The sequence below is a fragment of the Leisingera sp. ANG-Vp genome (genome assembly GCF_000813725.1).
Lineage (GTDB): Bacteria > Pseudomonadota > Alphaproteobacteria > Rhodobacterales > Rhodobacteraceae > Leisingera.
On the sequence record NZ_JWLD01000063.1, the window covers coordinates 56,461 to 103,898 of the forward strand.

Genomic DNA, 47,438 nt, shown 5'->3' on the forward strand with positions numbered 1-47,438 from the left:
TTGCAGCATCCTTTCCGTCGGGAAGCTCACACCAAAGATAAAACCCGCCTCTAGGCATCACAAAAGGCCTTATGCCCAAAGTGGCCAGCTCAGTCATGGAGTTTGCGCGGGCTCGATCCAGCTTATCCCTGAGCGCCTCCATATGTTTGCGATAGCTGCCATCGGTGAGTGCCGAGTACAGCAACTCTGAAACCGTCGGGCTGGGGCCGCCGAAGCTGGTTGCGACCTGAAGGTCGGTCAGGGCCGCAATCCAATCCGGACGCGCGGCTATGTAACCGCAGCGCAGCGATGCTGACAGAGTCTTCGAGAAGCTCCCTATCGTGAGAACCCGGTTCAGCCCATCCAGTGAGGCGAGGCGCGGCGACAGATTGGGTTCAAACTCAGAGAAGATGGCATCCTCTACAATGCGCAAATCATAGGCTTCGGCCAACGACAGCACACGGTGCGCAGTTGCTGCAGCGATTGTCGCGCCTGTTGGATTATGCAGCGCCGAGTTGGTCAGATAGAGCCGTGGGCGCTCTTTTCTAAGCACGCTTTCGAATACGGCAAGGTCGGGGCCGCTGGGGGTGTAGGGGACACTGACAATGGTGATCTGATGCGCTCTCAGCAGAGCCTGAAAGTTAAAATAGCACGGATCGTCCACCAAAACCGTATCACCTGGCTTGAGCAGCAGTCTGCAAATCAAGTCCAGCGCCTGCGATCCCGAGTTCGTAAGCAAAACAGTGTCGGGGCCAAGTTCAATACCTTGGCCGCATAGCATCCGTGCCACATGCCCGCGAAGGCCGGAATGTCCCTGTGCGCTGCAGTAATCCGTGAGCAAACTTCCTTCACTGCGTGCCACACGGCGCATGGCGCGCCGAAGCGACTCGACAGGCATCCAATCAGCCGGCATCCAGCCGCATCCGGGCTTTGCCATGTTATCTCCGGCATCAATAGATTGCCGGGCCACCCACAGCGGATCAATTTCCCGCTCAAGCTGCGGCCCGGTCTGCGACACGACGAATGGCTGAACACGGTCCGCTACAAAAAAACCAGAGCCGCGCCGGGCAAAAATTACCCCTTCAGCAGCTAGGACATCATAGGCCTCTACTACTGTCGATGGTGATACTCCCAGCCGGGAAGCAAGGCCCCGCACCGAAGGCAGTTTGTCGCCTGAACCAAGCACACGGGACCGGATACGGCGCCTGATATGCTCCATCACAAGGGTGCGGCGGGTTGCTAAGGCCATGTGCGAATTTCTCTGTGCGGGTCAATTGAGTAATACAGTTTGATGAAATTGTACTGTTCTGTAACTGCATTTGCCACTTCGTAATAGCTACAAGGTCCAAAAAGGATGTTTCAGTGATGACCTCTTCATTCTCCGGCTGGGGCAGCGGATTGCTCGGTGTGTTGATCTTCAGTGGATCGCTCCCCGCCACACGGGTGGCCGTTGGCGGTCTGGATCCGCTCTTTCTGACATCCGCCCGTGCGGTACTGGCTGCCGCACTTGCACTTTTGCTGCTGGCTTTGTTCAAAGAAAAGCAACCATCGCGAGCGGATTTGAATTCCCTTGTGATTGTGGCTTTCGGCGTGGTGATCGGTTTTCCGCTATTTACAGCCTTGGCCTTGCAGCACATCACAGCCGCGCATTCGATCGTTTTTATCGGCCTCTTGCCGTTGGCCACCGCTGCCTTTGGTGTGCTGAGGGGCGGAGAGCGCCCGGCCGGATTGTTCTGGGTGTTCTCCGTCTTGGGCAGTGCGGCAGTTGTTGGCTTTGCGCTAAGCCAAAGCGCTGATGCGTCGCTTATCGGTGACGGCCTGATGGTCGCAGCTATCCTCGCATGCGGGTTGGGCTACGCGGAAGGAGCACAGCTGTCGCGGCAACTGGGCGGGTGGCAGGTAATCTCCTGGGCGCTTGTCCTTTCCCTGCCGTTTATGGCTGTTTTAGCGGCTTTGTCATGGCCAGCCACATTGAGCGGGCTGAGCTTCCAGGTCTGGCTCAGTCTCGGCTATGTCTCGGTCTTTTCGATGCTGGTGGGGTTTGTCTTCTGGTATCGCGGTCTAGCACTGGGGGGCACAGCAGGTGTCGGGCAGCTGCAGCTCCTTCAGCCGTTCTTTGGCCTGATCCTCGCAGCGGTCTTGCTGGCAGAGCCGATTGCTTCATCCATGATCAGGGTCACGATCTTTGTGGTGATATGCGTGGCAGGGGCTAAACGCTTCTCCTGATGGCCTACAGGCGGAAAACAGTCGGTTCGCAGGTTTTTAAAGAGTTGCTGTTCCGTGCCGTCAGCCCCGGAGGAGGCGTTCGGTTTGCGGCCGTTCGATGGTCCGGCCGGCTCTGGCTGAGTAAGCTCGCCATTGAAACTCCCCGGTAGGCTGCTTCAATGGCGAGGAGCCGCATCTTTTGCCTGTGAGGCCTGCTGCAAAGGTGCCGGGTTTGCATTCTATTGAAGCATGCTCTTGGCACTTCGTGCCCCTATTGGCCGCTTTTTCATCAGCCAAAAGCAAGCGGTGCTGTGCTCTATACCAAAGGTTTATGCGCTCCATGCCAATGGTTTATTCGCTTCAGTACTTGGTTTATTGCGGCCGCGCCGGGCCCTGTGGCAGGTGTGTTGACGACGGTGCAGAAGCACCGCGGGTGCAGTGCTGAGGCAGGGCGCTAGGCAGAGAACAAGCCAAGCTGAATATTATGACAAGGCGCTTTTGGGGCGCCTTATTTTGTCTGCGGTGCAAGCGTTCTCTGATCACAACGGATGATGTCCCGCAACGCCGGGCAGCGCAGGAGAGAACGGGTGGTCAAAACTGTCACGACGGATGCCGGAGCCTTTGCGGTTTACGAAGCCTATCTGCGGGCAGCCGAAGGCGGCAGCGAGCCTCTGCTGGATCTGAGCGATGCAGGTTTTTACGGCAGCAGCGGCAAGGGAATGACCGCGGCCCAGATGCAGCAGGAAAACATCGATATCTCAGCGGCGCTGCTGGCTGGCGAGCAAGGGTACGGCGGTGCCAACCCGCTGTCGGTGGAGGCCGTCAGCCAGATCGCGGACTCGCTGCTGGCGCAGGTCAACCAGGTTTCCGGCCTGACGGCAGAGCCCAATGCCAATTTCACCGATGCCGAACTGCAGGCGCGGGCGGACCAGCTGTCCGCCGACATGCTGGCGGAGTTCCAGGCGCAGATTGCGGCCAATCCCGCCGTCGAAGTGGTGTTGCCCAGTACGCCGGAGCAGGAAGCCCAATTCAACCAGGGCGTGGCCAACGCAATTAAGGATCTCGCCGATGCGCGGAGCTTCTTTCAAAAGCTCGCGGCAGGCGATACCAGCCCCGAAGTGATCGGGCTGACGGTTGCGGCGGCAGTAAAAACGGCGACCAGCATTCTGGCGGTTCTGCCGCTGCCTCCGGCAGCCAAGGCGGCGGTAAACATCGTCAACTTTGCCACCTACCTGGCACCAGGCATTGCTGCAGCGGTGAAAGGCGATGGCGATCCTGCCACATTGCTGACCATTGGCCTGCAGATGGCGGCCTCGGTTTTGAGCTGGGGGGTGTCCGACTATTTCTTCGACTATATTGCCCCGATCATTGTTTCGGCGGCTGCCAACGCCGAAATGGGAGCCGACGGCCTGATCGACCTGTCGCCGACAGCGATTACTCAGGGGCTGGTCGAAGCGGCGGTGCATGACAACGGCGGCACCCTGCCGGACTGGTGGTACACAGCAACCGGCGGCAACAGCGGAAGTTTCGATCAAACCTATCAAAAAGCGCAGGCAATTGCGGATGCATATGGCGGATTTGACAGCGGCAGCTTCATGGCCGGGCTGTCGGCGCAGATCCGGGCGCAATACGGCAGCTATGGGAAGTATTATCAGGAACTGACGCTGGACTTAAATTCCAACCTGGGCGCGACACGGTATTACTTTGCGTACAACGGGGTTTGGGAAACCCGGCCGATTTTCTCTGCATCAAACGTCATTTTTCCGGGCGTAGACCCCAACACCACCAATCCTTGGGACCTGATCCGCGTCATCAATGGGCCCACCGCGATCAACGGCGGATTGTACATTCTGGAAAAGGACACCGCTGTTTTCACCACCAGCGATAATGTGGACATCGTGTACGCGCCGGCCGGGCGGCCGGTCAATCTGCTGGCGGGCGATGACACGTTCAACTTTGCCCAGGATGCCGCGGGCGGAACCGGCGTCAGCCCCTATTACCAGACTGTCACCGCCGGGCTGATTGACGGCGGCGGCGGTTTTGACACCATGAGCCTCACCGGGCTGACCGAAGGCAATGCCAAGGGCTACACCGGTGACATGGCGATCACCCATAACACTGTGGGGTATGTCAGAGGCCCGTTTTACGGGCTGGACGCATCAAACTTCCGCACAATTGCCACCCATCAGAATTTCGAGGAATTCCACACCAGCAACCTGCGCCTGTTCGACATGCGCCAGTCCGCCCATGCGGTGAAACTGGTCACAGAGAACGCGTTTGACGGCGTTTCACACGCTGATGTTTTCGGGTCGGCGTTTGGCGACACGCTGATCATCGACACCGGCCGCAGCGTAACAGCGCGGGTGACGCTTTGGCAGGGGGAGGTCACTTCGGTCAGCTATGGCGACAACAGCAACCAGCTGGTTTCGGTCGATGCAGGCGCCGGCCACGACTATGTGGCGGGCGAGCTGGTCAACGGCGCGGCCTATCAGGGCGGAGCGGGCGTGGATACGTTTGAGATCTTGACGCCGGACGTCAACCGCGCGCCAGAACCCGGTGTCATTGCCAACACCTATTTTGTGACCTCTCTGGACCTGGAAACCGGGGCCACATGGATGCGGGCCCACGCGGTGGGGAACTCAATCCACACCTGGATCACCACGCCGCATTATGACGTTTTGGTGCATACCGACACCACGGCGACCGTTCAGGGGTTCGAATGGGCCGTTGGCAGCCAGTACAGCGATATCATTTATGCGCAGAACGCCGGTTCCCGCATCCGCGGCCAGGCGGGTAATGATACACTGCACGGGCGCGATGGCCGGGATCAGCTCTATGGCGGCGACGGCCATGACTCGCTGCTTGGCGGCGGCGGCAGCGACCGGCTGCAGGGCGGCACCGGCAACGACACGCTGGACGGCGGCGCAGGCCGCGACGTCATCCTTGGCGGCGGCGGCAATGACGTCATCACCGACCTGCAGGGCGCCAACCTGATTTCCGGCGGAGCAAGCAATGACAGCATCACGACGGGGGATGCGGCGAACGAGATCTTTGGCGGTGACGGGTATGATACCATCACTGCCGGCAACGGCGGCAACACGATCTCTGGCGGCGCAGGCAATGACCGCATCACCACCGGCAGCGGCAACGACAGTGTCGATCTCGGCGCGGGAGTGGATGAAGTCTTTGCCGGAGCAGGTGACGACACTGTCACTGACAGCTGGGGTCCTGGCGCTCTGGTTTCGTATTACGACCGTCTAACATTTCAGCCTGTGTACCGCAGTGCCACCGTGGATGGCGGCGAAGGGTACGATGTTCTGACCCTGGACATGACAGGCTCTTCGATGGTTTTTGCCGACATCGGCACTTTCCAGTCCGCCAGCTTTTCCTACGATTTTGTCACTGGCGTCAGCCAAGGCACTCTGCCCACCAGCTATGTCAATTTCGAGGAAATCCATCTGACCGGCGGCAATATCACCGTCGATATGGTGGACTGGCTGGATTATGAGCCGGATTTCCGGCCGTCGATCGCAGGCCATGCGCTCGACAACGCCATCGGCACCGGCAGCGGCCATGACAACGTGGCGCTGGGGGCGGGCAATGACACCTATTACGCAGGCCTTGGCAATGACACCCTTGCCGGGGAAAGCGATTACGACACGCTCGACTACAGCCGTCTGGACGCAGGTTACACCGTCGATTTCTCCGGTCTGGACGCCAATGGCGACGGCACTATCCGCATCCTGAACGGCGACGGAACGCTGGCTGCCACCGACAGGGTTTCCGGCTTTGAGGCAATCATCGGAACCGGGCACGGCGAGGCGATCTCGCTGGATACGGGCGACAACGAGCTGCGCGGCGGCGGCGGCAATGACACCCTGCGCGGCGGTGCGGGCAATGACCGTTTCCTGTTTGGCCTGAACGACGGCGCCGATGTGCTGGCGGATGCGGCGATTGGCGACGTGCTGGTGTTCGAGGGTCCCGACGGCAGCACCGCGCCCGTTCTGGCACGCAGCGGCAGCGCTGGCAACTACACCTATACCGTCACCTTCGGCAGCACTACGGCCACCTTCACGTCGCCGGATCTGCTGGACCTCAATTCAGCCGCCGCCAGCGCAGGCGGCACCACCACCTGGCAGATGACCGTAGTGGACGGCACGCTGGTTGCGCGCGATGACAGCGGCACGGGCTTCAGCACCGATGAGGACACGGTGCTGACCACCGGTGATGTGCTGGCCAATGACACTGATCCGGGCATTGCCAATGTGCAGATCGTGTCCTTTGACGCGGTCTCGGCACATGGCGCCACGGTCACGCGGGTGCCGGGCACCGGCCAGTTCACTTATGATCCGGCCGATCTCTTTGACGGGCTGATCGACGGGCAGTCGGCCACCGATACCTTTACCTACACCATCACGGACGGCACCACGACGACCACCGCCACCGTCACCATCGATATCGCAGGCTTCACCGATAACCCGGTGGCCTATGCCGACGCTGTCACCACCAACGAGGACACGGCGCTGACGTTTGATGCGCTGGCCAATGACCTGGACCCGGGCGCGCAGGATGCGGTGGTCACCCAGTATGACAGCACCGGCACTGGCGGCGGCACGGTGGCCTATAACGGCGACGGCACTTTCACCTATACGCCGGGCGCGGCCTATAACAGCCTGAAGGCCGGCGAAACCGGCACCGATACCTTTACCTACACGCTGGACGACGGACGCTATGCCTCCACCACCACCGTCACGGTGACGGTAACCGGGGTCGATGACCTCTTTACCGCGCAGGACGACAGCCGGGTGGTGCTGGAGGACCAGGTCCTGACGCTCGATGTGCTGGCCAATGACACCGACCCCGACGGCGATCCCGTCAGCCTGGTCAGCGTCGGCACCCCCAACGCGGGCACCGCCGAGATCGTTGGCGGCCAGATAGTCTATACCCCGCCTCTGAACTACAACGGACCGGTCTCCTTCACCTATGACGCCACCGACGGGGTGAGCACCCAGACAGCCACAGTGTCGCTGAACTATGTGGCGGTGGATGATGCGCCGACCATCGTGAATGACGCTGTCACCGCAACCATCGGCCGCGGGCCGGTGGTGATTGATGCGCTGGCCAATGATTTCGACCCGGAAGGCGGCGCGCTGACAATATGGGGGGCACACGCCTGGTCCTCGTCCGCCGGGGCAGTTCAGATCATCGACAACCAGATCGTCTGGAACCCGGCATCGCACATCGGGCCGGGAACCTACCAGCTGTACTACGGTATCCGGGATGACGCGGGCCATATTGGCTATGGCGGGCAAATCGACGTCACACTGATAGACGAGCAAGCCCCCTATGCAGTTAATTACGTTGTTCAAGGTTCGGAAGATGCACCGCTTACGGTTTCCGGCACTGCGTCCTTTTTCGACCGAAATGGCGATACGCTGACGGTTGTCAGCATTCAGACCGAGAACATTGCCAATGCAACAGTGGCTGACAATGGAGACGGGACGTTTACGGTCACCCCGGATTCCAACTTTGTCGGGACTGTATATGTGCCAGTGGTTGTCTCGGACGGCATCCACGAAGTGGCGCACACCCAGCAGGTCCTGTTCAACAACACCTATGATCCGATCACTCTGCACGAAGACATCTACCGCGTCCGCCCGGATGAGCTGCTGACCGTCAGTACCGTGGATCTGCTGGCCAATGACGTCAATCCTGACGGTGCCCTGAATGGCTTTGTGTCATCAGCCGGGTTTGGGGTGAACGGCACTGTTACCGGCTTCGCCGGCGAGAGCCAGTCCGCCAATTACGCCAGCCACAGCCACCCGGGAATTATGACCGGCCCCAGCGCCATCATCCTGTCGCAAGCAGGCGGCCGGGTCAACTTCACACCGGATGCCGGGTTCCACGGGATCGCCACCTTCGAATACAACTTCTTTGAACGAGCGATTTACGCCTATACGCCTGTCAACGGCACCGTCACAGTCTATGTCGACAATGACGTGGCGGCTGCGGATGACACCGCCACGACCGCCGAGGACACTGCCGTCGTCATCAATGTGCTGGCCAACGACAGCGACGCCGACGGCGACGCAATGGTGGTGCACCGGGTGGACCAGCCCGCCAATGGCAATGCCGAGGTGCTGCCGGACGGGACGATCCGCTATACTCCTGACGCCAATTTCAACGGCACCGAGACGATCACCTATCACGTGGGGTCTCAGTATCAGCCGGAAAATGCCGCCAGCACCGCAACCATCACCGTCACGGTGACCCCGGTCGCCGATCCGATCACCGCGGTGGATGACAGTGTCACCACGGCAGAGGATCAGCAGGTGGTCCTGGACCTGGCAGCGAACGACCTCAACCCCGAGGGCTACAGCGGCGCGGTTCTGTCCGTTGGCACCCCGGCGCACGGCTCCATCGTGCAGAACGGCCAGACCTTCACCTACGTGCCGGATGCCGATTTCAATGGCAGCGACAGCTTCAGCTACACCCGCGAGGACGGGCTGGGCGGCACCACCACAGCAACCGTCACCGTCAATGTGACCGGGGTGAATGACGCGCCGGCGGCCAATGCCGACAGTGTGACAGTGGCAGAGGACGGCAGCCTGACCTTTGATCCGCGCGCCAATGACAGCGATCCGGAAGGCACCGCGCTCAGTGTTACCGCCCTGGGCACGCCCGCCCATGGCACCGCGCAGATCAACGCCGACGGCACCGTGACCTATGTGCCGGATGCCAACTACTTCGGCAGCGACAGTTTCACCTATGTGGTGAGCGACGGTGAGCTGACCGCGACCGCCACCATCACCGTGGCCGTGCAGCCGGTGCAGGACGCTCCAGTTGCCGTGAACGACAGCGCAGCAACTGCGGAAGACAGCGCCGTTGTGATCAACGTCATCGCAAACGACACAGAGCTGGACGGCGAGACCCTGACCGTGACCGCTGTCACCGGTGCTGCCAACGGCCAGGTGCAGTTCAGCGGCGGCCAGATCACCTATACGCCCGGTGCCGATTTCAACGGCACCGAGCAACTGGCCTATACTGTCTCGGACGGCAAGGGCGGCACCGCTTCAGCAACGGTGGACATCACCGTGACGCCGGTGAACGATGCGCCGGTTGTGGTGAATGACACCTCCTCGGCAGTGCAAAGCGCCACCCAGACGCTGAACCCGCTGGCCAATGACAGCGATGTGGACGGCGGCCAGCTGCACATCACCGCCCTGAACGGCACGGCGCTGCAGCCGGGACAGTTTATAAGCTTGGCCAGCGGCGCGCTGGTGTTCCTGAACAGCGACGGCACCGTCAGCTTCTTCCCGAGCGGCAATTACGACCACCTGGCGCAGGACGAAACCGCGGCCGAGACCATCAGCTACACTGTATCCGACGGGGCGGGCGGCACCTCCTCCGGCACAATCCAGTTCACCGTGACCGGCATCAACGACGCCCCGGCCATTAAACCGGACAGTGCCGTCACGCAGGAAGACACCGCCCTGACGGTGAACGTTCTGGGCAATGCTCATGACGCCGAGGGGCATGCACTGAGCCTGACTGGAGTTGTCTACCCGGCCAACGGCACGGTGAGCTTCAGCCCAGATGGCACCATAACTTACACCCCCAACCCGGATTTCTTCGGTACTGAGCAGATCACCTATGCGATTGGCGATGCTCACGGTGCGGTCAATACGGCAACGCTGACGGTCACCGTAACCCCGGTGAACGATCTGCCGGTTGCGGCAGATGATGCGGTTTCCACCAATGAGGATACCGCCGTCACCATTGATGTGCTGGGTAATGACAGCGACGTGGAAACAGCGTCTCTGCTGATCACCGGCACAGGGCAAGGGGCAAACGGCACGGTGGAAATCGTGAGCGGCCAACTGGTCTATACGCCCGATACCAATTTCCATGGCACCGATACATTCACCTACACAGTGAGCGACGGGCAGGGCGCCACGTCACAGGCCGTTGTGACAGTTACGGTGGCACCAGTGAACGACGCACCGGTAGCGGTCGGCGATACCGCGGCGACAACCGAGGACAGCCCCGTCACCCTGGCGCCACTGGCCAATGACAGCGATCCTGAGGGGAGTGCGCTTACGGTCACTGCTCTGGATGGCACTTCGGTTGCGGCGGGCGGCAGCGTCACCCTGGGCAGCGGTGCCATCGTCAGGCTGAACCAAGACGGTACAGTCACTTTCGATCCTAACGGCGCCTTTGATGCGCTGCCAGAAGGCGGCGCTCCGGCGGTTGTCCAGGTGCCCTATACTTTCGCGGATGCGGACGGGCTGACCGCTTCGGGGGTGATTGAAATCACCGTGACAGGGGTGAATGACCCTGCGGTGTTTTCCGGGCCGCGGAGTGCCGCGATGTCAGAGGATGGCAGCGGGGCGCACGGCCGGATCATCGTTGCTGACCCAGACAGCCCGGCACAGATGGCCCCGGGCAGTTTCACCGGCAGCTATGGCAGCCTCAGCCTGTCAGCGGACGGAAGCTGGTCCTACACGCGGACGGCTGCGCTGGATTACCTGGAGCCTGGGCAAAGCGTGACCGACAGTTTTGCGCTGGCAGCAGCGGATGGAACCTCCACTGTGCTGGAGATCACCATCGAGGGCGCACTGGACCACCTGGTCATCACTGGCACCGCTGGCGATGAAAGCCTGTCAGGCGGCACTGGCAACGACACCATCACCGGCCTGGGCGGCGATGACACAATCGCAGGAGGCGCAGGCTTTGATTATGCTGCCTATCTGGGCAACAGCGACGAGTTTGCTTTTGCTTTCTCTGCAGATGGCAGCGGCATCACGGTGACAGACACCAATTCCTTGGATGGGCTGGATGAAGGCGTTGATCTGCTGTTGGCTGGCACCGACGCAATCATTTTCGCTGACGGCGCGGTCGGCGAGATCACCTGGCAGGGCGGCCAGCCGGTGTCGATGGATCTGCGCAAGGATGGCCAATGGGTCCACCGGCTGAAGGAAACCGTCGATGGCAGCGGCAAGAGTGTGACTTATCTGGACGGTGCCGTCGCAACCGTCACTTATACCGACTCCGGCGCCGATGGCGGCGCAGCTCTTTGGGCATCGCGTGTGCAGACCTTCAACCTAAACGGCCAAGTAGCGCACACCGAAATTGTTTACGATGATGGCACCACCCGCACGGTCAGCAACAGTTTCGAAAACGGGTTGCTCACAGGGCGCACTATCACCGATGGTTCCGGCAGTGCTAGCGGCGCCCGCTGGCAGAGCGTCCAGCACAGTCTGGATGCCGGCGGCAATGTGGTGGGGGCCGAAATCCTTTTTGATGACGGTACCACCCGCAGCAAGCAGAACGTCTATGCAGATAGCATCCGGACCATGGAGAGCCTTACTGACGGGTCCGGCGCACAGAGCAGCGCCAAGTGGCAGCAGCTGGTGCGCAGCTTGGATGCGGATGGGAATGTTCTGCGGGCTGAGGTCACTTATGACGATGGCACCACGCGGGTTGCGGAGAACCGCTATAGCGGCGGTGTGCTGGTGAGCCGGATCATGACCGACGGCACCGGCGAGCAAAGCAGCGCGGCCTGGAGCCGCCAGGAACAGTATTTCGGTTCCGACGGCAGCCTGCAGCGCAAAGTGACACTCCGTGATAGCGGCGACCGCGTCACCAGCCTGTTTGAGTCAGGCGTTCTGACACACCAGACCTACGAGGATTTAAACGGTGATCAGCGGTTTGAAAGCAGAACCACAACCTTTGCCCCGGACGGCTCCATTATCGACACTGCCTTCGTCTGGGATGTGATCGGGTGATCCGAACCAGCCTAAAAAGCGTTTCTTTCCAAGGAGATTGTTTACCGTAAGACAAGAAGCAAGCCGTTTGGGCGCGGCTTGCTGCTGCGCAGCAAAATATGCACAGCATGTGCACCTTTTACCTTTCGTGAGATTGAATTCTCTATCAGGCAAGGTGTATGTCACTGACAGTGTAATAAGACGCTGGAGCATTGCTCTTCGGCATTATCGCAAGAAAAAAGACAGTGATGAGCAACGGCAACAAGATCAAAGCAGCCTTTTTCCTTACCGTAATTTGCACAGTTCTGATGCTGATCGAAGGCGCAATAGAAATCGCGGAGCCTGCCTGGTGGGCGGCTTGGGAAGACTATCATTTCCTCGAACTTTTCATCACTCTAGGTTTGCTTGCCGCTATCGGCTTTCTCAGCGTTGAGTTCCGGGCAATGCGCCAGGCTACTGATACCCTTGAAGAAAAACTCAAAATTGCCTCTGGATCGTTCAACCGGCTGCTAGAGGCGCATTACGATAGCTGGGCACTGACGCCTTCCGAACGGGAAGTTGCGCGGCTGGTGCTTAAAGGGTGCTCCAATGCTGAAATTGCAGAGATCCGCAATGCCGCGACTGGAACAATCAAGGCGCAAACCCATGCGATCTATGCAAAGTCTGGGCTGTCAGGAAAAAGCCAGCTGATGGGCTTCCTGCTTGAAGAGCTGACGGATGGACACTCTTTGAATTAGACTGTGTGGCGGAAACCGCCTGTAGTCTCATTTTCTTCTCGAAAAGCTGCAGGAATTTGCTGCCAGGTCTGGCTAGGATAGGCCTGCTGCACAGGGGCTTAGGTTTGCCGTCCAAACCGGCGCACTTGCTTTCGCCACCGTTCGATTTCTTGAAGCTGCTCTGCGGCCCTCAAATGCAGACGCAAAAACTGTTTCGGCCGGCTGTAAGGAAACCAATTGCGGCTTTGCACATGCCTGGCCTGTTAACCTCCCGCGCAGTATCCGGTTTTCTTAGTGGCGGCTGACGCGCAGCAGTACCAGAAACCGGGTTCTGATAGCTGACCGGATGGCCGGCGGATCTTTCAGCTGGAGAGGTGCCAGCTGTGCTGCTGCGGAGCGGAAGCGCGCCTGGCTGTGCAAATGAAGCCTGCAGACTCTAAGGGGCGTCCCCGCAGAATACGGGAACCGCAGGGATCGCCGTCAGGCGGAGATGGATCACGTGCGGCGGCGTGCCTGACGGCGATCCCGATGGAGCACACTACGCCGGGCGGCTTGCCCGGCATAGTGCCTGTTCAACCTAGAGGCAGGCTTTGGAAGCGTCTGTGCTGCCACAGTCCATGCCGATAGAAGGGATCTGGTGTCAGGATACCCAGCGTGCGGTGTGATCAAAGGCGGAATCATATCCGAAAAGTGCCGCCGCGCCGCCGGTATGCAGAAAGACAACCCGCTCGCCTTTTTTGAAATGGCCCTTGCGGATCAGATCGATGAAGCCGGCAGCCCCTTTGGCCGAATAGACCGGATCAAGCAGGATCGCCTCCAGCTCAGCGAACATGCGAATTGCTTCCTGCCCGCTTTCGGTGGGAATCCCGTAACCTTCGCCGACATAGTCGGTATTGGCCACCACATCTTCCCGCTGAACCACACCGGCGCATCCGAGCTTTTCTGCTGTGGCACAGGCCAGGTTGTAGACGTTCTCTTCCTGCTTGGGCTTGGGCGCGCGAACGCCAATGCCCAGGAGCGGGATCTGTGCGTTCATCGCCTTGAGACCGGTGATCAGCCCGGCTTGGGTGCCTGCGGACCCGGTTGCATGAACGATATGGTCGATCTTCAGCCCGCCGGCATTGGCCTGCTGCAGGATCTCGAAGGCGCAGTTCACATAGCCAAGCGCGCCGGTGGTGTTGGAGCCGCCGCCGGGGATGGTGTAGACCTTCCTGCCATCGGCGCGGAACTTCTCGGCCACCGCTTCCATCTCGGCGTTCATGTCCAGGCCGCCGGGGCGTTTCTCGGTGGTGGCGCCGTGCAGGTGGTCCAGCAGAACGTTGCCGTTGTGGTTGTAGTTGGCGTTGTTGGAACCGGTGCGGTCTTCAAGCAGGATGTGGCAGTCCAGACCCAGCTTGGCGGCAAAGGCGGCGGTCTGGCGGGCGTGGTTCGACTGGGTCGCGCCCTGGGTCATGACCATATCGGCACCCTGCAGCTCAGCTTCTGCCATCAGGAACTCCAGCTTGCGGGTCTTGTTGCCACCGGTCGACAGGCCAGTGCAGTCATCCCGTTTGATCCAGATTTCCGGCCCGCCCAGTTCCTTGGTCAGCCGGTCCAGGCGCTCCAGCGGAGTGGGGAGGTGGGCGATAAAGCGGCGTGGGAAGCGGGCGAGATGCATGTGGAGTCTCCTAAGTTGGCTTTTTGGCAACTTAGATCCGTCATTGAGGTCAAACTAATGCTTATTGCAGAAGATAACTTGCACATCTTGCATGTTGTGGCCCGCCTCTTATGCTGCGTGCATGCAGTTGGATTGGATCGAAGACATCTTGGCGGTGATCGACACCGGGTCGCTGGCGCGGGCGGCAGAGCGGCGGTTTCTGACCCAGCCTGCTTTTACCAGGCGGGTGCGCAGCATCGAAGAGCGGCTGGGAACACCGCTGTTTGACCGCTCCCGCAAACCGGTGACCATCCTGCCCGGCGTGATGGCGATGGAGCCGGAGCTGAGGGAGCTGGGTGCCCGGCTGCGGCGGCTGGAGCGGGATCTGAAAGTATCGGTCGAGCGCGGCGGCCATGGGGTCACCTTTGTGTGCCAGCATGCCCTCACCACGGCGGTATCGCCGTGGATCGTGAGACAGCTGGCTGAGACCCAGGACCTGCCGGTACGGGTGCGCTCAGGCAATGCGGATGCCTGCCTGATGCAGCTGTTGTCGGGGGAGGCGGATTTTGCCGTGACCTATGACTGGCCCGAAGCGCCGGGGCCGGGCATTCCGCTGACCTTTGAAAGCGAGATCCTGGGATATGACCGGCTGGTTCCGGTCTGCGCCCCTCATCTTCTGGACGGCGCGGGCCGTGAAGAGCTGCCCGCTGTCACCTATCCGCCGGATGTGTTCCTGGGACGCGTCTTTGCGCACAGCATTGCGCCGGTGCTGGCGGAGGGCATCAGCCTTGTATCCAAGGTCGAGACCGCTTTGACCCTGGCAGCTTGTGAATATGCTCTGGATGGCATTGGCGTTGCCTGGCTGCCGTTGACTTTGGTCAAGGCGCATATCGAGACTGGCCGCCTGGTGCAGGCCGGATTCTTGCCGGATCAGAAACTCAGAGTGCTTCTGGTCCGCCTGCCGGGCCCCCATGGAGGCCAGAGCGAGGCCGCATGGCGGCATTTGACGGCGGCATCGGCGGTGCCGCTGCTGTCATAGCGCGTCCCAGACCTGCATGCCGGTTTTGTCCAGCCGGTCCAAAGAGCAGAACAGCGAAAGGGTCAGCTCTGCCTGCCACTCGGGGCCGCCGATCCGGGTGACCTGGCCGGAAGCAAGTTCCTCTGCGACCACGCTTTCGGGCAGCCAGGCCATGCCGCTGCCTGCCAAAAGCCGCCGTTTGATCGCCTCTGTCAGCGCATCCATGTAGCACAGCGAGAGCGGCGGGGTGCGGCTGCCGATGGTCTGGTCAACGACCGACCCGAGAAAGCTGCTGGGATCATAGCCCAGATAGGGGATAGGCGTGCGGCTGCTGCCATCCAGATCCCAGCTTTGGTCGCGGGCTGTTTGGGTGAGGGCAACCGGCAGCATCTGTTCAGTGCCGATGTCCTTGCGGGCGAATTGCTCCTCTTCGAATACGGGCTGCACGTCCTTGTGCTTGTAATAAAGCAGGAAATCGCAGGTGCCTTCGGACAGCAGCTGGCAGCAGGTGCGCAGGTTGTCAGAATAGATCCGCACCCGCAGGTTGGGGATGGTGTCTTCGAACTCGGCAATACGGCGCGACAGGTAGTTCACCGAAATCGTATGCAGCACCGCAATCCGCTGGAAGGCGGTGCGGCCCTGCTCCTGCGCCCGCAGGGTCTGGCGGATGTCCGTCAGGTCGGCAATCATCGCCTGCGCCACGGGCAGAAACTGCTGTCCGGCTTCAGACAGCTGCACCGGATAGCTGGAGCGCTGAATCAGCGGCACCCCGAGCCAGTTTTCCAGAGATTTGATCCTCCGGCTGAAGGCCGACTGGGTGATGTTGCGCTCCTCTGCGGCCCGGGTGAAATTCAGCGTCCGGGCCAGGCAGGTGAAATCTCTGAGCCAGTTAATGTCCAAATTCGCCCCTCCATAAGACGACAAGATACTGTAACAAAACAACTATGCAAGTTTTGCATGATTTTATGAGGTATTTGAGTTGGCCTGTTCCCATTGGCGCCGCTTAGCCTTTTGGCCAGGTAACCCCGGGTCTTTGGCCGCAATGTGCAACGGGAACGCCAAGGGCAAAGCGGTAAGGAGAACCGCAAGGGAAGGCCCGCACCATTGGGAGGAAAACATGACGAAAACACTGAAATCAGCCGTGACCGCTGCGGCAGCTCTGGCCGCAGGCCTGACCGCCAGCGCAGTATCGGCGGAGACCACGCTGCGGCTCAGCACCTATGTGAACGAATCCGATATCCGCTATGAGGGCTTTACCCATTTTGCGGATCTGGTGGCTGAGAAAACCGGCGGCTCGGTCAAGGTTGAGGTCTTTGCCTCGGCCACGCTGCACGGCTGGTCCGAGGGGGTCGATTCGGTGCAGGGCGGCGTCTCTGACATCAGCTGGATCAACGCTGACAACCGTCTGCCGTGCTACGCTGTGACCTCCCTGTATCCGGCTGAGGTCAGCCTGGAGGATCAAACCGGACTGGACGCGGCCTATGCCGGGCTGATCCGCGATGAAGCTGCGAATGCGGGTCTCGTTCCGCTGTTTAACTCCAACTATTCCTACGACCAGGAATGGTGGTTCGAAGAACCGGTTGCCGACATCGGCAACCTGGAGGGCAAGCTGGTCCGCTCGATCGGGCCGCTGGTCAGCATGATGATCGAAACCTGGGGCGGCGAGCCGGTGTTTGTGGCTCCCAAAGAGGTGTTCCAGTCGGCAGAACGCGGCGTGGTTGATGGTATCAACATGGGCGTGGCCACCTACAGCTCGTGGAAGCTGTGGACCGTGATGCCCTATATGGTCAACGCCAACCTGTTCTACGGCAACATCCAGTACATGATGAACAAGAACAAGTTCGACGCGCTGACAGCCGAAGAGCAGGCGGCGCTGACCGCAGCGGCGGCCGAGACCGAAGCCTGGCTGCAGCCGCGCTATGAAGCCTGGGTCGACCAGCAAGTGGGTAATGCTGTGATGGCAGGCGGCGGTGCCGCGGTGTCTATCTCCGACGAGCAGCGCGCATCGCTGATCGCCAGTGTCAAGCCCAAGTGGGACGAGACCGTGAACGAGGCCTGCGGCATGGAAATGGCCAACAGCATCCGTTCCCTGCTGGCAAGCCACGCGCCGTAATCCGGCGCTAGTCCCGGCAGCCGCATGGGATGGGGCTGCCGGGACTCCTTTCAAGTTCGAAGAAGAGGCCTGTCATGGATGACGGTTTTGACCGCCTGATCCGCAAGGTTGAACATGCTGTGGTCTGGCTCGCAGGGGCAGGGGCTGTGGTGGTTCTGGTTCAGATGCTGTGGATCTCATACGGTGTGTTTGTGCGCTACGGGCTGGGCAAGCCGGACCGGATGGTGACCGAGGCCACAGCGCTTTTGCTGTTTCCGGTGGCCTTTGCCGGCCTCGCATACGCGCTGCGCGAGGATGCCTTTCCCAAGGTCACCATGCTCACCGATCTGCTGCGCCCAGGCGCGCGGCGGCTGTTTGATATTCTCAATCACATTCTGATGCTGGGCGTGGGCAGCTTCTTTGCCTATGCCGGTGTCAGTGCCACGATCCGCTCATTCAATTCGGGCGTTGCTTCGGAAATCCTGCATTGGCCCCGCTATGCTTTTTGGGCCCCGGGCGCCACCGCGCTGGTGCTGTTCTCACTCTATACCGCGTTGCGTCTGATCCGCCTGATCCGCACGCCGGCCCTGTCGGGAGACCTCTAATGGAATGGTATACTGTCGGCCTTGGCCTCTTGGGCCTGTTGATGCTGTTCATCACCATCGGACTGCCAATCCCCTTTGCCCTTGCAGCCGCTTCGCTGCCGTTCCTGTGGCAGATCCAGGGCTGGCAGACCTCTATCGTTTCGTCCGAACTGAAGCTGTGGGGCGTATGGATCGACTATATTCTGCTGGCGGTGCCGCTGTTTGTCTTCCTTGGAGAACTGATAGGCAGGTCCAGTATCGGGCCGAATCTCTACCAGTTTCTGCACCAGGGGGTACGGATCAAGGGCTCTGCCGCCTATGGCTCAATCGGTGCCAGCGCGGGTTTTGGCGCGGTCTGCGGCTCCTCCATGGTGGGGGCACTGACCATCGGCGGCGTGGCTCTGCCCGAGATGCTGCGGCTGGGGTATGGCAAACGCCTGTCCAGCGGCGTGCTGGCGGCCGGCGGCACCCTGTCGGTGCTGATCCCGCCCAGCCTGATCCTGCTGTTCTATGGCATCGTGACAGACCAGAGCATTGGCGATCTGTTCATTGCAGGCGTTATTCCCGGGCTGATCCTGGTGTCCAGCTTTGTGGTTGTTGTGCTGGTCTGGGGCATGCTCAAGCCCGAAGACATTCCCGGCACTGAAGATGCCGGAAAAATGCCCTTGCGGATGATCCTCAGCACTGTTGGGCCCGTGATTGTGATCGGCCTGGTGATTACCGTGGCGATATATGCAGGCATCGCCACCCCGACAGAGGCGGCAGCCGTTGCAGCTCTGCTGACCGTGATCCTGGCCTTCCTGGTAGGCGACCTCAGCCTGCAGGGGTTCAAGGACGCGATCTTTGCCACCATGCGCACCATGGGTTACCTGGGGCTGCTGCTGTCGGCAGGGGTGCTGTTCGGCTTTGTGCTGACCTATTACCGCGTGCCGCAGCAATTTACCGAACTGTTCCTGTCCTTTGAGCTGTCGCCCTATACGGTGCTGGCCATCGTGCTGGTGTTCTACATCATCCTCGGCATGTTCCTTGAGCCGGTGTCGATGACCTTTATCACCCTGCCGACGATCTATCCGCTGATGCATGCCGCTGGTTTTGACCTGATTTGGTTCGGCGTTGTCTACACCATCACTATGGAGATCGCGGTGCTGACGCCGCCTGTGGGGCTGAACCTCTATGTGATCCAGGCCATCGGCCGCGAACAGGTGAGTATCGGCGACGTGATCATGGGCTGCCTGCCTTTCATCGCGGCGATGATCCTGCTGATCTCTATTCTTATTCTGTCGCCCGATGTGGCGCTGTGGCTGCCGGAGCAAATGCGCTGATGCCGAACTTGCCTTATCTGCGGGCCGGTAAGGGGCCGGTGCTTGTACTGGTGCATGGCTACCTTGGCGGAGCTGCGCAGTGGAAAAAAGAAATCGAGGCCTTCAGCCGGGATTTCGATGTCATCGCGCCCAATCTGCCGGGCTTTGGCGATGCGGGCGGCCTGGAAGGCTGCGAAACGATCAACGGCATGGCGCAATCCGTGCTGGCGCTGCTGGACCACCTTGGCGTCGAGGAGTTCATCCTGATGGGCCATTCCATGGGCGGCATGATCGCCCAGGAAATGGCGGCTCTCCGGACGGCTTCGGTGCAAAAGCTGGTGCTGTACGGAACCGGGCCGCTGGGGCTGATGCCGGACCGGTTCGAGCCAATCACTGTTTCACGCGAAAGGCTGCAGGCGGATGGCGTGGCCAAAACCATCGAACGTATCGGTGCGACCTGGTTCAAGGCAGGAAGCAAGGCCAAGGGATACCCGCTGCTGACCGACATCGGAGCGCAGGCCAACCCGCAAGCTGCCCTCGCCGCCCTTGGTGCAATGGCCGGCTGGGACGGCCGCGCCGCCCTGTCCAGGCTGACGATGCCAACGCTTGTGGTCTGGGGCGATTCCGACAAGTCCTACCGCTGGCCGCAGGTCGAGTCGCTTTGGACGAATTTGCCCAATGTCTGCTTGTCTGTCGTGCCAGGTGCGGCCCATGCAGTGCATTTAGAAAAGCCGTCTCTGTTCCATACGCTGCTATCAGATTTTCTCGGCGAAAACTGAGCATTGCAGATCAATTGAGGCAATGTGCTCCAACTTGGCTGCAGCACATTGCTTGAACTGCGCAAGCTAGTCCGGCGGCGGCAGAAGGCTGCGGAAAATTCGTAAGATCTCGTCGTTCCAGTGACGGTTCAAACCTTCCTGGCGAGAAACCAGGGCGAGTTCCCGGAACATGCGTTTTGCGTGGTCAGTGATGATGTGCACACGTTCGTCACTGCATCTTTCAACGTCCGGCGCAGGGAGCAGTGTGTAGCCCAGGCCGCTTTTTACGAATTCCATCGAGGCTTCGAGGTTGTCGAGAATTGTGGTTTGCTTTGGCTGTTCTGTGTTGTCTTTCAAGTAATCTGCGATCAGGTTGCCGATCCCGGTCGAGGGGCGGAAGTGGATGAACGGCAGCAGGCGGGAAACGTCTTCCAGCGGCCGCCCGGCGTAACTTTTGGGGACCGCGTAAACCATCTCTTCCTGGTGAATCGTGTCAAACCGGAGATCTGGAGGTGCTTGGGGGACCCGTGTCACCACCGCGGCATCCAGCAGTCCGAGATGCACCTGTTCAAACAGCTGCTCGGATAAGCCAGTGCTCAGGGCGAATTCTGCGCTGGGCGCGATGCGGGAGATTTGCGCCATGAAATGCGGCAATAGCCGGACACTGGCCGAAGAAATCATGCCAAGCCGGAAACGCCCGGTCAATTCACCATCCTTTCCGCACAATGCGATGAGTTCACTTTGTTCTTCCAGGACACGAAGAGCCTTGGCGGCGACCTTGCGTCCCAATGGTGTCAGCTTCGGCGGTCGGAAACTGCGGTCAAAGAGTTGAGCATTCAGTTCGGTTTCCAGGGATTTCATCTGCATGCTCAGCGCCGACAGCGTCATGTTTTGAAGCTCTGCCGCCTTGCTGAAGGACTGAACCTGGTTGATCCGGACGAGCGTCTCCAAAGCGCGTGTATTCATAACTTCAACTTTGCTGAATATGATATGCATATTTATTAGATTGATCTGAATAAGTCTAGCGCCATGATTGGCGGCATGGAACACACATCATCGACAGAAGCTTATCGGGCGATTGCACGGGATTTGGCAGTGAAGTTTGCACCGCGTGCTGCTGAGTGGGACAGGAGCCGCAGTTATTGCTGGCAGAATGTTCGGGACCTTGCCCAAGCCGGTATCATGGGCATGACCATCCCGGTCGAATACGGCGGCAAGGGGGCCACTTACTACGACACGGTGGTGGTGATCGAGGAGATCGCCAAAGCCTGTACTTTGAGTGCGCGTATTGTTGTCGAAGCCAATATGGGCGGGATCAGTGCGGTGATGCTTTATGGAACAGACGAACAGAAGCGTCTGTCCGCTGCTCAGGTGCTGTCCGGTGACAAGCCGGCGATCTGTATCACTGAGCCCGGGGCCGGCAGCGCTGCGACTGAGATGACCACCACCGCGCGCCGGGTCAATGGCGGTTATGTTCTGAATGGTTGCAAGCACTGGATTACGGGCGGCGGGGTTTCGAAACTGCACGTGATCTTCGCCAAGGTTCTGGATGAGGACGGCGAAGAGCAGGGTATCAGCGGCTTTCTGGTGATAGTTGACCCTGAAAACGGTATTGAGCCAAAGGGCTTCAAGGTCGCCGGCCGCGAGCACACACTGGGTCTATGCGGAATGCCCGAAGCGGAACTGGTGTTCGAAGATCTGCATGTTGAGGATGATATGGTCCTGACCTTTCCTTCCGGGTTCCGCCGCGGTTTTGCCGAACTGATGAGCGCCTACAACAGCCAGCGCGTCGGTGCGGGCACAATCGCCATGGGCGTGGCCGCCGGTGCCTTGGAGCACGCCAAGCGGTATCTCAAAGAGCGGCACCAGTTCGGGCGCCCCTTGGCCGAATTCCAGGGTCTGCAATGGATGCTGGCCGACATGGATGCCGCAGTGCATGCTTCGCGTCTGATGCTGCATGAAGCCGCGAAGTCGCGCGGACCTGGCGGTTCGCCTTTTCCAGACATCATGATGGCGGCCCGCGCCAAGGCTTTTGCCACCGAATTGGCCATCAAGGTGGTGAATGATGCGCTGCAGATATTCGGCGCCCGCGGCTACGGCGGCAAAGAGCCGATTGAGCGGATGTACCGTGATGTGCGCATGTTCACCATCGGCGGCGGAACCGTGCAGGTGCTGAAAACCCAGGTTGCGGGCCAGCTTCTGGGCATGAAAACGCCTCAAACTCGGGATGGATACAGCAAATTGGCCGCACAGGCGGGAGAGTGAGATGCCGGAAGTGAACGGACCAGTGCGCGCGGCAGATCTTGTGGCCCGCAGACTGTATGAGGCCGGGTGCCGCTATGCTTTCGGGATGCCCGGAGGCGAAGTGCTGACAATCGTGGATGCACTGGAGCAAGCAGGCATTCGGTTCGTCCTCTGCAAACACGAAAACAACGCTGGCTTTATCGCTGAGGGCGTCCATCACCGCGACGGCGCCCCAGCGATCCTGGTGGCGACTGTTGGACCGGGCGTGGTCAACGGAGTGAATGTGGTTGCCAATGCTATGCAGGACCGTGTGCCGATGATCGTGCTTTCCGGCTGCGTCGATGCAGATGAGGCGCAGACCTACACCCACCAGGTGTTCGACCACCAGCAGGTCTTCCGCTCGATCACTAAGGAAACGTTCCGGCTTTCCGCCGACAGCGCTGATATTATTGCCGATAAGGCAGTCAGCATTGCACGGGAGGGCCGGGCCGGGCCGGTGCATATTGATGTGCCGATCTCAGTCGCGGACGAACGTGTCAGCCCGGCCATTCTTCGGCGCCGTCCGGCGGCCGTGCGGGCGGTGCCTGCCGAGGGCTCAGATCTGGATCAGGCCCGCCGCTGGCTGGCGGCGGCGAAACGTCCGGTGATGATTGCCGGGCTCGATGCTGTTGCCGAAGGTGCGGGCGCCGGTATCCGCGCGTTCTGCGAGGCTTTCGGCGTGCCGCTGATTACCAGCTACAAGGCCAAGGGAATCGTACCGGAAACGCATGAATTATGCCTGGGCGGAGCCGGTCTTTCGCCGAAAGCCGACAAGCATCTTCTGCCGTTCATCCGCGAGGCTGATCTGATCATCTGCGCAGGCTATGATCCAATCGAGATGCGGAGCGGCTGGCGGGAGGTCTGGGATCCGGCGTCGGTCAATGTGATCGACATCGCGGCGGTGCCGAATACCCACTACATGCATCAGGCCAGCTTGAATTTTGTCGCGGCAACCGGTGAAACCCTGATGCTGCTGGGACAGGGCGTTACGCCGCAGGCGACCTGGGCTGAAGGCCAGCTGACTGCCGTGAGGTCGGCGCTGGCCGGGGCATTTCCAACGGATGCCGAATGGGGCCCTGCCGCCATCATAGATGAATGCCGCAAGGCCCTTCCGGACACTGCACTGGCCACGGCGGATTCGGGCGCACACCGTATTCTGCTCAGCCAGATGTGGGACTGTCATGAGCCGCGCGGGCTGATCCAGTCGTCGGCGCTCTGCACCATGGGCTGCGCGGTTCCGATGGCGATAGGCGAAAAACTGGCGTCGCCGGACCGGCCGGTCATCTCCTTTTCCGGCGATGCGGGCATGCTGATGGTCGCTGGGGAATTGTCAACTGCAGCCGAGCTGGGCAGCAGCCCGGTTTTTGTAGTTTTTGTCGATGCTTGTTTGTCGCTGATCGAGCTCAAACAGCGTCAGCGCCAGATGGCCGGCAACGGTGTCGGTTTCGGCAAGCACGACTTTGCCGCGCTTGGCCGTGCCTTTGGCGGCGAGGGTCATACGGTGACAACCCGGCAGGAGTTGCGCACAGCACTCGAAGCCGCGCAATCCTCCGATGCGTTCACCGTCATTGCTGCCGTAATCAAACCCAGGGCCTACGATGGGCTGATCTGAGACTGGGACAGGAGCGCAGTTATTGTCGCGCGCCCGGCTTGCCGGACCCGCTGCGCGGCCGCTTGAACCGTGGCGATATGCCTTCAGCCTTCCAAATCCGCAGACGGAACTGGGTTTTACTCTGCCTGTCACCGAATAAGTTTGGCAGAACCCGGGAACTCATTGAAAATTCAGGCCCAAAATGGCATGGTTGGCTTTATGCTGAAGTTGTTCCCGATAACTTTGGCCCTTTTGGCCCTGACCGCTTTTGTTTCACTGCGGCCGGAGCCTGGCACGGAAACAACTTACCTCTCACATCCCGTAGAACATGGCCCGCTGATCGAACTGGTGACGGCGACCGGGACCCTGGATGCGCTGATAAAAGTGGATATCAGCTCGCAAGTTTCAGGCCGGATCACCGAGGTGAAAGCCGGATTCAACAGCCGTGTCAGCAAGGGCGAGACTCTGGCCATCATTGACCGTGAAGGGTTTCAGGCGCGTGTCGAAGAAGCGCGAGCGGCGGTCGAAATCGCGTTGGCGGCAGTCGAAGTCCAAAGTGCTACGCTTGAAAAGGCCGCGGTAGACATCGAAACAGCCCGGCAGGAGCTGAACGTTTTCCACGCCAGAATTGATCAGGCCGCTGCCGATCTCTCGCTCGCGCGGGCACGGCTTGCCCGCAGGGAAGCCTTGCAGAAGAACGGGACCGTCTCGGCGGCTGATGTGGAAGATGACCAGAGTGCGGTGCTGAGCGCAGAAGCGCAGCTGCGCGAAGCGGAAGCGCAGCTGGCAGCGGGCAGCCAGAGGATCGAGGCGGCACGGGCCGAACACGCCCGGGCCCGGGCGGAACTTGCAGGGGCGCGGGCGAATGTGCCTCAGCGCCAGGCGGCCCTGCAACTGGCCCAGGTCGAATTGGAGCGCACGGCGATCCGGGCTCCGATCGATGGGGTTGTCATCGACCGCAGTGTGGATGAGGGGCAAACCGTTGCCGCAACGCTGGAAGCGCCAAAGCTGTTCACGATTGCTGAGGAATTGAGCCGGATGGTGGTTCACGTCAGTGTGGATGAGACCGACATCGGACACATTCGAACCGGCCAGTCAGCCGTGTTCGCCGTTGATGCTTACCCGGCGAAGCAATTCTCAGGGACTGTGAGCGAAATCAGGAAATCAGCGAAAGTTTTTCAGAACATTGTCACCTATACCGTGGTTCTGAATACGGAAAATCCGGGCGATCTTCTGTTCCCGGGCATGACTGCACTGGTCGACATAGCGATCCGCGAGACCGCTCCGGCCCTGAAAGTGCCAACCAGCGTATTGGCTTTCCAACCCTCCCAGGAAGGCCTGGCGCAGGACACTGTCGGGCAGCCGGTTGTCTGGCGTCTGGATCAATCCGGCACTCCGGAGCCTGTGGCGGTTCTGACTGGCGAGCAGGATGCCAGCCACACGGCGGTGATCTCGGAACACCTCAAGGAAGGCGATCTGGTCATCAGCGGTGAAATCAAGACGCAAGCCGAAAGCCGATTGCAGCAGATCTTCCGGAACTGGTGGTAGAGCCCATGTTCATCGAAGCTCGAAACATCTGCAGAAGCTACCGGACCGGCACGTCGCGGGTTGAGGCGGTTCGCAGCTGTTCTTTTTCCATGGCCGCTGGGGAATTCCTGGCGATCACCGGTCCAAGCGGATCCGGAAAATCCACTCTGATGTCCATTCTTGGCCTGCTGGAGCGGCCTAGTTCCGGCTCCCTCTGGTTTCGGGGAAAGGATACGGGGGAGATGCCGGCCGGCATTCGCGCCAGGCTTCGTAACCAAGAGCTTGGGTTTGTGTTCCAGTCATACAATCTGCTGCCCCGCCTCACCGCCTTGGAGAATGTGGAACTGCCAATGATCTATGCGGGACTGCGGGCGGCCAAGCGCAAGAGCCGGGCGCGTGCTTTGCTCCGCAAGACCGGGCTGGAAGACCGCCGGAACCACTTTCCCAGCCAGCTGTCAGGCGGCGAACAGCAGCGGATTGCCATCGCCAGGGCACTGGCCAACGGCCCGGGACTGATCCTGGCGGATGAGCCGACTGGAGCGCTGGACAGTGAGAAGGGCGGGCAAATCCTTGCTTTGTTTCAGGAGATCAATGCCGAAGGGCGCTCAATAGCGGTCATTACACACGATGAGGATGTTGCCCGCCGCGCGGACCGTATTCTCCGCATGAAAGACGGTGAAATCATCGGTGATGAACAGGTGGACCCGGACAGCCGGGAGCAACCTGACTCTTTGGCCCGGTTTGTCCGGCATCCAACTGGCGAGGGCGAGCCAGCCTCCAGTGAAGGCACCGGTAAGACCGGCGGAGGCGGCAATGCCCCTGTTTGAAAGCCTCAGGCTTGCCTTGCGGGCGTTGAAGGCAAACCTGCTGCGCAGTTTTCTGACGATGCTGGGCATTATTGTCGGGGTCACCTCGGTTGTGGCGATGGTGGCCTTTGCGGCTGGTGCACAGCGGGAGATCGACCGGCAGATCAAAACGCTTGGCGCCAATGTGCTTATGATCGTGCCGGAATTGAACCGGGGAACCGATGCAAAGGCGGGCCTGTACCAAGCGGCTATCCTGCGTGAAGCCGACGCGGAGGCGATAGAGGTGCATATCCCTCAGGTCATTGCCGCGGCGCCTTCCGCCCGGGCAGAGCTGCAAGTGATCAACAGGAACCGCAACACCTGGGTCACCGTCAACGGCACGACAGCGCGCTATTTCACCATCCGTGAATGGCCGCTGACCCGCGGGCGGCTGTTTTCCAGCAAAGAGCAGGCAAACGCTGGCAAAGTAGCCCTGCTGGGACAGGACACTGCTGAAAAACTGTTCGGGGACAGCGATCCGGTCGGCCAGACCATCCGCATTCTTTCGGTGCCGTTCGAAATCATCGGCATCCTGGCGGAGAAAGGCACTTCGGGTTCCGGGCGGGCGCAGGATGAAATCATCTTCATTCCGATCAGCACCGCGCAACGGCGGCTGTTCGGGAGTGCAAATCCGGTGCATCGCGGTTCAGTCGACTATATTTTGGCCAAGGCGTCTTCGGGTGCGGCGGTGCCATTGGCAGAACAGGAGACCGCAAGGCTGCTACGGCAAAGGCACCGGATTCCGGCGGGCCGCGCAGACGATTTCCGTATTGTCGACCCCGCCTCGCTGATGGAGGCCCGGCACGCTGCTTCGCGGACCATCGGCTGGCTGCTGGCGGGTATTGCCGGTGTCTCGCTGGTGGTGGGCGGGATCAGCATTATGAACATCATGCTTGTCTCGGTCACAGAACGCACCCGCGAGATCGGGCTGCGGATGGCAGTTGGTGCCCGTGCCCGCGATGTTCAGTTCCAGTTTCTGATGGAGGCGGTGCTGCTGTGCTTCCTGGGCGGGCTGATCGGACTCGCTGCCGGGGCTGCACTGGCCTTTGGTGCCAGCAAACTGGCTGGCTGGCCGGTGTTTCTGAGCCCGCTGTCGCTGATCGGCGCGGTTGGCCTGGCTTCGGCTGTGGGGATGGTGTTCGGTTTCTTCCCGGCGAGGCGCGCATCGCGCCTGGATCCGGTGACGGCCCTGCGGATGGAATGACTGGAAAAAGGCGCCCCCACGAGGGAAGGGGCGCCTTGCTGGCCACATTCTATCCGGCTGAGGCAGCCGGAAACGATGTGTCAGTTCGGGTCAACGTCTCTACGATGGTCTTCATCCGGCTCGCCGCGGAAGTTCACGTTTTTCCGGCAGATCCACTCACCACGGCGGTAGATCAGAACTTCAGCATCATTGCCTTCGCCATTGTTGCCGCAGCGGCGCTCTGCCAGTTCCCGTTCAGTTGGCTTGTTTTCATTGTCGCCGTCTGCAAATGCTGCGGGTGCGCAGAACCCGGCCATAACCGCGGTAATCACGAATAGTTTTTTCATAACAGCCTCCAGTAATTAACAGAGATTCTCTGTGAACAGAAAGCATCCAATTGGATTGGGCGGCTTTCTGCTTCCAGACGGGTATTAATCCGGCACGTTTCCTGAGTTGCCGGGATCCTGATCGCGGGGATGATCTTCAGGCGCATTCGGCCCCTTAATGCACCTCAGGGTACGGGGGTGAACAGCTTCTGCCCCGTTACCATGACCGTGATTGGTGCATTTGGCGATAGCCAGCAGATAAGGGTCCTGCCCAACCTTCAAACCATTGTCTGCAATTGCTGCAGGTGCGCTGAACCCGGCTATAAGAGCCGTAACAATGAATAGTTTCTTCATAACAGCCTCCACAGTTAACGAACCCCGCCAATGAACCAGAATTACGGGCAATCTGCATCGCTCAGATAACCGGTCTGCCGCACAGGGCATGCCCCTCAAACTAGGGGCAGAATTCGCGCCAAACAGGAACCTGCTTCCAGCGCATTCCGGGAAGTTGCAGACGCACATCAACTGGCTGGAATCAGTCACAAAACTTGACCGAATTGCTGCACCGCCAAAGACCTCTCCTTTGGCGGCTCCCAGGAACTAGTGCTCAATATGCGCAAGCAATGAGACCAGCTCTCCCTGGCGGTGGGTGTTGGTTTTCTGGAACACCGCGCGCAAATGACTGCGGGCGGTCCAGATGGAAATGTTCAGCTTCTGGGCCGCCTGCTTGAGGCTCAGCCCATTTGACAACTGCACGGCGACCGAAGCTTCGGAGGGCGTCAGATGAAACTCCTGCTGCAGCAGTTCTGCGCTGACGCCCGGCTGATTTTCGACTTCCCGGATGCTGAGCAAAGACATCGCCCCATCCAGTTTCTGCCGGAAAGCAGGCGGAAGAGGGATCACATCAATGTAGACGGACCTCTCATCGGATATCGGCAGCCTGACAGGCGGCGGCAATGGCTTTGCGGAGGTTTCGTCATATTCCATCCCGGCCCGGATCAGCCTGGACAGTTTCGCGTTTTGAAGCGGGTCCCGGATCCGTATGTTTTCCCAATGCAGCACCAGGTGGCAGGCCGGGCTGCCATTCAGCACAAGATCCAGATGAGCCAGATTGCCGGTTTCATCCAAAGCCATCAGCCCATGGCTCTTGCCGCCGAGAAGTTCGGTCCATTGTTCCAGCCAAACAGAAGCCAACGTGCTGCCCCCTCCATCACGTTTCGCGGTAATCGCAACCGGCTCGAATTGGCCTCGGGTGTGAAATGCTATTGGGAATCCGCTGCGGCAAAAGATGTTTGGCGAAGAAAAAAGTTCATTGCCCCAAGCGCAGCCAGCGGGCAGGCCCTCACTTCTGGCAGTAATGCCCTGCGATCCACTTGCACTTCTTACATATTCCATACTTCATATGCTCGGAAATGTAAATCAAAGGGTTGCCGGGGAGCGTAGGGAGGTTAGGAGGGGAATTCAGTTAATGTGTTTTAAATCAATGCCTTGTGTATTTTTCACCAAGCTGAAAGCGGTGGCCTGCAACGGCCACCGCTGAGCTTGCCTCTCCTGCACTCAGTCGGGTGCTATACTGCATTCCTTCGGTGGAATTTGACCTTCTGGCAGATGAGAGAAAAACGGGGCGCCCAGAAGATGGCCAACTTCAATGGCGTGCAGGCCCTGCCCGCCTTCAGAAAGGGGCCCATGGTCCTCCTTGGACACGTTGCCGACTCCGCGTCTTCCGCCCTCGCCGGGATCAGGTGTGAAAAAACCGTGAGCAGATGAGTGTTTTCCCATAATGCCGTGCTGCCCCATATGAGCTGCCAGCTCCCCCCAGCATCTGTTGAGTTTGGCCTCAGGTGCAGCTAAGGCCGCGGCGGCTGCCAGAGAAAGTGCTGCTGCAGTTCCAATTAGTAATCTGTTCAATTTCCCCTCCTTTTGAATTTCTTTCTAGTTGAGGGATTAAATTACCAAATCACCGGGCGCTGCCGCATCACTCAAGAATGTGATTGATTGTATTAGGTTTCTAACAAAAACGCGCTAGAGCTTTGGTGTTAAAGAAAGAAATTCCGCAGGTTCAAAAGTGTTCTTTACGCAGTTTGAGCCGGGATTGACAGGCTGCCTTGGCGCATCAGCAAACCCTTCCGGGTTCACAAAGCTAGGGAAGCCGGGAAGCCCCGAAGGGATCTTGGGGCCAGAAGCAGCCCTCACTTGTTGCCGCAATTGCTGCTCGTTGGAACTCGAGCCTTAAAGCGTACAGGCGGCGAACTGCACCTGCTGGAAGCCCTTGTTCGCAGCGGGTGAAGCTTGCTGCCGGGCGGCAGAAGCCCGGTTGCGGGCTGGCTGGACAGTTTGCGGGCCGCCGTTTTGCTGACGGCAAGGCCGCCCGGTGGCGCGTGACAGCTGCCGGATCACGGCTACCGGATAACAACCACGGTGCATTTGGCGTGGCGCACAACCCGCGCCGCCGTTGAGCCTAGGAAGTAGTCCTGCAAGCCGGGGCGGTGCGAAGCAATGACGATGCAGTCCGCGCCATGTGCTTCGGCGTAGTCGTTGATTGTGCGCCCTGCATGGCCGGTTACCACATCCGCCTTGACATCCTTGACCCCGCCCAGATCCGCTTTCAGAGCCGTCAGCATTTCCGCCCGGGTGTTTTCCAGCAGGCCCTCCGGCAGCTGCTGAACCACATAGCCGGGGATTTCGTCGGCCACTGTCAGCGCGGTGATCCTGGCGCCGCCATCCGCAAGCAGGCGGGCGGCCTCCAGGGAGCGGGCCGTGTCGGCACCGTGTTCCGGTGCAATGGGAACCAGAATATGTTTGTACATGGTGCTCCTCCTCAGATGCAGTCCGATAGTAAATCGGTCCCCAACGGCCTGCATTGACAGAGATTAACTGCCCTTCCGGCAAACGCTTGATCAGGATCATGGCGCCCGACGGGCGAGCTGATCTACTGACGAAAGCGGTGCGCTCTCCGCCTGCCGCGAACCAGTTCACGGAGGCCCGCCATGCAACGCAAAACCTCATTATTCGTGCTCGCTGCTGACATCGGCGATGAAGCCGTCACCGCCGCCGCCGAGGCGGCGCAGCGCGAAGACGCACACCTGGCTTGCCTGCTTTTGGATAACCTGCCTTCCAGACCATACTTCGCTTACAGTGCAACGGGCTTCGGTGCGGCTGCGATGCCGGCAGACTGGGTTGACCGCCTCAGAGACGCAAGGCAGGCCGCAGAAACCCGTTCTGCAGAGGTGAATGCTCTCCTTGCCCGCAGCCGCTGCTCCGGCGGCGTGCAATATGCTGTCTGCGCCGGCGCGGACATTCGCATGCTTTGCGCCCAGCGGGCGAAAACCTGTGACATCGCGCAGTTTGCCGATGGCCTCAGGAGCCACGAGGATGTCTTTCACGAAGCGCTGCACGGCCTCTTGTTCCAATCACCCGTTCCGGTGATCATGAACGGCACGCCTTTTGCCGGCTACAGCCGCGTTTTCCTGGCCTGGGACAGCAGCCTCGCCGCCTCGCGCGCGGCCCATGCTGCACTGCCCTATCTGTGCCGTGCGCAGGAGGTCGTGATCGGCTGCTTTGAAACCGGAGCCATGGGAGAGCGCGGAGACGAGGACCCGGGGGCTGATGCCGCAGCCTGGCTCAGCCACCACGGTTGCAATGTTACTGTCTCGCAATTCCCCGGCGGCGGGTGTGACGTCGGCCATGGCATCCAGCAGCGCGCCCGCGAAGCCGGGGCCGACCTTGTAGTGATGGGCGCCTACGGCCATTCCCGGCTGCGCGAGGCCGTCTTTGGCGGCACCACCAGAACGATGGTCGGTCAGACGGACCTGCCGGTCCTCCTTGCCCACTGACCGCTAGCGGGTTGCATCCGGACCCCGGCAGCCCCCATAGCCTCAGGAGCCGCCCATGAGCAGCCAGACCCCATTTGACGCCTATAAACCTGCGGAAATCGCAGCATTGGTAGAGACCGCCGGAACAGCCAAGGCCAGGCTGCCGCTGCCGCAGATGTTTGTGCTGGCTATGCTGGCGGGCGCCTTCATCGGCTTCGGCGCGGCGGCGTATACTATGGCTCTCACCGGAGCCGCACCTGTTACGGGGCCGGTCCGTGTGCTGGGCGGCGCGGTGTTCTCTCTCGGACTGATCCTGGTTGTGATCGCCGGGGCAGAGCTGTTCACTGGCAACGTGCTGATGGTGATCGCCGCAGTGGACCGCAAGATCCCTCTGCGCCTGCTGCTGCGCAGCTGGGGTATCGTTTATGCTGGCAATCTGGCGGGTGCCGCCGGGCTGGCTGCTGTTTTTGCCCTGACCGGGCTGCTGGACGGCCCGATGGGCGCCGCCGCCGCTGACATTGCGGAGGGCAAGGCGGATCTGGCGGAGCTCGAAGCATTTGCCCGCGGCGCCCTTTGCAACGCTTTGGTCTGCCTGGCGGTTTGGCTGTCCTTCGCCGCCCGCACAGCGGCGGGGAAAATCCTTGCCATGCTCTGGCCCATTACCGCCTTTGTGCTGCTGGGACTCGAGCACTCTATCGCTAATATGTACTTCTTCCCGCAAGCCTGGGCGGCTGGAGCGGATATCCCCCTTGCCACGGCTGCTGCCAATCTGTTCTGGGTCACATTGGGCAACATCGTCGGCGGCGCGGGCGGTGTCGCTCTGGCTTACTGGTTTGCCTTCTTGGGGGGAACCAGCCAGCAGAAAGACTTCGGGCAGGCTCAAAAGCCGCGTGGGCATAGCCGTTGAAACGGCACGCCTGCTCACACAAGCATCATTCTGTCTTGCCGGCCGGCATCTGAATTTCCTGCAGCACCGCCAGGTACCCCATCAAGTCGGACAGGGTGACGACCCCCAGCAACTGGCGTCCCTCTGCCACCAGAAACTTGCGCCGCCCGGTTGACGAAACTCTGGCCATCAGTTCCGCTGCGGGCATTTCAGGGCTGACTGTATTACTTGCGTCCGCCGGTACATAGACATCACCGACATGGGTTGCCGACCAGTTCTCGCGCGGGGTCTGTGCCAGCAGACCGGTATCGGCATAGCCCAGCAGCACATCGCCCAGCACCACCGGCACAAAACTCTTCCGCCCGCTCAACATCACCTGATCCGCCAGGTGCTGCAGGCTCACCTCCGGCAGTACCGAAACCGGGTCGCATGTCATCAGGAGGGCAACCGTTTTATCTTTGAAGGCGGCTTCCTGCAGTTGGCGGGAATAGGTTCCCTTGGCCGCTGCCAGCACGAAGATCCCGATCAGCACCTGCCATAGCGAGGCAACCGGATTTCCGGAAAACATCCCGATGACGCCGAAGATGATCAGCGCGTAGGCAAACCAGCTGCTGACCTGCGTGGCGAAGGCGGTGGCCTGCAGCAGATCGCGGCTGCGGCTCCACAGATAGGCCCGGAAAATCCGCCCGCCGTCCAGCGGGAAAGCTGGCAGCAGATTGAACACCGCCAGCACCATGTTGATCAGAGCCAGATATTCCAGCACATGATTCAACGCCATGCCCGGCGCCAGCAGCCCGCCCGTCCGGGCCAGCAGCCAGAAGGCAATTGCCAGTGCAAAGCTCATCAAAGGGCCTGCAATGGCGATCCAGAATTCGCTGACGGCGGTTTTAGGTTCTGATCCCAGCTCTGCAACGCCGCCAAAAATGAACAGCGTGATCCCTTTGATCTCGACCCCGAACCGGCGGGCCACCACCGAATGGGACATCTCGTGCAGGATCAGCGAAGTAAAGAAGCCCAGCATAGCAAGCAGCGCCAGCAGGAAATAGACGCTGGCGCTGGCACCGGGATAGACCGCCGGGAAGAACTGCGTCGACAGGCTCCAGGTGATCAGCGCTGCGATCAGGCCCCAGCTTGGGTCGATGCGGATGTCAAACCCTTGCAGGGTGGCGATCTTGAAGGCCTTGGAAAACATGGGCTTCCCTCCGGGCTCCAGTTTAAGCGCAATCCGGCCCGTTCCCCTTGATCCGGCTCAAATCCGGAACAGGCTGCCCGCGAGATAGGCCACGGCAGCGGCACAGGAGCCGATCAGCAGCGTCTCCAGTCCGGATTTCCACCAGGGGGCCAGCGACCAGACGCTCTTGCTGGCACCTATGCCGAAAAACACGGTTCCGGTGGCCAAGGCCGCTGTCAGAAACGGGTCCGGCAGGCCCAGCATGAACGGCAGCAGCGGCACGATGCCTGCCGCCATGAAGGCGGCAAAGGTCGTCACCGCCGCGGCAACCGGACTGGGCTCGGCCGGCGCCAGCCCGTATTCGCTGGTCAGCATCAGCGAGATCCACTTTTCCGGCTTGGCGGCGACGGATTGTACCGCGCCTTCCAGCACTTCGCCGCTCAGCCCCATCGCCTGAAAGATCTGGCGCAGCTCCTCGCGCTCTCCCTCCGGATAGTGCCGTATGTGGCGTTTCTCTACCTCATGCAGGCGCCGCCGGTCGTCCAGATCCGCCTTGGTGCCCAGATAGTTGGCCGCCGCCATGGAAAACCCGTCTGCCAGTACATTGGCGATGCCAAGGGCGATGATCACGGCGGGCGAAAACCCCGCGCCTTCAACGCCTGCGGCAATCGCAAAGGTGGTGACTGCACCATCGATGCCGCCGTAAACCGCATCCTTCAGCCGCCCGGTGCCGTTAGTGCCTGCCAGGCGGCGCGCGATGTCTTCTTTGCTGTGCCCGTGGTCGCCCTTCATGCCTGCAGGATGGCTCAGCCAGGACAGCCCTGCTTTGAGAGAGGTCAAGCTGCTGGAACCAGTCTGGTCCCATGTCCGTTTGCCGGTGCATTTTGCAAACAGATTTCGGCGGACGTCAGAACGCCGCTAGGCGGAAGGGGCATCTCGCAGCAAGTCGGGTATTCGCACCAGCATCTGTGAGCCGAAGCTCCAGACTGTACCGCAATCATTTGCTGCGTTGGAAAACAGTACAGGGCCCAAATCAGGCGGTTTGGCAGAGCCGCGCGTTGAATGAACAGGAGCGATTGTCTGGATTGCGCTGAAACAGCTTCAGCCGGCAGCTGCTCTTATAAATAGGACTTGAGAATGCGTATTTATTAAAATATAGATGCAGGAAACATGTTTGGAGCGATTCCCATGGCAGATGCGCAGCCTCAACGGCCCCGGATGTTCGAAATCACCGCGGCAGAGATCAGCCGGCTGGTGGCCTGTTTCTATGCCCGTATCCGCGCGCATGAGGTGCTGGGGCCGGTGTTCGGGGAGGCCATTTCGGATTGGCCCGGGCATGAGGCAAAAATCGAAGCTTTCTGGCGCGGCGCGATCCTGCGCGAGCCGGGGTACGAGGGCAATCCGATGCAGATCCATTTGGCCAACGCAGCTATCAAACCGGAGCATTTTCCGCTGTGGCTGGAGCTGTTCCGGGATACGGCAAACCGCGAGCTGAAGCCGGAAACCGCGGCTGCGTTTGCAAGCCTGGCCGACCGGATCGGCAACGGGCTGTCCTACGGGATTGAGAATTTCCGCAGGCCCGAAGGGGCGCCGCCGGTTCTGGTGTGAGCAATTTACGGACGGTTGCCGGAAGGCGGCACGCCCGGTGTGTTAGGATGCGAGCCATCCTTCGATCTAGCAAGACCGCAAGAGGAGAGACGAAAATGACCGCAGGCGTCTATTCCAAAGCAAGGGTGATACAAGATGATCCAGGGCAGGTGGTGCAGCGCTGGCTGGTCGCCGGGTGGCGGGATCTGCGCGCCAACCTGGGGTTTTCACTGGGATACGGTGCTGCACTGGTGCTGGCTGGATGGGCGACGATCTGGTTCCTGAACGCCAGCGGCATGGCCTGGATGCTGCTGCCGCTGCTGGCCGGCGGGGTGCTGGTGGGGCCGGTTGCCACGGTCGGTCTTTACGCGGTAGCCCGCGGCAAGCGGGAGGTGGCCTCGAAAGGGCAGATTGCGCTGGTGGGGGCCATTCTGATGGTCTTTGCCCTGACCTGGATCCGGGCGGCCACGGTGCTGTTTGCCATTGTCTATGGGCTGCGGCCCTTTGCCGGTTTCACTGAGACGCTGCAGCTGCTGCTCAGCACGCAGGAAGGCTGGGTGCTGATGGTGGCGGGATCGCTGACAGGCGGGCTGTTTGCAGCGCTTGGCTTTGCGGTCTCGGCCTTTTCCCTGCCGATGCTGGTGGACCGCAAGATCGACGGCTTTTCGGCCATGGGGCTGAGCTTCAACGCCGCCACTCATAACTTCTGGCTCTGCGTCTGGTGGGGCGCGGCCATCACCTTCCTGACCGCCCTGGGCATTCTGACCGGACTGCTGGGGCTTGCGATTGTCTTTCCGCTGCTTGGCTACGCCACCTGGCATGCCTACGCGGATCTGTTCCATGGAGATGCATGAATGTCTGAGGCTCTTCCCAAAGGCGCGGTGCATTACGCCACCTCGCGGTTCACGCAGGACACCTTGCCGGAGAAACTGCGCCAGGATCACAGCACCAAGGCAGGCGTCTGGGGCCAGCTGGCGGTGCAAAGCGGCCGGCTGCGGTTCCGGCGCGAAGACAAGGCAGAAGTGATCGTTGAGGCGGGCGGAACGGCCGTGTTTGCTCCACAGGAGGTGCATTCGGTCGAAGCGCTTGGCGCGGTGGAATTCGAGGTCCGGTTCCACCGGCAGGAGGCATCCGATGCAGCGTAGCGTGAGCTTTGAAAATGCGGCCATTCTTGCAGCCCTGTCCCTGGTGCTGCTGGGCGGGCTGGCCATTCTGGGCTGGGGCGTGCCGCTGGGATATGTGCTGCACGGCTGGCTGATTGCGCTGGCGGCGGGCTGGGGCATCCTGTGGATGCTGAACCGGATCAGCGACGGGCCGGCAGAGGTGCCGCTGGAATATAATGACAAGGTCATCCGCTACGGCGTTATTGCGGCGCTGATCTGGGGGATCATCGGCTTTGCCGTCGGCGACATCATAGCCTGGCAGCTGGCGGTTCCGTCGCTCAATGGCGATATGTCCTGGTCCAACTTCGGGCGGCTGCGGCCGGTGCATACCTCCGGCGTCATCTTCGGCTTTGGCGGCAACGCGCTGATCGCCACGTCCTTCTACGTGGTGCAGCGAACCTCGCGGGCGCGGCTGGCCAGCGAGACGCTGCCTTGGCTGGTGTTCTGGGGCTACAACCTCTTCCTGGTGGTGGCCGCCTCCGGCTATCCGCTGGGCATCACCCAGTCCAAGGAATACGCCGAGCCCGAGTGGTACGCGGATCTGCTGCTGCTGGTCATCTGGATCGGTTATCTGACCCTGTACCTGCGCACCCTGGCGCGGCGGGCCGAGCCGCATATCTATGTGGCCAACTGGTACTACCTGGCCTTCATCGTGGTGATTGCGATGCTGCACACGGTGAACAACCTCTCGGTGCCGGTCTCGATCGCCTATCCCAAGAGCTATTCGCTGTTCTCCGGAACCCAGGATGCGATGACGCAATGGTGGTACGGCCACAACGCGGTGGGCTTCCTGCTGACGGCCGGTTTCCTGGGGATGCTCTATTACTTCCTGCCCAAGGCGGTGAACCGGCCGGTTTATTCCTACCGGATGTCGATTGTCGGCTTCTGGGGGATTACGTTCCTCTACCTTTGGGCCGGCTCGCACCATCTGCATTACACGGCGCTGCCGGATTGGGTGCAGTACCTGGGCATGACCATGTCGATCATCCTGCTGGTGCCCAGCTGGGCCTCGGTCTTCAACGGTATCCTTACCATCAACGGCGCCTGGGACAAGGTGCGCACCGATCCGGCGGTCCGCTTCATGATGGTGGCGGTGCTGTTTTACGGGCTGTCGACATTCGAGGGCTCCTTCATGGCGATCCGCCCGGTGAATTCGCTGAGCCATTACACAGACTGGACCGTGGGCCACGTGCATGCGGGTGCCCTGGGCTGGGTGGCCTTCATCACCTTTGGCGCCATGTACAAGATGGTGCCCTGGGTCTGGAAGCGCGAAGGGGTCTATTCGCTGAAGCTGGAGGCCTGGCACTTCTGGCTCGCCCTGTCGGGCACGCTGATCTACGTCGGCGCGATGTGGAACAGCGGTATCACGCAGTCGCTGATGTGGCAGACCTATGATGCTGATGGCGCCTTCCTTTACTCCTTCCTCGACAGCGTGATCGAGATGCACCCCTACTATGTGGCCCGTGCGGTCGGCGGGCTGCTCTACCTGATCGGGGCCTGTATCGGCGCCTACAACATCTACATGACGGTGAGCGGGCCGCGGAAAACCGAGACCCGGCAATCCGGGCCCCTGGCCCAGCCTGCGGAGTAACGCCCATGAGCACAGCACATCAGAAGCTTGAACGCCACTCGCTGGGATTTGCCATGATGATCCTGATGGTGGCCTCGATCGGCGGCATTGTGGAAATCGCGCCGCTGTTCACCATCGAAAACACGGTAGAGGAAGTGGAGGGCATGCGGCCCTATACGCCGCTGGAACTGGCCGGGCGCGATATCTATGTGCGCGAGGGCTGCTATGCCTGCCACAGCCAGATGATCCGCACCCTGCGCTCGGATGTGGAACGCTACGGGCACTACAGCCTGGCGGCCGAAAGCATGTATGACCACCCGTTCCAATGGGGCTCGAAACGCACCGGGCCGGATCTGGCACGGATCGGCGGCAAGTATTCGGACGATTGGCATGTGGCGCATCTGGAAGCGCCGCGCGAACTGGTCCCCGGTTCGGTGATGCCCGGCTATGCCTTCCTGTCCGAAACCCGGCTGTCGACCGGCCACCTGCCTGCGGCGCTGAAGGCGCTGAGCCGGGCAGGGGTGCCCTACACGGACGCCCAGATCGAAAACGCCGAAAAGGACGCGGTCTGGCAGGCGGATTTCGAGCAGAACTTCGAAGGCGAGCTGCAGGAGAGCTATGGCGCAAATGTGCAGGTGCGCGACTTTGACGGCCAGCCCGGGCGGCTGACGGAAATGGACGCGCTGGTCGCCTACCTGCAGATGCTGGGCACCCTGGTCGATTTCGACTCGCTGAACCTGGAGGAGGTGAACCGATGACCCATGATGCAGTTCTGGTTTTCTCCAAGACCTGGGGCGCGATCTACTTGCTGACCGTCTTTCTGGCGGCGGTGGTCTGGGTCTACTGGCCCTCGCGGCGGCGGATGTATGACGATGCGGCGCAATCTCCGTTGGACGGGCGGGAGGATCAGCCATGGCGGTAAGAGAAAAGGATCCGGTCTCGGGCACCGAGCTGACGGGCCACGAGTGGGACGGGATCAAGGAGATGGACACGCCGGTGCCCCGGGCCTCCCGCTGGGCGCTGTGGATCAGCATCGCGGTGTCGGTCCTGTACTGGATTCTCTACCCATCCTTTCCGCTGGTTTCGGAATATGCGCGGGGCGTGCTTGGCTATTCCTCGCGGGCGGAGGTGACGGCAGCGGTGGCCGAGGCGGACGCCGGGAGGGAGCAGGCCTTTGCTCCGTTTGCCACCGGGGACATCGAGGCCCTGGCGGCGGATGCATCTTTGGAGGCCCGTTACGGCGCCTCTATCTCCAAGCTCTACGCCGACAATTGCGCGGCGTGCCATACCGGCAGCCTGAAGGGGCAGCCCGGGTTCCCCAGCCTGGCGGACGGGCATTGGCTGTGGTCCGGCACACCGGAAGAGATCGAATACACCATCCGCTATGGCATCAACGCCCTGCATGACGAGACGCGGATTGCCCAGATGCTGGCCTTTGGTGCCGACGGGATGATCGAAAAACCGCAGGTCAAGGAGGTGACGGAGTTTGTGCTGTCGCTGTCCGGGCAAGAACACGATGCGGCTGCGGCTGAAGCGGGCAGTGTGGTCTTTGAGGAGAACTGCGCCTCCTGCCATGGCGATGACGGCCGCGGCGGCTATGAAAACGGCGCGCCGGATCTTGGGGATGGCCATTGGATCTACGGCGGCAGCCGGGACGACATCTTCCAGAGCGTCTATTACGGCAGGCAGGGGGTCATGCCCGCCTGGGAAGGCCGGCTGAGCGATGCGCAAATCCGGATGCTGACACTTTACCTGCTGTGGAATGCTGAAGATGCCCCAAGCTGAGGAAAACCCGCGGTTCCGCAGGGCCATGTATCTGCTGATACTGGCCCTGCTGGCCGGTTACATCGGTTTCAAGGCCTGGCACTTGTCTGTGGCGTTTGATGCTTGGGAAGATCAGCCACTGAAAGACGTGGTTTCGGGCGCCGCCAAGTAGGTTTCTTGCGGAATATATACGCATGATGGTTGCGTATTAAGAGCTTCAGGCAGCTCCGCGGCCAGCCTCCAGCGCCCGAATCAGGTTCTTCATGCCGCGGTTTCCGTTCAGAACATCCTGCAAAGTCTTGCTGTCGAGCGCGGCAAAGAACACTTCCTGCGCTTCGTTCAGAATCGGCAGCAGCCCGCAGGCCGGAGTCATCACGCAGCAGCCGCCGTCCTCTTTCATGCATTCCACCAGCGGTGTGCCGCGTTCGGATTTGCGCAGCAGCCCGCCGATGGAAATCGCCTCCGGCGGTAGCGCCAAACGCATGCCCCCGTTGCGCCCGCGGATCGATTCCACATAGCCCTCGTGGGTCAGCCACTGGGAGATTTTGGCCAGGTGGTTGAAGGGCAGATTCTGCATCCCGGCAATCTCGCGGGTCGACATCAGGCCCTCCTCGTGGGTGGCGAGGTGGATCAGGATGCGCAGGGCGTAGTCTGAGAACTTGGTGATCTGCATACGCGTTCATCCCACAAAAAATACGTTTTGAAAATACGTATTTTATTGACTCGGGCCTGCCGCAGCAAATAATAGGCATTATAAATACCTATTAAAGGAGGCCGCACATGCAGCCAGTTGTTCTATTGATCTCGCTGATCCTGATGGCGGCGCTGACGGCGGCCTTCTGGCTGGCGGCCCGTGCGTCGCGCGGGGAGGCGCCCGGCCCGAAGGCAAACAGCAAACGCACCGGTTTGATCTGGGCGATGACAATCGCGGGCGTGATTATCTCTGTTGGTTCGCTGCGGCAGTGGCCGCATGCGCTGGCCAGCACCGGCGATGCGCTGGAGGTGCACGTCAGCGGCGGCCAGTGGTGGTGGGATATCGACACCACCGAAATCCCGGCCGGCACGCCGGTCAATTTCAATGTGACAACCGAGGATGTGACCCACGGCATGGGCATCTATGACAGCGGCCTCACGCTGCTGACCCAGGTGCAGGCGATCCCCGGCTATACCACCAAACTCACTTACACCTTCACAGAACCGGGGACCTATCAGGTTCTGTGCATGGAGTTCTGCGGGGTGGCCCACCACGACATGGTCAATGAATTCGAAGTTGTAGCGGCGGAGGAATAAATGAGCACTGCATCTGAACCTGCTGCGGCCGGGCATGCCGCAACTGAACCCTCAGCGGCGCCCCAGGCCGGAGCGGTCAAGCTGACGATGATCCTGTCGGGCGCGGTTTTTGCACTGATGATGGTCTTCGGCCTGATCATGCGCGCGGCCCAGGGCCAGTGGATCGAGCTGGACCCGGCGCTGTTCTATCAGATCCTGACCGCGCATGGCGCGGGCATGGTCGGCACTGCGGCGCTCTCGGGCGCGGCCATCCTGTGGTACTTCAGCGGCCGCCATGTGGTGCTGACCGCTGGTATCTACTGGGCCTTCCTTGGCCTGTTCCTGCTGGGGGTCGTGCTGATCCTGGGCGCGATCTTCGTCGGCGGCTACGGCGGTGCCTGGACCTTCCTGTTCCCGCTGCCCGCCCTGTCCGGCGGTGCCTGGGAAGCTGGGGCAGCCGCGGCCTTCATGCTGGGCTATGTCTCTATTGGCGTCGGCTTTCTGCTGTATTATCTGGAGCTTGGCCGCCAGATCCATGCCCGTTACGGCAGCCTGGCGCGGGCGCTTGGCTGGAACCTGATCCTGGGACGCGAGGACAAAAACCCGCCGCCGCCGACCATCGTGGCCGCCGCAGCTGTGACCATCTTCAACTCGATCGGCATCATTCTGGGCGCAGCCGTTCTGGTCGCCAGCCTGGTGCATCTTCTGGTGCCGGGGTTTGAGGTCGACGCGCTGCTGGCCAAGAACCTGATCTATTTCTTCGGCCATGTCTTCATCAACGCCTCGATCTATATGGCAGTGACGGCGGTCTACGAGATCCTGCCGGAATACACCGGGCGTCCGTGGAAATCGAACCGGCTGTTTGCCATTGCCTGGAATGCGGTGCTGATCTTTGTGATGGCGGTCTACTGGCACCACCTGCTGCAGGATGTGGTGATGCCGCCCTGGATGCTGGTGGTGGGGCAGCTGGTCTCCTACTTCAGCGGCATTCCCCTGATCGCGGTCACGGCCTTTTCCACCTTCCTTTATGTGCGCGGTTCCAAGATGACCTGGGACCTGGCGTCATCGCTCTTGGTGCTGTCGGTGGCCGGATGGTCGGTGGGGTCGATCCCGGCCTCGATCGACGGGATGATCAGCGTCAACAAGGTGATGCATAACACCATGTGGGTGCCGGGCCATTTCCACACCTATCTGCTGCTGGGCGAAGTTGCGATGGCCTTTGGCTTCATGGCCTGGCTGGTGCGCGGCAAGACGATCTCGCAGATGGGCGGCTTGGACCGTGCGGCCTTTGCGACCTACCTGGCGGGTGCTGCCGGTTTTGTGACGGTGTTCCTGTTCTCGGGCGCAGCCTCAATCCCGCGCCGCTGGGCGGTGCATTACGAAGAATGGCTGACCCATGACCGCATCGGCACCCTGTTCAGCGTGCTGGTGGTGCTGGGAACGCTGATCTTTGTCCTGCGCTTTGTGGCGCGGCTGGGGCGGAGCGAAGGCTGATGCTGGTCCGGGCTCTCCCCTCGGTTCTCGCCGCCGTGATCGGCGGCGGGGTCCTGTGGCAGGCCACCGACGGGGCGCAGGCCTTCACCAGCGAGGCGGCCCGCCGGCTGGATGTGGTGCGCGCGCCCCGTGCCGTTCCGGCGGTGCAGCTGGAGGATATGGCCGGCCGGCAGGTGCCGCTGCTGCCGCAGGCGGGCGAGGTGGTGCTGGTTGAGTTCATCTACACGGTCTGCGGCGACATCTGCCAGATTGCCGCCGCGGACTTTGCCGAAATCCGCGACCGCCTGCAGGCGCGGGGGCTGAGGGTCCGGCTGCTCTCGGTCAGCTTCGACCCCGTGCGCGACACGCCGGAGCAGATGGCCATCTACGGCGATGCGCATGACGCTGACGGCGCCATGTGGACCGTTGCACGGCCATTGCAACAGGACCTGCCGGACCTGCTGGAGCTGTTTGACGTGACCGTCATCCCGGATGAATGGGGCGGCTACCAGCACAATGCCGCGATCCATGTGATCACCAGCGACGGCAGGTTCTCCGCCGTCTATGACACGGACGCGGTGGAGGCTGTGCTGGCCTATGCCGGCGGGGGGCAGCCATGAGGATGATCTGCCTCGCCCTGCTTGCCTTTGCCGAGGCGGTTGCGCTGCGGGAGGCGGCGGTGGCCAGCCCTGTCCAGCATGTTCTGGTGCAAATGCCCTTGCTGGTTCTGGCCGGTTTCATGGCGGCCTGGGATCTGAAGATCCCGCGCGGCTGGGCTGTGCCGCTGCTGCTGGCGGCGCTGACCGTCTTCCTGTTCTGGATGCTGCCGCGCAATGTGGACTGGGCGCTGTCCCCGGCAGGGGAAACGGCCAAATACATCACCCTGCCGCTGCTGCTGGGGCTGCCCCTGCGGCTCTCCTGGCCCTGGCTTGGCCCGATCCTGCGGGGCTTTTTGAAAGCCAATGCGCTGTCGATGCTGGGGGTGCTCGGGTTTCTTTACACCCATGCCCCGGTGCGGATCTGCAACTCGTACCTGGTTTCAGCCCAGCACGACCTGGGCTTTGCCTTCCTTTACCTTGCCGCGGCTCTGGCCTGCCTTTGGGCCATCCCGGTTTTGTTCGGGCATCCGCGCCGCGGGCCGCTTGGCGCTGCCGGATGCTCCAGATGCGGAGCTTGAAGTGAGATGACTTATGCCGATACCGTCCTGGGATTTGCGCAGCTTGCGCAGAAGAAGGCGGAGGCTCTGCGGGCGGATCCGCTGGCCTTTGTGATCCTGGCCCTGAAAGCGGGTGCATTTGTTGGCGCGGGCATCCTGCTGATCTTCTCCGTAGGGCAGGGGGTGGACGGCGCTATCCGGCCTATCGTGATGGGTGCAAGCTTTGGCATCGCGCTGACGCTGGTGGTGTTTGCAGGTGCTGAGCTGTTCACCGGCCACACCATGTATATGACCCACGGGCTGCTGGCCGGGCAGAGCGGGCTGGGCGTTCTTTTGCGCTGCTGGGCTGCCAGCTGGGCCGGCAACCTGGCCGGTGCCCTGCTGCTGGCGCTGCTGTTCGTGGCGGGCGGCGGCGGGCTGATCCTGGGCGCAGGCGAAGACGCCTTGCTGTACAAGGTGGCGGCCAAGAAAATGCATGGAACCGGTCTGCAGCTCTTTGCCAAGGCGGTGCTGTGCAACTGGCTGGTCTGCCTGGCCTTATGGTGTTCGGCGCGGGCCAAGGATGACGTGACCAAATGCATCGTGATCTTCTGGTGCCTCTACGCCTTCATCGCTGCGGGGTTTGAGCACAGCGTGGCCAATATGACCGTGTTTTCGGTGGCGCTGCTGTCGGACCACCCGGACGGCATCTCTATTGCCGGTGCGGCGCATAACCTGCTGTTCGTCACCCTGGGCAATACCTTCGCCGGAGCCGGCATCATGGGCTATGGCTACTGGCGGGCAGCGTCCTGCCCGCGTGTTCGGGAGCGGGCGCAGGTGCAGGCAGGCAATGGCACCGCAGAACAGAGCAGCGGGCAGAATGGCTGATTGGTATGCTGCGCCCGCAATGCCGGCGGCCCCGGCGAAGCAGAGGGGGCATGAAATGTAAGACCTGCCGGTCGTTAGAAGTATGCGCAGACCTACCGGTTTGTTGAATTGTCCCGGCAATTCAAAATAGTCTCCAGGCATCAAAGAACCTGATTGGCGGCCTCGCCCGAGTGTTGCCAATTACAACAGAATGCCCTGCCTTGGGCTGGAGCTTGCCTTGTCGCGATCTGGAAAACTGAGCCTTGCCAATCATTTCCGCAATATTTCCAGCCTTGCGCGGTTCATTGATGAGAGTCAGGACGCCGAGGAAACCTATCTGCTGCTGACCCGCGGTGTCTGCGCTCATTCGCAATGGGATATGAGCAGCATACAAGTGCTGGATTCCGTTGCCGGATTGGCGATCCCGATTGTCCGGCACGATCCGTTCAACCAAAGCGATTTGAGTAATTTCCCGGGCTGGGACGCACGGCTGAGCCCGGTGGGCAAAGTGCTGGAAGAAGGCAGGCCTTTGATCCTGCAGGACGCGGCGGCACAAGATGAATTTCCAGGGTTTCGCGACGATGCGCGGCGGCGCGGATACCGTACCACAGTGATGATACCGTTGGAGGTTCGCGACGCCGAACGGCGGCAAATGGTTTATTCGGTGGCTGCGCGCGCAGTCATCGAAGTGGATGAAACAGATCTCAGTTTCTTGCAGTGCGTTGCGGAATTGGTGACCATTGCCGTCCGCAAGATGCGCAAACTGGAGGACGAGCGTGAGCAAGCTCAGAGGATGCGGGCAATCCTGGAAAACATGACGGCTTCGCTGACCAAGACTTTGGACACCGAAGCCGCGGGCACTCTGGCCGCCGGTCTCAGCAGCCTGTTTCCAGCCGGCTGGCTGGCGGTTGATCTCACTTCAGGGCGCGGGCTGTTTGATCCGGAGGTGCCGCCGCCGGTTGCATTGGCCACAGCCCGGCGGGTGCCGGAGGATCTGATCTTAGCCGCCATCTCGGCGCGTGGTCTTGCCAGCGGCACGGTGATGGATCTGACGGTGGCGGGCTCCACCATCCGCGCTGAGGTGAGCCCCTTGCAGATCGACGGCAGCCACGTGGGGGCGCTGTTTTTCTTCCGCAGCCAGCCGCTCAGCGATCACGAGCGCATTGCGGCGCAGGCCGGGCGGCTGGCGCTGTCTTCCTTCATCCTGCGCAGCTTCATCGAGTTCAAATCGCGCCGGGTTACCGCGCGGCGGCTGATGTCGCGGCTGTTCAGCGGCGACTGGCGCGACCGTGACGAGATGCTGGACGAGGCGCACCGGCTCGATTTCGACCTGCAGGCGCCGCTGCGTCTGGTGGTGCTGCGGCTGCCCGGCGGCAGCGTTGACGACGGAACCCACAGCTTCATCCTGCGCAGCGCGCAATCGGTGTTCGGGGCCTCGGTCTCCTGCCTGCTCGATGGCGATCTGATGCTGCTGCTGGACGACCGCGCCGGCGAGGCAGTGCGGCAGCAGGGGCTGTTCCTGTCCCGCATCCGCTCGTTGCTGCCTGAAGGTACGGCGCTGGTGATGTCGGAGCTGGTTGAGGGTTTCGAGGCGCTGCCGAAGGCACGCGAAACCTGCGCCAATACGCTGGAAGTGGCGCAGTCGATGCAGGCTTCGGGCTGGGTGACGCCAGTGAAAGTGGGGGAGTTTCCGGCGCTGATGGCCTCGGCCGAGATGGTCAAGGTCGAGGCTTATCTCGGCAGCGTGCTGCCTGAGGTGCTGAATGGCACCGGGCGTAAGGCGCAGGCGGCGGCAGAGACCATCGAGACTTTCCTGAAGACCGGGCGGCGCTATCAGGAGGCGGCGGACGCCTTGGGAATCCATGTCTCCACCTTGCGCTACCGGCTGGAGCAGCTGAGCGATCAGCACGGGCTGGATTTCGACGATTCTGACAAGTGTTTTGAACTTGATCTGGCGATCCGCCTGCAAAAACTTCGTAGTTCCTATGGTCCGTAGGAAAAATACTTTCTGACCTAGATCAAACCACCGGAGGACCGCGGGCGTTTTCCACTCCTAATCTGTGGGCAACAGAACCAGGAATGGACCGGACCCGTGAGCACTTTGGCCGCAGACAGCGAAGACAGGCGGCGGCAGCTGCGGCAGGCGTTTGGCAGTTTTGCCACCGGCGTCACCGTGGTGACGGCGCGGGATGCAGACAGCAACCCGATCGGCTTTACCGCCAATTCCTTCACCTCGGTTTCCCTGGAGCCCCCCCTGCTCCTGGTGTGCCTCGCCAAGACCTCTTCCAACATCGGCCACTTCTCCCAGGCCGGCCGCTTTGCGGTCAATATTCTTGGCGAGGCACAGAAGGATGTATCGAACCGCTTTGCTTCCAAGGTGGAGGACCGGTTTGCGGACACGGCCTGGCGTGAAGGCGCTGAGGGCTCGCCGCTGATCGAAGAGGCTGTGGCCTGGTTCGACTGCACCACCGACAATCTGGTGGATGCGGGCGATCATGTGATCCTGATCGGTCAGATCGAGGATTTCGGCCAGACCGACGGGCGGCCGCTGGCCTATTTGCGCGGCCACTATCTGGACTTGGGTCTGGCCGAGGAGGCCGCCGACTCCGTCTCGCATCATGGCGGCGTGCGGGTGGGCTGCGTGCTGGACCGCGGCGGCGAGGTGCTGCTGCGCAAGACGCCGGACGGCTGGTCGCTGCCGATGGGCGATGTCTGCGCGGGCTTTCGGGAGGGGCGCGCGGCACTGGAAAAATCGCTGGCAGGGCAAGGCATCGCGGCGGAGCTGGGCTTTCTCTACTCGGTCTTTGATGCGCCCTCGGGCAATGCCACCTGGCTGATATTCCAAGGCGATATGGAGTTTGGCGCCGCTGAGGGCGATCTGCGCCTGTTCCCGGTGGACGGCCTGCCCCTGCAGGAAGTGGCGGTGCCGC

The 47,438-nt window shown here is 61.1% G+C and carries 41 protein-coding genes (1 of these 41 running past the window's edge); 30 read left to right on the forward strand and 11 right to left on the reverse strand.

Going from position 1 to position 47,438, the window contains the following annotated elements; translation table 11 throughout:
• Positions 1–1,228: the 5' portion of an aminotransferase-like domain-containing protein gene (locus RA20_RS18810; protein ID WP_039132316.1), read on the reverse strand. It extends 161 nt beyond the left edge of the window; 1,228 of the gene's 1,389 nt are visible here — the first part of the coding sequence; the start codon lies at positions 1,226–1,228; the stop codon falls past the left edge of the window.
• Positions 1,229–1,344: 116 nt separating this feature from the next.
• Between RA20_RS18810 and RA20_RS18815 the strand changes: the two genes are divergently transcribed.
• The 3 genes from RA20_RS18815 to RA20_RS24785 all read left to right on the forward strand — a co-directional run bounded on the left by RA20_RS18815 (position 1,345) and on the right by RA20_RS24785 (position 12,688).
• Positions 1,345–2,205 carry a DMT family transporter gene (locus RA20_RS18815; RefSeq protein ID WP_039132318.1) on the forward strand — a complete coding sequence of 287 codons (861 nt, stop codon included), beginning with the start codon at positions 1,345–1,347 and terminating at the stop codon, positions 2,203–2,205.
• Between the two features lie 566 nt (positions 2,206–2,771).
• A complete protein-coding gene (locus RA20_RS25485; protein ID WP_039132320.1) occupies positions 2,772–11,972 on the forward strand; it encodes an Ig-like domain-containing protein in 9,201 nt (3,066 codons plus the stop codon).
• A 227-nt stretch (positions 11,973–12,199) separates the two neighbouring features.
• On the forward strand, positions 12,200–12,688 hold the full coding sequence (locus RA20_RS24785) for a helix-turn-helix transcriptional regulator (RefSeq protein ID WP_052249070.1): 489 nt from the start codon (positions 12,200–12,202) through the stop codon (positions 12,686–12,688).
• Positions 12,689–13,307: 619 nt separating this feature from the next.
• Here the strand turns inward: RA20_RS24785 and RA20_RS18830 are convergent.
• Positions 13,308–14,324, reverse strand: coding sequence for a D-cysteine desulfhydrase (locus tag RA20_RS18830; RefSeq protein ID WP_039132323.1), 1,017 nt, complete (start codon positions 14,322–14,324; stop codon positions 13,308–13,310).
• Positions 14,325–14,445: 121 nt separating this feature from the next.
• On the opposite strand from RA20_RS18830, the gene RA20_RS18835 reads away from it, so the two are divergent.
• Positions 14,446–15,342, forward strand: a complete 897-nt coding sequence (locus RA20_RS18835; RefSeq protein ID WP_039132405.1) for a LysR family transcriptional regulator — start codon at positions 14,446–14,448, stop codon at positions 15,340–15,342.
• Here the strand turns inward: RA20_RS18835 and RA20_RS18840 are convergent.
• A complete protein-coding gene (locus tag RA20_RS18840; RefSeq protein ID WP_039132325.1) occupies positions 15,337–16,221 on the reverse strand; it encodes a LysR family transcriptional regulator in 885 nt (294 codons plus the stop codon). The genes RA20_RS18835 and RA20_RS18840 overlap by 6 nt on opposite strands.
• A gap of 217 nt (positions 16,222–16,438) precedes the next feature.
• Between RA20_RS18840 and dctP the strand changes: the two genes are divergently transcribed.
• The 4 genes from dctP (at position 16,439) to RA20_RS18860 (ending at position 20,077) form a co-directional block, all read left to right on the forward strand.
• Positions 16,439–17,434, forward strand: a complete 996-nt coding sequence (gene dctP, locus RA20_RS18845) for a TRAP transporter substrate-binding protein DctP (protein ID WP_039132328.1) — start codon at positions 16,439–16,441, stop codon at positions 17,432–17,434.
• Positions 17,435–17,508: 74 nt separating this feature from the next.
• Positions 17,509–18,018, forward strand: a complete 510-nt coding sequence (locus RA20_RS18850; RefSeq protein WP_039132331.1) for a TRAP transporter small permease — start codon at positions 17,509–17,511, stop codon at positions 18,016–18,018.
• Positions 18,018–19,319 carry a TRAP transporter large permease gene (locus tag RA20_RS18855; protein ID WP_039132332.1) on the forward strand — a complete coding sequence of 434 codons (1,302 nt, stop codon included), beginning with the start codon at positions 18,018–18,020 and terminating at the stop codon, positions 19,317–19,319. The genes RA20_RS18850 and RA20_RS18855 overlap by 1 nt, the downstream gene beginning before the upstream one ends.
• Positions 19,319–20,077 (forward strand): alpha/beta fold hydrolase, encoded by a 759-nt coding sequence (locus RA20_RS18860; protein ID WP_039132334.1) that lies wholly within the window; start codon positions 19,319–19,321, stop codon positions 20,075–20,077. The genes RA20_RS18855 and RA20_RS18860 overlap by 1 nt, the downstream gene beginning before the upstream one ends.
• Before the next feature lie 66 nt (positions 20,078–20,143).
• Here RA20_RS18860 and RA20_RS18865 read toward each other — a convergent pair whose 3' ends face one another.
• A complete protein-coding gene (locus RA20_RS18865) occupies positions 20,144–21,022 on the reverse strand; it encodes a LysR family transcriptional regulator (protein WP_193748874.1) in 879 nt (292 codons plus the stop codon).
• 75 nt (positions 21,023–21,097) lie between these two features.
• Here RA20_RS18865 and acdA point away from each other — a divergent pair, with 75 nt between their 5' ends.
• From acdA to RA20_RS18890, 5 genes are all read left to right on the forward strand, one after another.
• Complete coding sequence (gene acdA / locus RA20_RS18870) at positions 21,098–22,321, forward strand: 3-sulfinopropanoyl-CoA desulfinase (RefSeq protein ID WP_039132407.1); 1,224 nt, start codon at positions 21,098–21,100, stop codon at positions 22,319–22,321.
• A 1-nt stretch (position 22,322) separates the two neighbouring features.
• Positions 22,323–23,951 (forward strand): thiamine pyrophosphate-binding protein, encoded by a 1,629-nt coding sequence (locus tag RA20_RS18875; RefSeq protein ID WP_039132339.1) that lies wholly within the window; start codon positions 22,323–22,325, stop codon positions 23,949–23,951.
• 198 nt (positions 23,952–24,149) lie between these two features.
• A complete protein-coding gene (locus RA20_RS18880; protein WP_193748875.1) occupies positions 24,150–25,478 on the forward strand; it encodes an efflux RND transporter periplasmic adaptor subunit in 1,329 nt (442 codons plus the stop codon).
• Positions 25,479–25,483: 5 nt separating this feature from the next.
• Positions 25,484–26,284, forward strand: coding sequence for an ABC transporter ATP-binding protein (locus RA20_RS18885; protein WP_082018059.1), 801 nt, complete (start codon positions 25,484–25,486; stop codon positions 26,282–26,284).
• The gene (locus RA20_RS18890) at positions 26,271–27,506 is read left to right on the forward strand and encodes an ABC transporter permease (protein ID WP_039132341.1); all 1,236 of its coding nucleotides are present in this window, start codon (positions 26,271–26,273) and stop codon (positions 27,504–27,506) included. Before RA20_RS18885 ends, RA20_RS18890 begins: the two co-directional genes overlap by 14 nt.
• An 80-nt stretch (positions 27,507–27,586) precedes the next feature.
• Here the strand turns inward: RA20_RS18890 and RA20_RS18895 are convergent, their stop codons facing one another.
• From RA20_RS18895 to RA20_RS18910, 4 genes are all read right to left on the reverse strand, one after another.
• Entirely contained in the window at positions 27,587–27,832 is a 246-nt protein-coding gene (locus tag RA20_RS18895; RefSeq protein ID WP_152618550.1) for a hypothetical protein, read from the reverse strand.
• Between the two features lie 84 nt (positions 27,833–27,916).
• Complete coding sequence (locus RA20_RS25490; RefSeq protein ID WP_152618551.1) at positions 27,917–28,165, reverse strand: hypothetical protein; 249 nt, start codon at positions 28,163–28,165, stop codon at positions 27,917–27,919.
• Positions 28,166–28,411: 246 nt separating this feature from the next.
• Entirely contained in the window at positions 28,412–29,206 is a 795-nt protein-coding gene (locus RA20_RS18900; protein WP_082018060.1) for a helix-turn-helix transcriptional regulator, read from the reverse strand.
• A gap of 1,004 nt (positions 29,207–30,210) precedes the next feature.
• Entirely contained in the window at positions 30,211–30,618 is a 408-nt protein-coding gene (locus RA20_RS18910; RefSeq protein ID WP_039132351.1) for a universal stress protein, read from the reverse strand.
• Positions 30,619–30,798: 180 nt separating this feature from the next.
• Between RA20_RS18910 and RA20_RS18915 the strand changes: the two genes are divergently transcribed.
• Together RA20_RS18915 and RA20_RS18920 are read left to right on the forward strand one after the other, a co-directional pair.
• Positions 30,799–31,644 carry a universal stress protein gene (locus RA20_RS18915; RefSeq protein WP_039132353.1) on the forward strand — a complete coding sequence of 282 codons (846 nt, stop codon included), beginning with the start codon at positions 30,799–30,801 and terminating at the stop codon, positions 31,642–31,644.
• 55 nt (positions 31,645–31,699) lie between these two features.
• The gene (locus RA20_RS18920) at positions 31,700–32,530 is read left to right on the forward strand and encodes a formate/nitrite transporter family protein (protein WP_039132355.1); all 831 of its coding nucleotides are present in this window, start codon (positions 31,700–31,702) and stop codon (positions 32,528–32,530) included.
• 25 nt (positions 32,531–32,555) lie between these two features.
• On the opposite strand, the gene RA20_RS18925 is transcribed toward RA20_RS18920, so the two are convergent.
• The gene (locus tag RA20_RS18925) at positions 32,556–33,701 is read right to left on the reverse strand and encodes a site-2 protease family protein (protein ID WP_039132357.1); all 1,146 of its coding nucleotides are present in this window, start codon (positions 33,699–33,701) and stop codon (positions 32,556–32,558) included.
• 57 nt (positions 33,702–33,758) lie between these two features.
• Positions 33,759–34,472 (reverse strand): VIT1/CCC1 transporter family protein, encoded by a 714-nt coding sequence (locus RA20_RS18930; RefSeq protein ID WP_039132414.1) that lies wholly within the window; start codon positions 34,470–34,472, stop codon positions 33,759–33,761.
• Positions 34,473–34,868: 396 nt separating this feature from the next.
• Here RA20_RS18930 and RA20_RS18935 point away from each other — a divergent pair, with 396 nt between their 5' ends.
• The 8 genes from RA20_RS18935 to RA20_RS25860 all read left to right on the forward strand — a co-directional run bounded on the left by RA20_RS18935 (position 34,869) and on the right by RA20_RS25860 (position 39,936).
• Positions 34,869–35,288, forward strand: coding sequence for a group III truncated hemoglobin (locus RA20_RS18935; RefSeq protein WP_039132359.1), 420 nt, complete (start codon positions 34,869–34,871; stop codon positions 35,286–35,288).
• A 95-nt stretch (positions 35,289–35,383) separates the two neighbouring features.
• Positions 35,384–36,121 carry a DUF2189 domain-containing protein gene (locus tag RA20_RS18940; RefSeq protein ID WP_039132361.1) on the forward strand — a complete coding sequence of 246 codons (738 nt, stop codon included), beginning with the start codon at positions 35,384–35,386 and terminating at the stop codon, positions 36,119–36,121.
• On the forward strand, positions 36,122–36,412 hold the full coding sequence (locus RA20_RS18945; protein WP_039132363.1) for a DUF1971 domain-containing protein: 291 nt from the start codon (positions 36,122–36,124) through the stop codon (positions 36,410–36,412).
• Entirely contained in the window at positions 36,402–38,021 is a 1,620-nt protein-coding gene (gene ccoN, locus RA20_RS18950) for a cytochrome-c oxidase, cbb3-type subunit I (RefSeq protein WP_039132365.1), read from the forward strand. The genes RA20_RS18945 and ccoN overlap by 11 nt, the downstream gene beginning before the upstream one ends.
• Positions 38,022–38,026: 5 nt before the next feature.
• The gene (ccoO, locus tag RA20_RS18955; protein WP_039132367.1) at positions 38,027–38,758 is read left to right on the forward strand and encodes a cytochrome-c oxidase, cbb3-type subunit II; all 732 of its coding nucleotides are present in this window, start codon (positions 38,027–38,029) and stop codon (positions 38,756–38,758) included.
• Positions 38,755–38,922: a cbb3-type cytochrome c oxidase subunit 3 gene (locus RA20_RS18960; RefSeq protein ID WP_024096594.1), complete on the forward strand. Its 168-nt coding sequence runs from the start codon at positions 38,755–38,757 to the stop codon at positions 38,920–38,922. The genes ccoO and RA20_RS18960 overlap by 4 nt, the downstream gene beginning before the upstream one ends.
• Positions 38,913–39,785 (forward strand): cytochrome-c oxidase, cbb3-type subunit III, encoded by an 873-nt coding sequence (gene ccoP / locus RA20_RS18965; RefSeq protein WP_039132370.1) that lies wholly within the window; start codon positions 38,913–38,915, stop codon positions 39,783–39,785. Before RA20_RS18960 ends, ccoP begins: the two co-directional genes overlap by 10 nt.
• On the forward strand, positions 39,772–39,936 hold the full coding sequence (locus RA20_RS25860; protein WP_193748876.1) for a hypothetical protein: 165 nt from the start codon (positions 39,772–39,774) through the stop codon (positions 39,934–39,936). Before ccoP ends, RA20_RS25860 begins: the two co-directional genes overlap by 14 nt.
• Positions 39,937–39,981: 45 nt before the next feature.
• Here the strand turns inward: RA20_RS25860 and RA20_RS18970 are convergent, their stop codons facing one another.
• Complete coding sequence (locus RA20_RS18970) at positions 39,982–40,437, reverse strand: RrF2 family transcriptional regulator (protein ID WP_039132372.1); 456 nt, start codon at positions 40,435–40,437, stop codon at positions 39,982–39,984.
• Positions 40,438–40,544: 107 nt separating this feature from the next.
• Here RA20_RS18970 and RA20_RS18975 point away from each other — a divergent pair, with 107 nt between their 5' ends.
• The 7 genes from RA20_RS18975 to RA20_RS19005 form a co-directional block, all read left to right on the forward strand.
• A complete protein-coding gene (locus RA20_RS18975) occupies positions 40,545–41,054 on the forward strand; it encodes a cytochrome c oxidase subunit I (RefSeq protein ID WP_039132374.1) in 510 nt (169 codons plus the stop codon).
• Positions 41,055–42,527 (forward strand): cbb3-type cytochrome c oxidase subunit I, encoded by a 1,473-nt coding sequence (locus RA20_RS18980; RefSeq protein ID WP_039132376.1) that lies wholly within the window; start codon positions 41,055–41,057, stop codon positions 42,525–42,527. It begins immediately after the preceding gene.
• The gene (locus RA20_RS18985; RefSeq protein ID WP_039132378.1) at positions 42,527–43,126 is read left to right on the forward strand and encodes an SCO family protein; all 600 of its coding nucleotides are present in this window, start codon (positions 42,527–42,529) and stop codon (positions 43,124–43,126) included. Before RA20_RS18980 ends, RA20_RS18985 begins: the two co-directional genes overlap by 1 nt.
• Positions 43,123–43,683, forward strand: a complete 561-nt coding sequence (locus tag RA20_RS18990) for a hypothetical protein (RefSeq protein WP_039132380.1) — start codon at positions 43,123–43,125, stop codon at positions 43,681–43,683. Before RA20_RS18985 ends, RA20_RS18990 begins: the two co-directional genes overlap by 4 nt.
• Positions 43,684–43,689: 6 nt before the next feature.
• Positions 43,690–44,529 (forward strand): formate/nitrite transporter family protein, encoded by an 840-nt coding sequence (locus RA20_RS18995; protein WP_039132382.1) that lies wholly within the window; start codon positions 43,690–43,692, stop codon positions 44,527–44,529.
• A 217-nt stretch (positions 44,530–44,746) separates the two neighbouring features.
• Positions 44,747–46,504 (forward strand): helix-turn-helix domain-containing protein, encoded by a 1,758-nt coding sequence (locus tag RA20_RS19000; RefSeq protein WP_206540117.1) that lies wholly within the window; start codon positions 44,747–44,749, stop codon positions 46,502–46,504.
• 96 nt (positions 46,505–46,600) lie between these two features.
• Positions 46,601–47,438 (forward strand): flavin reductase family protein (locus RA20_RS19005; RefSeq protein WP_152618552.1); only part of this gene is annotated, 838 nt, incomplete at its 3' end.

Excerpts from the sequence above, each read along its gene's own strand:
- RA20_RS18835 (WP_039132405.1), top strand. The coding sequence starts at position 14,446 with ATGCAGTTGGATTGGATCGAAGACATCTTGGCGGTGATCGACACCGGG.
- RA20_RS18920 (WP_039132355.1), top strand. The coding sequence starts at position 31,700 with ATGAGCAGCCAGACCCCATTTGACGCCTATAAACCTGCGGAAATCGCA.
- RA20_RS18865 (WP_193748874.1), bottom strand. The coding sequence starts at position 21,022 with ATGAATACACGCGCTTTGGAGACGCTCGTCCGGATCAACCAGGTTCAG.
- RA20_RS18815 (WP_039132318.1), top strand. The coding sequence starts at position 1,345 with ATGACCTCTTCATTCTCCGGCTGGGGCAGCGGATTGCTCGGTGTGTTG.
- RA20_RS18885 (WP_082018059.1), top strand. The coding sequence starts at position 25,484 with ATGTTCATCGAAGCTCGAAACATCTGCAGAAGCTACCGGACCGGCACG.
- RA20_RS18900 (WP_082018060.1), bottom strand. The coding sequence starts at position 29,206 with ATGGAATATGTAAGAAGTGCAAGTGGATCGCAGGGCATTACTGCCAGA.
- RA20_RS18960 (WP_024096594.1), top strand. The coding sequence starts at position 38,755 with ATGACCCATGATGCAGTTCTGGTTTTCTCCAAGACCTGGGGCGCGATC.
- RA20_RS18930 (WP_039132414.1), bottom strand. The coding sequence starts at position 34,472 with ATGAAGGGCGACCACGGGCACAGCAAAGAAGACATCGCGCGCCGCCTG.
- RA20_RS18880 (WP_193748875.1), top strand. The coding sequence starts at position 24,150 with ATGCTGAAGTTGTTCCCGATAACTTTGGCCCTTTTGGCCCTGACCGCT.
- RA20_RS18990 (WP_039132380.1), top strand. The coding sequence starts at position 43,123 with ATGAGGATGATCTGCCTCGCCCTGCTTGCCTTTGCCGAGGCGGTTGCG.
- ccoN (WP_039132365.1), top strand. The coding sequence starts at position 36,402 with ATGCAGCGTAGCGTGAGCTTTGAAAATGCGGCCATTCTTGCAGCCCTG.
- RA20_RS18890 (WP_039132341.1), top strand. The coding sequence starts at position 26,271 with ATGCCCCTGTTTGAAAGCCTCAGGCTTGCCTTGCGGGCGTTGAAGGCA.
- RA20_RS18995 (WP_039132382.1), top strand. The coding sequence starts at position 43,690 with ATGACTTATGCCGATACCGTCCTGGGATTTGCGCAGCTTGCGCAGAAG.
- RA20_RS18910 (WP_039132351.1), bottom strand. The coding sequence starts at position 30,618 with ATGTACAAACATATTCTGGTTCCCATTGCACCGGAACACGGTGCCGAC.
- RA20_RS18975 (WP_039132374.1), top strand. The coding sequence starts at position 40,545 with ATGCAGCCAGTTGTTCTATTGATCTCGCTGATCCTGATGGCGGCGCTG.
- RA20_RS18925 (WP_039132357.1), bottom strand. The coding sequence starts at position 33,701 with ATGTTTTCCAAGGCCTTCAAGATCGCCACCCTGCAAGGGTTTGACATC.
- RA20_RS24785 (WP_052249070.1), top strand. The coding sequence starts at position 12,200 with ATGAGCAACGGCAACAAGATCAAAGCAGCCTTTTTCCTTACCGTAATT.
- RA20_RS18945 (WP_039132363.1), top strand. The coding sequence starts at position 36,122 with ATGTCTGAGGCTCTTCCCAAAGGCGCGGTGCATTACGCCACCTCGCGG.
- RA20_RS18895 (WP_152618550.1), bottom strand. The coding sequence starts at position 27,832 with ATGAAAAAACTATTCGTGATTACCGCGGTTATGGCCGGGTTCTGCGCA.
- RA20_RS18850 (WP_039132331.1), top strand. The coding sequence starts at position 17,509 with ATGGATGACGGTTTTGACCGCCTGATCCGCAAGGTTGAACATGCTGTG.
- acdA (WP_039132407.1), top strand. The coding sequence starts at position 21,098 with ATGGAACACACATCATCGACAGAAGCTTATCGGGCGATTGCACGGGAT.
- ccoP (WP_039132370.1), top strand. The coding sequence starts at position 38,913 with ATGGCGGTAAGAGAAAAGGATCCGGTCTCGGGCACCGAGCTGACGGGC.
- RA20_RS18980 (WP_039132376.1), top strand. The coding sequence starts at position 41,055 with ATGAGCACTGCATCTGAACCTGCTGCGGCCGGGCATGCCGCAACTGAA.
- RA20_RS18970 (WP_039132372.1), bottom strand. The coding sequence starts at position 40,437 with ATGCAGATCACCAAGTTCTCAGACTACGCCCTGCGCATCCTGATCCAC.
- RA20_RS18855 (WP_039132332.1), top strand. The coding sequence starts at position 18,018 with ATGGAATGGTATACTGTCGGCCTTGGCCTCTTGGGCCTGTTGATGCTG.
- RA20_RS18935 (WP_039132359.1), top strand. The coding sequence starts at position 34,869 with ATGGCAGATGCGCAGCCTCAACGGCCCCGGATGTTCGAAATCACCGCG.
- RA20_RS18830 (WP_039132323.1), bottom strand. The coding sequence starts at position 14,324 with ATGCATCTCGCCCGCTTCCCACGCCGCTTTATCGCCCACCTCCCCACT.
- dctP (WP_039132328.1), top strand. The coding sequence starts at position 16,439 with ATGACGAAAACACTGAAATCAGCCGTGACCGCTGCGGCAGCTCTGGCC.
- ccoO (WP_039132367.1), top strand. The coding sequence starts at position 38,027 with ATGAGCACAGCACATCAGAAGCTTGAACGCCACTCGCTGGGATTTGCC.
- RA20_RS18940 (WP_039132361.1), top strand. The coding sequence starts at position 35,384 with ATGACCGCAGGCGTCTATTCCAAAGCAAGGGTGATACAAGATGATCCA.
- RA20_RS25490 (WP_152618551.1), bottom strand. The coding sequence starts at position 28,165 with ATGAAGAAACTATTCATTGTTACGGCTCTTATAGCCGGGTTCAGCGCA.
- RA20_RS18985 (WP_039132378.1), top strand. The coding sequence starts at position 42,527 with ATGCTGGTCCGGGCTCTCCCCTCGGTTCTCGCCGCCGTGATCGGCGGC.
- RA20_RS18860 (WP_039132334.1), top strand. The coding sequence starts at position 19,319 with ATGCCGAACTTGCCTTATCTGCGGGCCGGTAAGGGGCCGGTGCTTGTA.
- RA20_RS18875 (WP_039132339.1), top strand. The coding sequence starts at position 22,323 with ATGCCGGAAGTGAACGGACCAGTGCGCGCGGCAGATCTTGTGGCCCGC.
- RA20_RS25860 (WP_193748876.1), top strand. The coding sequence starts at position 39,772 with ATGCCCCAAGCTGAGGAAAACCCGCGGTTCCGCAGGGCCATGTATCTG.
- RA20_RS18915 (WP_039132353.1), top strand. The coding sequence starts at position 30,799 with ATGCAACGCAAAACCTCATTATTCGTGCTCGCTGCTGACATCGGCGAT.